Annotated in this window: 49 protein-coding genes and 2 tRNA genes (1 of these 51 running past the window's edge); 23 read left to right on the forward strand and 28 right to left on the reverse strand. The window is 35.5% G+C overall.

Annotated features, from left to right (window positions below; genetic code table 11):
• Positions 1 to 194: 194 nt before the first annotated feature.
• On the reverse strand, positions 195 to 1,265 hold the full coding sequence (gene rfbB / locus GGR32_RS02230) for a dTDP-glucose 4,6-dehydratase (RefSeq protein WP_183475952.1): 1,071 nt from the start codon (positions 1,263 to 1,265) through the stop codon (positions 195 to 197).
• Between the two features lie 292 nt (positions 1,266 to 1,557).
• Here rfbB and GGR32_RS02235 point away from each other — a divergent pair, with 292 nt between their 5' ends.
• Both GGR32_RS02235 and GGR32_RS02240 read left to right on the forward strand, forming a co-directional pair.
• Positions 1,558 to 1,770 carry a hypothetical protein gene (locus GGR32_RS02235; protein WP_183475954.1) on the forward strand — a complete coding sequence of 71 codons (213 nt, stop codon included), beginning with the start codon at positions 1,558 to 1,560 and terminating at the stop codon, positions 1,768 to 1,770.
• A gap of 760 nt (positions 1,771 to 2,530) precedes the next feature.
• Positions 2,531 to 2,743 carry a hypothetical protein gene (locus tag GGR32_RS02240; protein WP_183475956.1) on the forward strand — a complete coding sequence of 71 codons (213 nt, stop codon included), beginning with the start codon at positions 2,531 to 2,533 and terminating at the stop codon, positions 2,741 to 2,743.
• Between the two features lie 57 nt (positions 2,744 to 2,800).
• Here the strand turns inward: GGR32_RS02240 and GGR32_RS02245 are convergent, their stop codons facing one another.
• From GGR32_RS02245 to GGR32_RS02270, 6 genes are all read right to left on the reverse strand, one after another.
• Positions 2,801 to 4,195 (reverse strand): UDP-glucose 6-dehydrogenase, encoded by a 1,395-nt coding sequence (locus GGR32_RS02245; protein ID WP_183475958.1) that lies wholly within the window; start codon positions 4,193 to 4,195, stop codon positions 2,801 to 2,803.
• Positions 4,196 to 5,467: 1,272 nt separating this feature from the next.
• The gene (locus tag GGR32_RS02250) at positions 5,468 to 6,751 is read right to left on the reverse strand and encodes a nucleotide sugar dehydrogenase (RefSeq protein ID WP_183475961.1); all 1,284 of its coding nucleotides are present in this window, start codon (positions 6,749 to 6,751) and stop codon (positions 5,468 to 5,470) included.
• 44 nt (positions 6,752 to 6,795) lie between these two features.
• Positions 6,796 to 8,013 (reverse strand): UDP-N-acetyl-D-mannosamine dehydrogenase, encoded by a 1,218-nt coding sequence (gene wecC, locus GGR32_RS02255; RefSeq protein WP_221403676.1) that lies wholly within the window; start codon positions 8,011 to 8,013, stop codon positions 6,796 to 6,798.
• Between the two features lie 37 nt (positions 8,014 to 8,050).
• A complete protein-coding gene (gene wecB, locus GGR32_RS02260; RefSeq protein WP_183475963.1) occupies positions 8,051 to 9,184 on the reverse strand; it encodes a non-hydrolyzing UDP-N-acetylglucosamine 2-epimerase in 1,134 nt (377 codons plus the stop codon).
• Positions 9,185 to 9,204: 20 nt separating this feature from the next.
• Complete coding sequence (locus tag GGR32_RS02265) at positions 9,205 to 9,696, reverse strand: hypothetical protein (protein WP_221403677.1); 492 nt, start codon at positions 9,694 to 9,696, stop codon at positions 9,205 to 9,207.
• Between the two features lie 450 nt (positions 9,697 to 10,146).
• Complete coding sequence (locus GGR32_RS02270; RefSeq protein ID WP_183475965.1) at positions 10,147 to 10,632, reverse strand: UpxY family transcription antiterminator; 486 nt, start codon at positions 10,630 to 10,632, stop codon at positions 10,147 to 10,149.
• Between the two features lie 172 nt (positions 10,633 to 10,804).
• On the opposite strand from GGR32_RS02270, the gene GGR32_RS02275 reads away from it, so the two are divergent.
• Positions 10,805 to 12,283, forward strand: coding sequence for a right-handed parallel beta-helix repeat-containing protein (locus GGR32_RS02275; RefSeq protein WP_183475966.1), 1,479 nt, complete (start codon positions 10,805 to 10,807; stop codon positions 12,281 to 12,283).
• A gap of 71 nt (positions 12,284 to 12,354) precedes the next feature.
• Here the strand turns inward: GGR32_RS02275 and GGR32_RS02280 are convergent, their stop codons facing one another.
• The 3 genes from GGR32_RS02280 to GGR32_RS02290 all read right to left on the reverse strand — a co-directional run bounded on the left by GGR32_RS02280 (position 12,355) and on the right by GGR32_RS02290 (position 16,335).
• On the reverse strand, positions 12,355 to 14,757 hold the full coding sequence (locus GGR32_RS02280; RefSeq protein ID WP_183475967.1) for a GumC family protein: 2,403 nt from the start codon (positions 14,755 to 14,757) through the stop codon (positions 12,355 to 12,357).
• A gap of 9 nt (positions 14,758 to 14,766) precedes the next feature.
• Positions 14,767 to 15,534: a polysaccharide biosynthesis/export family protein gene (locus GGR32_RS02285; protein ID WP_183475968.1), complete on the reverse strand. Its 768-nt coding sequence runs from the start codon at positions 15,532 to 15,534 to the stop codon at positions 14,767 to 14,769.
• A gap of 72 nt (positions 15,535 to 15,606) precedes the next feature.
• Positions 15,607 to 16,335, reverse strand: coding sequence for a tyrosine-protein phosphatase (locus GGR32_RS02290; protein ID WP_183475969.1), 729 nt, complete (start codon positions 16,333 to 16,335; stop codon positions 15,607 to 15,609).
• Positions 16,336 to 16,483: 148 nt separating this feature from the next.
• Here GGR32_RS02290 and GGR32_RS02295 point away from each other — a divergent pair, with 148 nt between their 5' ends.
• Positions 16,484 to 18,412 (forward strand): polysaccharide biosynthesis protein, encoded by a 1,929-nt coding sequence (locus GGR32_RS02295; protein WP_183475971.1) that lies wholly within the window; start codon positions 16,484 to 16,486, stop codon positions 18,410 to 18,412.
• A gap of 55 nt (positions 18,413 to 18,467) precedes the next feature.
• Here the strand turns inward: GGR32_RS02295 and GGR32_RS02300 are convergent.
• Positions 18,468 to 18,540 (reverse strand) — tRNA-Gln (locus GGR32_RS02300).
• A 176-nt stretch (positions 18,541 to 18,716) separates the two neighbouring features.
• Here GGR32_RS02300 and GGR32_RS02305 point away from each other — a divergent pair.
• The gene (locus GGR32_RS02305; protein ID WP_183475973.1) at positions 18,717 to 22,040 is read left to right on the forward strand and encodes a glycosyltransferase family 117 protein; all 3,324 of its coding nucleotides are present in this window, start codon (positions 18,717 to 18,719) and stop codon (positions 22,038 to 22,040) included.
• Positions 22,041 to 22,043: 3 nt separating this feature from the next.
• Here GGR32_RS02305 and GGR32_RS02310 read toward each other — a convergent pair whose 3' ends face one another.
• From GGR32_RS02310 to GGR32_RS02335, 6 genes are all read right to left on the reverse strand, one after another.
• Entirely contained in the window at positions 22,044 to 22,340 is a 297-nt protein-coding gene (locus GGR32_RS02310) for a thioredoxin family protein (RefSeq protein ID WP_183475975.1), read from the reverse strand.
• Positions 22,341 to 22,493: 153 nt separating this feature from the next.
• The gene (locus GGR32_RS02315; RefSeq protein ID WP_183475977.1) at positions 22,494 to 23,717 is read right to left on the reverse strand and encodes a metallophosphoesterase; all 1,224 of its coding nucleotides are present in this window, start codon (positions 23,715 to 23,717) and stop codon (positions 22,494 to 22,496) included.
• 109 nt (positions 23,718 to 23,826) lie between these two features.
• Entirely contained in the window at positions 23,827 to 24,486 is a 660-nt protein-coding gene (locus GGR32_RS02320) for a class I SAM-dependent methyltransferase (RefSeq protein WP_183475979.1), read from the reverse strand.
• 6 nt (positions 24,487 to 24,492) lie between these two features.
• Complete coding sequence (locus GGR32_RS02325) at positions 24,493 to 25,455, reverse strand: alpha/beta fold hydrolase (RefSeq protein ID WP_183475981.1); 963 nt, start codon at positions 25,453 to 25,455, stop codon at positions 24,493 to 24,495.
• A 62-nt stretch (positions 25,456 to 25,517) separates the two neighbouring features.
• On the reverse strand, positions 25,518 to 26,348 hold the full coding sequence (locus GGR32_RS02330; protein ID WP_183475983.1) for a siderophore-interacting protein: 831 nt from the start codon (positions 26,346 to 26,348) through the stop codon (positions 25,518 to 25,520).
• A 29-nt stretch (positions 26,349 to 26,377) separates the two neighbouring features.
• Complete coding sequence (locus GGR32_RS02335) at positions 26,378 to 26,644, reverse strand: cupin domain-containing protein (RefSeq protein ID WP_183475985.1); 267 nt, start codon at positions 26,642 to 26,644, stop codon at positions 26,378 to 26,380.
• Between the two features lie 149 nt (positions 26,645 to 26,793).
• Between GGR32_RS02335 and GGR32_RS02340 the strand changes: the two genes are divergently transcribed.
• The 14 genes from GGR32_RS02340 (at position 26,794) to GGR32_RS02405 (ending at position 44,156) form a co-directional block, all read left to right on the forward strand.
• Positions 26,794 to 27,162 (forward strand): hypothetical protein, encoded by a 369-nt coding sequence (locus GGR32_RS02340; RefSeq protein WP_183475987.1) that lies wholly within the window; start codon positions 26,794 to 26,796, stop codon positions 27,160 to 27,162.
• 85 nt (positions 27,163 to 27,247) lie between these two features.
• Positions 27,248 to 30,097 carry a DNA polymerase I gene (gene polA, locus GGR32_RS02345; protein WP_183475989.1) on the forward strand — a complete coding sequence of 950 codons (2,850 nt, stop codon included), beginning with the start codon at positions 27,248 to 27,250 and terminating at the stop codon, positions 30,095 to 30,097.
• Positions 30,098 to 30,483: 386 nt separating this feature from the next.
• Positions 30,484 to 30,939: a 50S ribosomal protein L13 gene (gene rplM / locus GGR32_RS02350; protein WP_343066417.1), complete on the forward strand. Its 456-nt coding sequence runs from the start codon at positions 30,484 to 30,486 to the stop codon at positions 30,937 to 30,939.
• Positions 30,940 to 31,326 carry a 30S ribosomal protein S9 gene (gene rpsI, locus GGR32_RS02355; RefSeq protein WP_183475991.1) on the forward strand — a complete coding sequence of 129 codons (387 nt, stop codon included), beginning with the start codon at positions 30,940 to 30,942 and terminating at the stop codon, positions 31,324 to 31,326.
• A gap of 149 nt (positions 31,327 to 31,475) precedes the next feature.
• Positions 31,476 to 32,243 (forward strand): 30S ribosomal protein S2, encoded by a 768-nt coding sequence (gene rpsB, locus GGR32_RS02360; protein WP_183475992.1) that lies wholly within the window; start codon positions 31,476 to 31,478, stop codon positions 32,241 to 32,243.
• Between the two features lie 97 nt (positions 32,244 to 32,340).
• On the forward strand, positions 32,341 to 33,162 hold the full coding sequence (gene tsf / locus GGR32_RS02365; protein ID WP_183475993.1) for a translation elongation factor Ts: 822 nt from the start codon (positions 32,341 to 32,343) through the stop codon (positions 33,160 to 33,162).
• 123 nt (positions 33,163 to 33,285) lie between these two features.
• Positions 33,286 to 33,993 (forward strand): UMP kinase, encoded by a 708-nt coding sequence (gene pyrH / locus GGR32_RS02370; RefSeq protein ID WP_183475994.1) that lies wholly within the window; start codon positions 33,286 to 33,288, stop codon positions 33,991 to 33,993.
• Between the two features lie 49 nt (positions 33,994 to 34,042).
• Positions 34,043 to 34,597, forward strand: coding sequence for a ribosome recycling factor (frr, locus tag GGR32_RS02375; RefSeq protein ID WP_183475995.1), 555 nt, complete (start codon positions 34,043 to 34,045; stop codon positions 34,595 to 34,597).
• An 83-nt stretch (positions 34,598 to 34,680) separates the two neighbouring features.
• Complete coding sequence (locus GGR32_RS02380; protein WP_183475996.1) at positions 34,681 to 37,110, forward strand: DUF5686 and carboxypeptidase-like regulatory domain-containing protein; 2,430 nt, start codon at positions 34,681 to 34,683, stop codon at positions 37,108 to 37,110.
• Positions 37,111 to 37,168: 58 nt separating this feature from the next.
• Entirely contained in the window at positions 37,169 to 39,571 is a 2,403-nt protein-coding gene (locus GGR32_RS02385) for an efflux RND transporter permease subunit (RefSeq protein WP_183475997.1), read from the forward strand.
• Positions 39,572 to 39,661: 90 nt separating this feature from the next.
• Positions 39,662 to 41,104 carry an asparagine--tRNA ligase gene (gene asnS / locus GGR32_RS02390; protein WP_183475998.1) on the forward strand — a complete coding sequence of 481 codons (1,443 nt, stop codon included), beginning with the start codon at positions 39,662 to 39,664 and terminating at the stop codon, positions 41,102 to 41,104.
• Between the two features lies 1 nt (position 41,105).
• The gene (locus GGR32_RS02395) at positions 41,106 to 41,969 is read left to right on the forward strand and encodes an RluA family pseudouridine synthase (protein WP_183475999.1); all 864 of its coding nucleotides are present in this window, start codon (positions 41,106 to 41,108) and stop codon (positions 41,967 to 41,969) included.
• Positions 41,970 to 42,092: 123 nt separating this feature from the next.
• Positions 42,093 to 43,544 carry an RNA polymerase factor sigma-54 gene (gene rpoN / locus GGR32_RS02400; RefSeq protein WP_183476000.1) on the forward strand — a complete coding sequence of 484 codons (1,452 nt, stop codon included), beginning with the start codon at positions 42,093 to 42,095 and terminating at the stop codon, positions 43,542 to 43,544.
• 6 nt (positions 43,545 to 43,550) lie between these two features.
• Complete coding sequence (locus tag GGR32_RS02405; RefSeq protein ID WP_183476001.1) at positions 43,551 to 44,156, forward strand: hypothetical protein; 606 nt, start codon at positions 43,551 to 43,553, stop codon at positions 44,154 to 44,156.
• An 11-nt stretch (positions 44,157 to 44,167) separates the two neighbouring features.
• On the opposite strand, the gene GGR32_RS02410 is transcribed toward GGR32_RS02405, so the two are convergent.
• From GGR32_RS02410 to GGR32_RS02445, 8 genes are all read right to left on the reverse strand, one after another.
• Positions 44,168 to 44,959, reverse strand: coding sequence for a porin family protein (locus tag GGR32_RS02410; protein ID WP_246415160.1), 792 nt, complete (start codon positions 44,957 to 44,959; stop codon positions 44,168 to 44,170).
• A gap of 96 nt (positions 44,960 to 45,055) precedes the next feature.
• Positions 45,056 to 45,541: an ExbD/TolR family protein gene (locus tag GGR32_RS02415; RefSeq protein ID WP_183476002.1), complete on the reverse strand. Its 486-nt coding sequence runs from the start codon at positions 45,539 to 45,541 to the stop codon at positions 45,056 to 45,058.
• 20 nt (positions 45,542 to 45,561) lie between these two features.
• Positions 45,562 to 46,179: an ExbD/TolR family protein gene (locus GGR32_RS02420; RefSeq protein WP_183476003.1), complete on the reverse strand. Its 618-nt coding sequence runs from the start codon at positions 46,177 to 46,179 to the stop codon at positions 45,562 to 45,564.
• A 2-nt stretch (positions 46,180 to 46,181) separates the two neighbouring features.
• Positions 46,182 to 46,592, reverse strand: coding sequence for a hypothetical protein (locus tag GGR32_RS02425; RefSeq protein ID WP_183476004.1), 411 nt, complete (start codon positions 46,590 to 46,592; stop codon positions 46,182 to 46,184).
• 30 nt (positions 46,593 to 46,622) lie between these two features.
• A complete protein-coding gene (locus GGR32_RS02430) occupies positions 46,623 to 47,420 on the reverse strand; it encodes a MotA/TolQ/ExbB proton channel family protein (RefSeq protein WP_183476006.1) in 798 nt (265 codons plus the stop codon).
• A 72-nt stretch (positions 47,421 to 47,492) separates the two neighbouring features.
• Positions 47,493 to 47,580 (reverse strand) — tRNA-Ser (locus tag GGR32_RS02435).
• A gap of 84 nt (positions 47,581 to 47,664) precedes the next feature.
• Positions 47,665 to 48,693, reverse strand: a complete 1,029-nt coding sequence (locus GGR32_RS02440; RefSeq protein ID WP_183476007.1) for an asparaginase — start codon at positions 48,691 to 48,693, stop codon at positions 47,665 to 47,667.
• A 2-nt stretch (positions 48,694 to 48,695) separates the two neighbouring features.
• Complete coding sequence (locus tag GGR32_RS02445) at positions 48,696 to 49,478, reverse strand: TatD family hydrolase (RefSeq protein WP_183476736.1); 783 nt, start codon at positions 49,476 to 49,478, stop codon at positions 48,696 to 48,698.
• Positions 49,479 to 49,556: 78 nt separating this feature from the next.
• On the opposite strand from GGR32_RS02445, the gene GGR32_RS02450 reads away from it, so the two are divergent.
• Positions 49,557 to 49,994, forward strand: a complete 438-nt coding sequence (locus GGR32_RS02450) for a retropepsin-like aspartic protease (protein WP_183476009.1) — start codon at positions 49,557 to 49,559, stop codon at positions 49,992 to 49,994.
• An 80-nt stretch (positions 49,995 to 50,074) separates the two neighbouring features.
• Here GGR32_RS02450 and odhB read toward each other — a convergent pair whose 3' ends face one another.
• The 3 genes from odhB to GGR32_RS02465 all read right to left on the reverse strand — a co-directional run bounded on the left by odhB (position 50,075) and on the right by GGR32_RS02465 (position 55,194).
• Positions 50,075 to 51,286: a 2-oxoglutarate dehydrogenase complex dihydrolipoyllysine-residue succinyltransferase gene (gene odhB / locus GGR32_RS02455; RefSeq protein ID WP_183476011.1), complete on the reverse strand. Its 1,212-nt coding sequence runs from the start codon at positions 51,284 to 51,286 to the stop codon at positions 50,075 to 50,077.
• A gap of 42 nt (positions 51,287 to 51,328) precedes the next feature.
• Complete coding sequence (locus GGR32_RS02460) at positions 51,329 to 54,106, reverse strand: 2-oxoglutarate dehydrogenase E1 component (RefSeq protein ID WP_183476013.1); 2,778 nt, start codon at positions 54,104 to 54,106, stop codon at positions 51,329 to 51,331.
• 113 nt (positions 54,107 to 54,219) lie between these two features.
• A complete protein-coding gene (locus tag GGR32_RS02465) occupies positions 54,220 to 55,194 on the reverse strand; it encodes a polyprenyl synthetase family protein (protein WP_183476015.1) in 975 nt (324 codons plus the stop codon).
• A 136-nt stretch (positions 55,195 to 55,330) separates the two neighbouring features.
• On the opposite strand from GGR32_RS02465, the gene GGR32_RS02470 reads away from it, so the two are divergent.
• The 3 genes in view from GGR32_RS02470 to GGR32_RS02480 are tightly spaced (at most 42 nt apart) and all read left to right on the forward strand, a layout consistent with a single transcriptional unit that may run on beyond the window.
• On the forward strand, positions 55,331 to 55,936 hold the full coding sequence (locus GGR32_RS02470; protein ID WP_183476017.1) for a TetR/AcrR family transcriptional regulator: 606 nt from the start codon (positions 55,331 to 55,333) through the stop codon (positions 55,934 to 55,936).
• Entirely contained in the window at positions 55,933 to 57,273 is a 1,341-nt protein-coding gene (locus tag GGR32_RS02475; RefSeq protein ID WP_183476019.1) for a TolC family protein, read from the forward strand. The genes GGR32_RS02470 and GGR32_RS02475 overlap by 4 nt, the downstream gene beginning before the upstream one ends.
• Positions 57,274 to 57,315: 42 nt before the next feature.
• A protein-coding gene (locus tag GGR32_RS02480) for an efflux RND transporter periplasmic adaptor subunit (protein WP_183476021.1) crosses the window boundary here: on the forward strand, positions 57,316 to 57,671 show its 5' portion. 820 nt of this gene lie beyond the right edge of the window; only the first 356 of its 1,176 coding nucleotides appear in the window; its start codon is at positions 57,316 to 57,318; its stop codon lies beyond the right edge, outside the window.

Below are 57,671 nucleotides of genomic sequence, written 5' to 3' on the forward strand. Positions count from 1 at the left end.
GCAGCGGTTTTAAAACTTGCTTTTAAAAATTTCCTTAAAACGGTCTTGACTTTTTGGTTCGTTTTGTGTCAAGACAAAATGAACGGATAATTAACATAAACATTCATTTTTTTAGTTCACGACCTTTTATTTGCTAATGGAGCTCATGAATCAACAAAGTTGATTTCATCGATAAAAAAACGAATAGTTATAAATTACTTATACTGCTTCTCATAATATTGCTGATATGCACCAGAAGTTACATTTTTAAGCCAATCTTCATTATTCAAATACCAGTCGATGGTTTTTTCAAGTCCTTCTTCAAAGGTTACACTTGGTTTCCATCCTAATTCTTTATTTAATTTAGAAGCATCTATCGCATAGCGTAAATCGTGACCTGGACGATCTTTTACAAAAGTGATTAATTGCTCACTTGTACCTTCCTCTCGGCTTAATTTCGCATCCATCTGTTTACATAGCAACTTTACTAAGTCTATATTTTTCCATTCATTAAATCCTCCAATATTATAGGTTTCTTTGTTTTTTCCTTTATGAAAAATCAAATCGATAGCCACTGCATGATCCACTACATAAAGCCAATCTCGGGTATAATTCCCATCTCCATAAACCGGTAATGGCTTGTTATTAATAATATTATTGATAAATAATGGAATTAGTTTTTCTGGAAACTGGTTAGCTCCATAATTATTAGAGCAATTACTAATAACATAAGGGATGTTGTACGTCTCCCCAAAAGCCCTTACGAAATGATCTGAGCTTGCTTTAGAAGCAGAATAGGGAGAATTAGGGTCGTAAGCAGTTTCTTCGGTAAACAGTCCTGTTTCGCCTAAGGTGCCATATACCTCATCAGTGCTAATGTGATAAAAAAGCTTCTCGTTGGTATCTGTTCCCCAAATTTGCTTTGCAGCATACAATAGATTTAAAGTACCCATTACATTGGTTTCTACAAACGCAAAAGGATCGGTGATGGATCTATCTACATGTGATTCTGCTGCTAAATGAATAACCGCATCAAACTTATAAGTTTCGAATAAGTCTGTAATATATGAACGCTCACAAATGTCTCCTTTTAAGAAATGATAATTTGCAGCCTGCTCTATATCGGTTAAATTCTCCAAGTTACCTGCATAAGTAAGTACATCGAGGTTATATATTTCGTATTCAGGGTAATTGTTTACGAAACGTCTTACAACATGACTCCCGATAAAACCTGCTCCGCCTGTTATTAATATTTTCTTTGTACTGGTTTTTGATGAGTTTTTCATCTTATTCTTAAATTTTTATAGTTTACTGAAAAATAAAGAACTATAAGGTTAGTTTATATTGGTATGGTTTAAAAAATTTCCTTAAAACAGTCTTGACTTTTTGGTTCGTTTTGTGTCAAAACAAAATGAACGGATAATTAACATAAATATTCATTTTTTCATCGATAAAAAACGAATCAAAAAATCTAGGCTGCCGAATCTTGTCTTAAATTTATTACTCCGAAGCTAAATTTTAGAGAACTCGTATTGGCAGGCCAATACTCAAACAGCCTAAAATTTCAACGCTTCTTTCGTGGCAAATTTTACAGACAATTTTCGTGATGCCGAAAAAACCGACAGTTTTGCAGAAATAGCTGTAAATCCAGTGGAAGTGCGTCTTTGCTCAGCAAAGACAAAGCATGAAACGCCAGATTTAGCAGCGGTTTTAAAACTTGCTTTTAAAAATTTCCTTAAAACAGTCTTGACTTTTTGGTTCGTTTTGTGTCAAGACAAAATGAACGGATAATTAACTTTATTGTATTTACTTTTTTTAGTTCACAAATCTTTTATTTGCTAATGGTGTTTATGAATCAACATAAACATTCATTTTTTTAGTTCACAAACCTTTTATTAACTAATGGAGTTCATGAATTATTCTAAATATTCATTTTTTTTATCGATAAAAAAACGAATCAAAAAAATCTAGTGCCTTTAAAGGAAATTTTTACGAATATATTCGTAAAAACCGCTTATTTGCTTATCGCTACATGCCATTTTCGCCTATGGCGAAAGCACTTCCGCTTGCAAATAGCTATTTCTAAAGGCCCGGGAAAAATGTATAAATACATTTTTAAAAAGGTCTTCTTTTTTTACAGACAATTTTCGTGATGCCGAAAAAACCGACAGTTTTACAGAAATAGCTGTAAAGCCAGTGGAAGTGCGTCTTTGCATCGCAAAAACAAAGCATGAAACGCCAGATTTAGAAGCGGTTTTAAAACTTGCTTTTAAAAATTTCCTTAAAACAGTCTTGACTTTTTGGTTCGTTTTGTGTCAAGACAAAATGAACGGATAATTAACTTTATTGTATTTACTTTTTTTAGTTCACAAACCTTTTATTAACTAATGGTGTTCATGAATCAACAGAGTTGATTTCATCGATAAAAAACGAATCAAAAAAATCTAGGCTGCCGAATCGTGTCTTAAATTTATTACTCCGAAGCTAAATTTTAGAGAACTCGTATTGGCAAACCAATACTCAAACAGCCTAAAATTTTAACGCTTCTTTCGTGGCAAATTTTACAGACAATTTTCGGGATGCCGAAAAAACCGACAGTTTTACAGAAATAGCTGTAAATCCAGTGGAAGTGCGTCTTTGCTCAGCAAAGACAAAGCATGAAACGCCAGATTTAGCAGCGGTTTTAAAACTTGGTTTTAAAAATTTCCTTAAAACAGTCTTGACTTTTTGGTTCGTTTTGTGTCAAGACAAAATGAACGGATAATTAACTTTAGTATACTTACTTTTTTTAGTTCACGAGCTATTTATTAGCTAGTGGTGTTTATGCTTTTCCGATAGCATAATACTCAAAACCTATTGCTTTTAATTCTTCTTCCTTAAGAATTTTTCTTCCATCAAAAACAAAGGCAGGTTTTTTCATGGTATCATAAATACGTTTCCAATCGTAAGTGGTAAATTCATCCCACTCGGTTAAAACAGCAATAGCATGTGCATCTTTACAAGCTTCATAAGGATTGTTGACTACTTGTAATTGCGCTTTGTTTTCTTCCTCTGTACGCGTATTAAGTGCATTTAAATCGGTATAGATCTGATGTGGTTTTACCTTAGGATCATATACTTGTATTTCAGCTTGTTCCTCTAGTAATAAATCGGCTACATAAATAGCAGCTGATTCGCGTGTGTCGTTTGTATCTTTTTTAAACGCCCATCCTAAAAATGCTATTTTTTTCCCAGAAACCGTATTGAAAAGTGTGCTTACAATATTTTCTGCAAAACGCCTTTTCTGGTGGTCGTTCATAATAATTACTTGCTCCCAATAATCTGCAACATTGTCTAAGCCTAAGGATTTAGCAATATACACCAAATTCAAAATATCTTTTTGAAAACAAGACCCTCCAAAGCCTACCGATGCTTTAAGGAATTTAGGTCCAATTCTAGAATCCATCCCAATAGCCTTTGCTACTTCACTTACATCGGCTCCTGTTGCTTCACAAAGCTCTGATATAGCATTTATCGAAGATACACGTTGTGCTAAAAATGCGTTTGCCGTAAGTTTAGATAACTCTGATGACCATACGTTGGTGGTAAGTATATTTTCTTGTGGAAGCCAAGCTGCATAAATATCAACTAGTGCCTGAATGGCTTGTTTTCCTTCTGCACTTTGCTCCCCGCCTATAAGTACACGATCTGCTTGTTCTAAATCTTGAATTGCAGTGCCTTCAGCTAAAAATTCAGGATTGGAAAGAATTTGAAACTTTACACCATTACCTGTTTGGTCTAAAATAGTTTTTATAGCTTGTGCTGTACGTACAGGCAATGTTGATTTTTCGACTACTATTTTATCGCTCGTGGCAACATTTGCGATTTGACGTGCACATAATTCTACATATTTTAAATCGGCAGCCATATTTTTACCTTTCCCATAGGTTTTTGTTGGGGTATTTACCGAAATAAAAATCATTTCTGCTTCATCTATGTTTTTTTCTATTTCGGTAGAAAAAAATAAGTTTCTTCCACGAGCTCTTGCAACAACTTCAGACAAGCCTGGTTCATACACTGGAAGTTCATCTAAATTTTCACTATTCCATGCTTTTATTCTTGCTTCATTAATATCTACTACCGTTACTTGTATCCCTGGGTTTTTATCGGCAATAACAGACATGGTAGGACCTCCTACATAACCGGCTCCGATACAGCATATCTTTTTTATTTTCATGCTTATATATGTATTGGTTTATTCAATTTATTTTAAAAAAGAGTTTCTTGTTTAATTATGTTTATGTGTTATGATTATTCATTTTTTTTAGTCCACGAATCTTATCTTAAATTTATTACTCGGAAGCTAAATTTTACAGACAATTTTCGTGATGCCGAAAAACCGACAGTTTTGCAGAAATAGTTGTAAATCCAGTGGAAGTGCGTCTTTGCATCGCAAAGACAAAGCATGAAACGCCAGATTTAGCAGCGGTTTTAAAACTTGTTTTTAAAAATTTCCTTAAAACGGTCTTGACTTTTTGGTTCGTTTTGTGTTAAGACAAAATGAACTGATAACATTCTTTATTATACTTACTTTTTTTAGTTCACGAATCTTTTATTCGCTAATGGTGTTTATGAATTATTCTAAATATTCATTTTTTTAGTTCACAAATTTTTTATTAACTAATGGAGTTCATGAATCAACAGAGTTGATTTTATCGATAAAAAAACGAATCAAAAAAATCTAGTGCCTTTAAAGGAAATTTTTACGAATGTATTCGTAAAAACCGCTTATTTGCTTATCGCTACATGCCATTTTCGCCTATGGCGAAAGCACTTCCGCTTGCAAATAGCTATTTCTAAAGGCCCGGGAAAAATGTATAAATACATTTTTAAAAAGGTCTTCCTTTTTTACAGACAATTTTCGTGATGCCGAAAAAACCGACAGTTTTGCAGAAATAGTTGTAAATCCAGTGGAAGTGCGTCTTTGCACCGCAAAGACAAAGCATGAAACGCCAGATTTAGCAGCGGTTTTAAAACTTGCTTTTAAAAATTTCCTTAAAACAGTCTTGACTTTTTGGTTCGTTTTGTGTCAAGACAAAATGAACGGATAATTAACATAAATATTCATTTTTTCATCGATAAAAAACGAATCAAAAAAATCTAGTGCCTTTAAAGGAAATTTTTACGAATGTATTCGTAAAAGCCGCTTATTTGCTTATCGCTACATGCCATTTTCGCCTATGGCGAAAGCACTTCCGCTTGCAAATAGCTATTTCTAAAGGCCCGGGAAAAATGTATAAATACATTTTTAAAAAGGTCTTCCTTTTTTACAGACAATTTTCGTGATGCCAGAAAAAATTGTATTAGTTCACAAACCTTTTATTTGCTAATGGTGTTCATGAATCAACAAAGTTGATTTCAGCCCAACCGACAGTTTTGCAGAAATAGCTGTAAATCCAGTGGAAGTGCGTCTTTTGTTTTCTATAATAAAAAACCTTCCTTAGAAAAATTACAGCCTTGCGTCTACGATTTCTCTTGGTAAACAAGCTTTCACATCAAAAACAACTGCGTTATCTTGAAGCAGGGTTTTTATATCCATTGCTAAAAACTGCTGATGTGCTACGGCTAAAACAACAGCATCATATTTCTTTTTAGGTATGTCTTTTACAATAGACACCCCATACTCTTCTTCTACTTCTGTTGGGCTTGCCCATGGGTCGTATAAATCTACATTAAGTCCGTATTGTTTAAGCTCTGAATAAACATCGATTACTTTTGTATTTCTAATATCAGGGCAATTTTCTTTAAATGTTACCCCTAGAATAAGCACATTAGCATCTTTAATCTGATGGCCTTTTTTAATCATCAGTTTAACAACTTTACTACCTATAAAGTTTGCCATCGTATCATTCACCCTTCTTCCTGAAAGAATAACTTGAGGATGATAACCTAACTGAATAGCCTTATGACTAAGGTAATAAGGGTCAACCGAAATACAATGTCCACCAACAAGACCTGGCTTATATTTCAAAAAGTTAAATTTAGTTCCTGCTGCTTCCAAAACATCTTGTGTATCGATGCCTACTCTATCAAAGATTAAAGCCAGTTCGTTTACAAATGAAATATTTACATCTCGCTGTGCATTTTCTATAGCTTTACTTGCTTCTGCTGTTTTTATGTTTGCTGCTAAATGTGTGCCTGCTTTTATAATTTTTTTATATAAATTATCTATTTCTACTCCAATGGCTGGCGTACTTCCCGAGGTTACCTTTTTTATGGTTGTAAGCGTATTTACCTTGTCGCCAGGTACAATTCTTTCTGGCGAATACCCTACATAAAAGTCTTTATTAAACTTTAAACCTGAAATATTTTCTAAAATAGGCACACAAACCTCTTCTGTACAACCTGGATATACCGTACTTTCATAGATAACAATATCATCTTGTTTAAGCACTTCGCCCAACATCTTTGAGGCACTTTTTAAAGGCCTTAAATCTGGTGCATTAAACTGATCTATAGGTGTTGGCACTGTAACAATATAGATGTTAGCCTCTTTTAAAACAGCAATAGCTGAACTTGCCAAATAACCTTTTTTAAAACCTGTTTCCTCTTTATCTTGAATTACATTACGCAACAAATCTAAATCTGCTTCTAACGTATGGTCTTTTCCTTCATTCAACTCAGCTACTCTTTCTTCATTAATATCGAAGCCTATCACTGGATAATGTTTTGCAAATTCTAAGGCTAATGGTAAACCTACGTATCCTTGTCCTATAATTGCTATTTTTTTCATGGGTATACTTACTTTAGTTGTGTTTTCTAATAATATATTGGGGTTTATTTTGCTGTAATTCCGCAGAAATCGAGTACAATTTTTCCGGAAGGAATTTCTAAGCCTGAAAATTCTTTATGGGCTACTAAAAAAGCGATAATATCTGCCTTAGCTATAGCTTCTTGATAGGTGGTTAATTTAAAAACTTGATGTGCTTGAATATTTGGTTCTACAATATAGTATGCTTCATCTTGTGCTTCTTGAAGTACTTTTTGTACAATGTATTTTGCTGGTGATTCCCTTAAATCGTCGATATTAGGTTTAAAAGCCAATCCCATTAAAGCAATGGCTGGCGTACGTCCTTTTTTCAACTGAAATTCATGCTTTGCCTTTTTAATTTGCTCGGCACACCAAAAGCTTTTATAGTTATTTATTTCTCTTGCCTTTCCGATAATTTGAGATTCCATAGGAAAGTCTGAGGTAATAAAATAAGGGTCAACAGCTATACAATGTCCGCCTACACCACAACCGGGTTGTAAAATGTTTACCCGAGGGTGTTTGTTGGCTAATGTTATCAGTTCCCAAACGTTGATACCTGCTTTATCGCAAATCAACGAAAGCTCATTAGCAAAGGCTATTTGTACATCTCTACTAGAGTTTTCGGTAAGTTTACACATTTCGGCAGTACGTGCGTTGGTAGGGTGCAAAGCTCCTTTTACAAACTGCTGGTAAAATGCTACAGCTTTTTGTGTACTCACCTCATCTACGCCACCTATTACACGGTCGTTATGGACAAGCTCGTACATTACATTTCCTGGCAATACCCTTTCTGGGCAATAGGCTAGAAAAATTTCGCCTTCCAGTTCTGGGCGTTCCCTAAAAATAAGCTCTTGCATTTTTTCGGTAGTCCCTACGGGAGAGGTAGATTCTATAATGTATAAATCTCCTTTTTTCAATAAAGGGATGATTCCTTTTGTAGCGGCTTCTACATAAGAAATATCAGGCTCATGATTCCCTTTAAAAGGCGTTGGTACAACTATCAGGTAAGTATCAGCAGCAACAGCTGCTGTACCGGCTTTAAAATAATTGTCCTGCACCGCTTTATAAACCACCTCTTCTAAATCGGGTTCTACAATATGTATTTTCCCTTTGTTGATGGTTTCTACAACTTCGGGGTTTACATCTACCCCAAAAACAGCAATTTTATTGGCTGCAATTAATGCCGAGGTGGGTAATCCTATATAGCCTAACCCAATGGTGGTTACTTGTGGGCTTATCGTCATTTTATTTTTTATTTAATTACTTAAAAAGCTACACAGCTTAAACTAAACTATTTAACTCTTTTATATGCTGAACAATTTTCTTACAAGCATTACCATCTCCATACGGATTATGCAATTTACTCATGGTAGAAAAACGTTCTTTATCGGTTAGTAAACTTGTTGCTTCCGTTATAATCTTATCAACATTTGTACCAACCAAAATTACAGTTCCTGCTTCTACAGCCTCTGGCCGCTCTGTGGTGTCTCGCATCACTAAAACAGGCTTCCCTAGACTTGGAGCTTCTTCTTGTACTCCTCCACTATCGGTAATAATAAGTTTAGACCTATTCATCAACCAAATAAAATCTTGATAAGCTAATGGCGTTATTAAATGTATGTTGGAAATGTCTCCTAAAATTCTATTTACCGGCTCTTGTACCTTTGGGTTTAAATGTACGGGGTAAACCAATTGCGTTGTAGGATTTGTTTCTGCAATATGTTTTAAAGCTTTACAGATACGTTCAAATCCATCACCATGATTTTCCCTTCTATGTCCTGTTATTAAGATTACCTCTTTACCTGCTAACTTAGCTTCTAAACTTTGTACATAATCGCTAGGTTCTTTGTTTACTTTTTCTACGGAAGTTAACAATGCATCGATAACCGTATTTCCTGTAACAACAATGGTTTCGTCTGGAATATTTTCTTGCAGCAAGTTGTTTTTTGATGTTGGTGTAGGAGCAAAGTGAACATCGGCAATACGTCCTGTAATTTGCCTGTTTATTTCCTCTGGAAAGGGCGCTCGTTTATGATGTGTACGCAAACCTGCTTCTACATGGCATACCTTTGCTCCGCCGTAAAAACCAGCAATACTCCCTGCCATAGTCGTTGTAGTATCACCATGAACATAAATATAATCGGGAGTAAAATCTTCTAAAACAGGTTTTAACTGTACAATAATATTTGCCGTAAGTTCATATAAATTTTGCCCTGGCTTCATAAGATTTAAATCATAATCGGGAGTAATCTCAAAAAAAGCCAAAACTTGATCTAGCATTTCCCTATGCTGAGCGGTAACACATACTTTTGTTTCAAAAAGTTCATTTTCTGCTTCAAAGGCTTTTACCAAAGGAGCCATTTTTATAGCCTCTGGTCTTGTACCAAATAATATAAGATTTTTTACTTTCTTCATAAATAAATTACTTAAGCTAACTAACCTACATGCCAAATAAGTAAAGGCTTATCTTGTTTAGCCTGTAAATACTTTTCTTCGTTTTCTGGTGACAACAAAACATAGCGTATAGGTTTTTTTACTACTTTTTCTGCTTTGCTTATTAATTGTGTTAAATATTGCCTGTCGATATGATTTCCCACCAATATTAAATCGATCACCTCTGGAGTTAAGCCTCTGGCTAATTTCCCTTCTATATATACCCGTTCTAGGTTTCCTATTTTTGTAACTACACTAGCTATAATTTCATCTATTCCCACATATTTACGAACAATATTCTGCATCTCTTCAAACAAAGGATGCTGCGTATTGGCTTTAAAATACTTACGATTACCTTCTTTTGTACTGGAAAGCATCCCTGCTTCTTCAAAACGATTTAATTCTATACGAATAGCGTTTGTGCTTTCACCAAACTCGCCTTCCAAACTACGTAAATACGCACGGCTATTGCTGTTTAAAAAAAACTTAAGCAATAGTTTTATTCTAGTTTTTGAACTTATTAAAGTTTCTAACATAGTTACAATAAAAAATGTAGAAAATAATTTAGATTATATACTTACTGATGTACTAGTTTTCTGGCATCACGAAAATTGCCTGTAAAAAAGAAAACCTTTTTAAAAATGTATTTATACATTTTTCCCGGGCCTTTAGAAATAGCTATTTGCAAGCGAAAGTGCTTTCGCCATAGGCGAAAATGGCATGTAGCGATAAGCAAATAAGCGGCTTTTACGAATGTATTCGTAAAAATTTCCTTTAAAGGCACTAGATTTTTTTGATTCGTTTTTTTATCGATGAAATCAACTCTGTTGATTCATGAACTAAAACAAAAATCAGATTATATCTTTATTTCAGGTAAGGTAATTCTTCCCATAGCTCCGCCTCCTCAGTCCCATAAACTAAGTAAAACATGTACTAGAAAAGACTTAAGACTTTTCTATTTGCGCCTTAGGAATCACTACTTTTAGCATAACGCCTAATTGCTCTATATATAAGGAAACGTTTTTCGTAGTTTGTTGAAAAACGACTCCTTTTCGGGTTTTAAAAACCCCTTGATTTACGCGTACAACATCGCCTGTTTTTATCGCCTCCACCTTCAACTCTTCCGTTTTATACGTAGAGAAAAAAGCTTGTACTTCTGCCATCTCTGCATGAGTTATGACTACGGGTTTATGTAGCCAAAATACAAAGTTAACCACGCCTGGGGTTTGTAACACACTTAATCGCTGCTTCTCTGTTAGCTTAACAAACACGTAAGACGAAAAATAAGGCACGTAAACTTTCTTCTTTCGATCACTCCATTGACGAACTTGCATTTGTAACGGACAAAATACCTCAAACCCCTTTTGTTCAAGACGTTCGGCAACTTTTTTCTCCGCTTTACTTTTTACATAGACAACACGCCATTCCATAAACGAGTAATTTTACTACTCAAAGTTAATAGCAAATATATTTTTTTAATTTTAGAAATCAAACAAACTTTAAATTAAATATAAGTTAAGTCATCAGCACTTTTAACATTAAAACTTCAATAGAAACACAACAATACCTGTATATTGTACCTCTAATATTTAAATTTATACTATGAAAAGAAATTATGTGTTTTATTTACTTGCTTTGTTTGCATCGGCAAACATCTTTGCACAAGGCTACACCTCGCCAAATACTGGCGACACCTACACGCTTAATGACATTGCTTTAGCAGACTCTAGCACCTTGGTTAAAAACGGAACTTCGTACACACTTTTACAAGATTTAACCATTGCAGAAAACGACGCGCTTGAGGTTACTGAAAGCATAAGCTTAGCGATAGCTGAAGGTGTACGCATCACCATAGACGGTACATTAAACTGGAATCCCCCTACCACTGGAGCTACTGTAGATGCTTTAACCGCTGGAACTACTTATGATGGATTCTGGTTTGGTCAAACTTCCAACATCAATATCACAAACAGCTCTTTTATAAACGGTGGAGGATTTAAAGTAACTACAGCTAATTTCTATATGGAAAACTGTACTGTTATGTATATGGTTTCAGGAGCCTCTACTGGTGCAGCAATCTCTTTATCTAGAGGAGCACCTGTAATAGAAAACAACCTTATTATGTACAACGATCTTCCTGCAATAGCTTCTGGTGCAAACCAAACAGTTAGCGCAACCATTCGTGGAAACTACATTGAAGGAAATACAAAAAGCAACCAAAACAGACCTCAGCTAAACCTTAGCATCACAGGAACAGATACTTTACGTGTTATAAACAATGATATTATTGGCGATGTTACCTTAGATAAAGTAGGTGGAATTGCCATTTCTAACTTTATAGGAGATGGTGCAGAAATTAGAGCAATTATCCAAGGAAATACCATAGAAAACAACCGTTACGGAATAACCATAAGCGGAAGCAACGTAAACGCGCTAATAAAAAACAACACCATAGAAAACAACAACACGCAAGGCCTACCTAATTTAGGAGGAAGTGGAATATCATTACAAAGTAACGATGACACACAAACTGTTGTAGCCAGAAACAACCATATAAAAGGAAACCTTTGGGGAGTTACATTACTTGCTAAAGGTAGAATTGATTTAGGAACAGCAGACGATTACGGGCATAATACTTTTTCTGAAAACGGAAACAATAATACTAGCTATTCGTTATACAACAACACCACCAATAATATTACGGCTATTTATAACTGCTGGGAAGAAGGTGTTAGCTTTGACACCGCTGCAGATGTAGACCAATACATTGTACATGCCAACGATGATGCTAGCTTAGGAACGGTTACTTTTGAGCCTTTTGATTGTGCCAGCATGAGCATAGATACCTACACTACGCAAGTTAACTTCTATCCTAACCCTAGTCAAGATGTTTTAACAATAGAAAACACACAAGGCTTTGATACGGCAGCGATCTATAACCTAAACGGACAACTAGTAGCATCTTACAACCTAAACGAAGGAACAAATACAATAAGATTCGCTTTAACTACTGGGGTTTATTTTATAAAATTCAACAGTACAAAGAACAAAGGCATAACTAAAAAACTACTTGTTCAATAAAACAAAACCCACAAAACAAAAAGCCCCTTTCATTGCGAAAGGGGCTTTTTTATATAGCTATTTCAACGATTTTATTTCTTCCAAAACTTCCATTTAGATGAAGGAGCCTCGGCAGAATAACCATAACCATAACCGTAATTATAACCGTAAGTAGATTTACTATCCAATCCGTTAATAACAAGGGCTATGTTTTTCAGCTTATTGGTTTTGTTTAAGTCGTCTATATGATCTAAAAGCTTTAACTCTGTATGCTTTGCTCTACTCACATACGTAGTAACATCTGCATGTTGAGAAATTAAGAGTGTATCGGTAACCAGTATGGTAGGCGCCGTATCTACAATAATATAGTCGTATTCTGTTTTTAAATCGGAAAGTAGTTGCTCAAAACGCCCATTCATAATTAACTCTGCTGGGTTTGGTGGAATACTTCCAGAAAGAATCATATCTAAAGATTTAAAATCACCTATACCTTTTATAATAAGGTCCTGATGACTTACTTTTTCATCGTATAAATACTTAGACAAGCCCGAAACATTTTTACTCTTCTTTACGTAAGTATGCAACTGTGGGTTTCTTAAATCGGCCCCTATTAATAAAACCTTATTGTTGGAAGAAGCCAACGTACACGAAAGGTTTATGGACACAAATGTTTTTCCTTCCCCTTTTGTCGAAGAAGTTACAAAAATAACTTGTGCCTTATCTGATTCTTTCTTCTTAACATAACTTAAGTTGGTACGCAATATACGGAATGCCTCTGCCACCACCGAACGATCGTTAGCTTTAAGTAAGTTTTTAGAGCTTCCGTTCTCCAATTGAGGGATTTCGGCCACAATAGGAATATTAGGCACAACTCGTTTTACCTGCTCTTTACTAGATAGTTTTGTATCGAGTAAAAACCTTACGTACAACACCCCAAAAGGAATTAAAACACCTACAATTAAAGCCGCTAAATAAATAATTTTGGTTTTAGGTGAAACCGGAATAGGCGAAGTGTACGCATAATCGACTACTTTAATTACAGGACCTGTTGTTGCATGCACCAAAGCTGCTTCTTCTCTTTTTTGTAACAAGAAAAGGTACAAACGCTCTTTTATCTCTTGCTGACGCCTAATAATACGCTCGCCTCTTTCTTTTGCAGGAAGTTTCCCTAACCCGCCTGAAGAGCTTTGCTCTAACATTCTGCTGCTTGATAAAGCTGTCTGTGTGTTTTTTACATAAGCCGTTACACTCGACAATATACTCGCTTTTAAGCTTTTTAGTTTGGCTTCTATATTTACCACCATTGGGTTATTCGGAGTTGCCGAAATCAAAAACTTCTCCCTATCTAAAACAAACTGATTGTACATGGTAGTAAGCTCGTTAACTTGGTTCTCGGCTATTCCTATATTGGCTGGCAACAATGTAAAATCTGGGCTGCTTTGCAATTCTTTTTTAAAGTCGGAAGATATCGCCAATTGCGTTTCTAGCTGGATACGCTCTTTTTCTGCTGTAGCTTCTTTTGTAAAAAGCTGCTGAGCGTTAGCCTCGAACATTACAAGATTGTTTTCTCGTTTAAAATTTACCAAGCCTTGCTCTACGGTATCCAATTCCTTTTCGAGAAATTTAAGTCGCTCCTCTACAAATTCTTCGGTACGTTTAGATACAAGCTGTTTATCGTAAATTCCGTCTTGGTTAAATTTCTGAATCAGTGTATTTAACACATCTTCATTTTTACTTTTTACCGCTCCTTGTATGGTTAAATCTAAAATTTCACTTCTATCTGCAGCAGGGGTTATCTCTACAGCTTTAGACAAACCATCTATAGCTCTGTTTTTAGGCAGGTATATAAAGCTATACAATCCATCGGTTACGGCTTGCAAATCTGAACTATACTCAGGGTTTAAACTAATAGAAAATTTGTAGTTGAGAAAGTTTACGGTATCGTTTACTACTGCTTTTATTGAGGAAGACGACTCTTCTTCGGTAAGTTCTATATTGGTTAACGAAGTAAATTTAATTCCAATTTTTTTTAAATCTTCCGCTTTATAAGCTCCCGCTTCTATCGATTTAGGGAAACTATACCAGTGTACTTTAAATGGACTTTCGTTTCTCCATAATTCGACACTTTTTACGCTTCCTTCGGAAATAATCACGGTATTCAACTCTTGGTCTTCTACCACATTTCCTAGCAATCTACGTGAAGTAAAAATTTGAATTTCATTTTCTAAATTCACCTTATTCATATCAAAAAGCGTAGTTGCTCCTTGTAATCCAGATAAATCTAATCCGCCTTCACCTTCTTTTAATATTTTTACCTGCGCACTTGTGCTATATATGCGAGTAGCATAACGGTTATAAATGAATGCTAAAATTAACATTAGGAAAACTCCTAGCACAAACCAATGCCAATACTTTAGATATTTATATAAAAGATACTTTAAATCTTCTCCTGTTTCTTGCTGTGTGTCTTTATCAGCTATATATTCTTTATTCATAACGATCTTTTATCTAAATATAATAACAGCAGCACTTAAAAGTATAGAGGCAACAGAGAGCAGGTTCCCTACCGAACCAATAAACCCTGCTGTTTTCACTTTAGGGTTGTTGGGTTGCACGTAAACCATATCGTTAGGTTGCAGGAAATAAAACTCTGAGTTCATCCAATCGCTTTTGGTAAAATCTATTCTTTTTATTTGTCGTTCGCCATCTTTTTGACGTACAATAAGCACTTCCTTTCTTTTCCCGTTAATGGTCATATCTCCCGCCAAGCCAATAGCTTGCGGAAGTGTAATGCTTTCTTCGGCGATGGTGTAGGTGCCTGGCGACCTTACTTCTCCCATTACGGTAACTTTATAATTTAGCAACCTTACTTTTACCGTTGGGTTGATAATGCTCTGCGAAAGCTTTTCTTTTAAAAAATCTTCCAACTCACTTGTTGTTTTTCCTACAACTGCCAACTTTCCTAATTCAGGAAAATTAATTGTTCCGTCTTCTCCCACCACAAATCCTTCTAAATTCATCGTCTGCAAATTAGTTGAACGCTGATTACCTACATTTAGCTTATTAAACATAAAGGGCAAAACAGCTTCTTGCTCTAAGGCCGTGATATCTATTTTTAGAATATCGTTGGTTTGAATTTCTGGGTGTTGATAAATTTCTTTTACAGGAATTAAAGAAGTATCCTCTATATCTTGAAAATACAATACTTCTTTTTTAGAGGCACAACTTGCCATAAGCAGTGCTAAGATGATTAGTGCTAAGGTTTTTTTCATAGGTAGCAAAGATATATAACTTTTGTAGTAATATTAAAATTGGTTAGATTTTATATTTTATTTAATGATTTTTTAAAAATCCGCTTGATTGTTAGCTGCAATTCTTTTTATTTCATCGATTACTTTATTAGGCACCTGTATTTGTTGTATTTTTTTAAGGTGCTTATCATGGTGAGCATCGGTACCTAAATAGGTATAAGCTTTATTTTTAAGCAACATTTGTGCTTTTTTACTTGTGTTCTCGCCATAATGCTTTGTAAGCGATAATAAATTTAATTGCAGTAAGCATCCTCTATCAATAAGGTCCTGATACACCGAAAAATTATTGATAAAATTATAACGCTCTGGATGTGCTAAAATAGGCACATAGCCTTTATCTTGAATACAAAAAAGCATCTCGTTAAGGTTGATTGGCGGTTGGTGATAAGACATCTCTACCAACAAAAATTCTTTTTTAAGCGGCATAATCTCAGCGTTTTCTAATTTTTCAAGAAAAGCTTCATCCAACATGTGTTCTGCCGATGCTGCGATTACATTCGCTTCACTTTGAGGTGCAGAAGCAGCTAAAACTTTTTCGGCTTCCGTGATACTTTGTGGTGTATTAGGATAAGTTCCTGCCAAAATATGTGGGGTTGCATAGATTTTAAGCATTTCTAAACACTCATACTCCTTCAGCATTTTATGGCTATCTTCTGTAGTTTTCGCCCCGTCGTCTATTCCTGGTAAAATATGGCAATGAATATCAGGCACATTTTTTAAAATAGGAAACAAATCTTTTTTCTTATTAAAAATTCCAAACATAAATATCTAGCGGCTTTCTTAATTTTCTCTTAACATAAAAGCATCAAAAGTACAGTTTTTTTAGAAATAATTACACAAATTAAACCTAATGCTCTCAAAAAAGGATTACATTTGCTCTTAACTGACCAAATAGATTACCCCCATATTAATGAATGCTTTAAAAAAACAGAAGGTATTTTTTACTAGGTTCTTTGTAAACCTATTTAAACCCCTTGTAAACAATTATGTAAACAGAAACATTATTCTGTTAATCGATTTAATTATCACTTTAATCGCTGCAAAAAGCGCCTCTTTTCTAGTAGCAACAATTACCGATACGCCTTTTAACTTTTTAAAATTTCGATGGGAAATTTTGGTAATCATTCTGGTACAAGGCATTTGCTTTTTGTTATTCCGCTCTTACTCAGGACTTATACGATACTCAAATTTCAGGGATGTTATTAAGCAACTTCAAGTAACCACTACTTCGGTTATTTTATTAATGCTTATTAATTTTCTATATGCTTTAAACTTTGGAGAAGTAATAACACCATACGCAGGAATTGTTATTTATGGTTTTATAGCGTTCTCGTTTTTATTCATCTTTAGGTTATCTGTAAAACGTGCGTATAAAATAATTCAAATCAATAAAGTTAAAGCTCAAAAAGCCTTTATTTTAGGAATAAAACCTAACGATATTTCTATGGCAGAGGGCTTCATCTCTGAAAGCAGCGAACAAGTTGAAATAATAGGTTTTGTAAATACCGAAGAGAAAATTTTACGTAAATTAATATTCAACCTTCCCATTTATAGTTTAGAACAAATAAAAAACAGCTCTAACGCCCCTAAAAACATTATTGTTAGCGACGAAAAACTTAAAGAACTTCGCAACAGCAATAGCGACGTTATCCCCACATTACTCGACTTAAAATTTAAAATATACAAGCTCCCTGAATTACAAAACCTTGCCGAAAACAACAAGCAACCCTCTGGCGCTTTAAAAGAAATAAAAATAGAAGATTTACTACAACGAAATCCTATAAAATTAAACAACGAAAAATTATTTGATTTATATAAAAACAAAACCATCCTTGTAACAGGAGCTGCTGGATCTATAGGAAGTGAAATTGTAAAACAGGTAATCCGATTTAAACCTAAAAAAATACTTCTGTTGGACCAAGCAGAAACCCCTTTACACGAACTGTGTATTTGTTTAAATAAATTTTACCCAGAAATAGGTTACGAAAAAATTGTCGCTAACGTCCGTGATAAAAAACGCCTAAAAGATGTTTTTACCACTCATCAGCCTCAAGTAGTATTTCACGGTGCCGCATATAAGCATGTCCCAATGATGGAAGAAAACCCGATAGAGGCACTTAGTGTAAACTTTCAAGGCTCTAGAAACCTTGCTGACTTAGCCACAAAACACAAGGTAGAAAACTTTGTATTTATCTCTACCGATAAGGCAGTAAACCCCACCAATATTATGGGAGCATCTAAACGCTCCGCAGAGCTTTACATACAATCACTCGCACACAAAAACAATCACAATACCACTTTTATAACCACTAGGTTTGGAAATGTATTAGGCTCAAACGGCTCGGTAATCCCACATTTTAAAAAGCAAATTCGTGAAAATGGCCCTGTAACCGTAACGCATCCCGAAATAACTCGTTATTTTATGACTATTGATGAAGCCTGCCAACTTGTACTAGAAGCTGGCGCCATGGGAAAAGGAGGCGAAATTTTTGTTTTTGACATGGGCTCTCCAGTAAAAATACTAGACCTTGCAAAACACATGATTCGATTAACAGGACTTGTTCCTGGAAAAGATATCGAAATTGAGATAACAGGCTTGCGTCCAGGAGAAAAATTATACGAAGAGCTACTTGCAGACAAAGAAACAACCCTGCCTACACATCATGAAAAAATAATGATTGCCCAAGCTACTCATGAATTTAACGAAACTAAAATAAACCTTTTAAGCAATCTTTTAGAATTGGTAAAAACCAATAATGCAGACAAAGCGATAGAAGCATTACACCTATTGGTACCAGAATACCAACCTGCTAGCTTAGACGAACAATTAAAAGCTTAACCAATAAGCTACAAAATAAAAAAAACCGAGTTGAAAATTCAACTCGGTTTTTTTGTTGGCCTACTAGGGCTCGAACCTAGACTCTTCTGAACCAAAATCAGACGTGTTGCCAGTTACACCATAGGCCATCATGTTTGCGGTTGCAAATATAATACAAACTTTGTTTTCACCAAAATAAAAAGAAAAAAATTTTAGAATATTTTTTGTTTTACAGGCAAGCCTCATTGCATATTTATTCTTAAATTCGTCCCTTAATGGCTAGTCGCAAATAAATTAACCTAATTATAAGCGTAGAAAATACAGCATGAAAGAATTAAATTTTAAAAAATGGAACTTGATTTTGGGATGGACCTGTTTTGCCATTGCCCTTTTTGTATATGCTCTAACGGTACAACCCACCGCAAGTTTTTGGGATGCTGGCGAATACATTTCTACTGCTTCTAAACTTCAAGTAGGACACCCTCCTGGAGCGCCATTGTACCAAATGATAGGAGCCTTCTTTTCTGTATTTGCACCAGAGCCTTCGCAAATTGCTTTAGTAATCAATATGGTTTCTGCCCTATCTAGTGCTTTTACCATACTTTTTATGTTTTGGTCTATTACCTTATTGATTAGAAAAATAACCGGCCCTACCAATACCCTTAACAATGCTCAAAAAATAGCTATTTTAGGAAGCGCAAGCGTTGGAGCACTTGCCTTTGCTTTTACCGACAGCTTCTGGTTTAGCGCAGTAGAAGCAGAAGTTTACGCCATGGCAAGCTGTATTTTAGCAATAATGTTTTATTTAGGCTTATTATGGGAAAGAGATTTATTTACCCCAAGAGGAAACCGTTGGCTTATTTTAATTTCGTTAATTATAGGTTTAAGCTTTGGGGTACACTTTATGGGCCTACTTACCATCCCGGCAATAGGTTTTCTATATTATTTTAAAACTACACCCAAGGTTACGCTAAAAAACTTTGTGCTTGCCAATATTATTATTGTAGGGGTTTTGATGTTTATTTTTAAGTTCCTCCTTCCATATTCACTTACATTTTTCGCAAAATCAGAAATATTTTTCATCAACACGATAGGGCTTCCTTTCCATTCGGGTACCTTTATTGCAGCTTTAGTGTTAGTTGCTGCTTTCTATTTCCTATTAAAATTCACTAAAAGGAAAAATTACCCTCAACTAAATACTATTGTACTTTGTATACTGTTTATTTTTATTGGTTTCTCTTCCTGGATAATGCTTCCTATCCGATCTAATGCAGGAACTGTAATTAACGAAAATAGCCCGGATGACGCACAAGAACTATTAGCTTACTATAACCGTGAACAATATGGGGAAACCAAACTTTTCTATGGGCCTCAATTTACCGATATGTTTGCAGGTTTAGATAAGGACAGGCCTTTTGTGGACGATAAACCTAAGTATGAAGAAAACAAAGAAACGGGGAAATATGAAATCATCAATCAATGGAAAAACGCTAAACAGAATTCTAGCGATGAGCATAAAGCTTTCCTCCCTCGACTTTGGAGTCCGGACCACATGGCTAACTACCTAATGTACACAGGTCCACTAGAATTTACCGTTAAACCTGAATTTCAGTCAGAACAAGATTTACATGCTACGATAGCGGAATTTAAAAAAGCCTTTGCTTTGGGCGAAATAGGCAACGATGAATACATAAGTTTCCTTACGCAACTAGCTCCTTATATAGACATTGAAAAACCCTCTGCAGCAGCCAACTTTAGGTATTTATTTGAGTACCAAATTGGATACATGTACTGGCGATACTTTATGTGGAATTTTGTTGGAAAACAAAACGACATCCAAGGTAATATGGATAACTTTAATGGGAATTGGCTTAGCGGGATTAAATTTATCGATGAAATGCGCTTAGGCCCACAAGATAATTTACCTACTACTGTAAAAAATAACGAAGGGCGTAACACGTATTTCTTCTTACCCTTGATTCTGGGAATTATCGGATTATTATTCCACCTAAAAAAGGATCAGAAAAACTTTTGGGTACTGCTCGTATTTTTTCTTTTTACAGGTATAGCCCTTAAAATATACCTCAACGAGCGTCCTTTTGAACCTCGTGAACGCGACTATGCATTGGTTGGTTCCTTTTATGTGTTTGCCATGTGGATAGGCTTTGGTGTTTATGCTATTTTCGACAAACTTCGTCATAAAATAAGTCCGAAGTTATTAGCCCCAGGAATAAGCATTATTGCCTTATTGGCAGTGCCTGGCATTTTAATTTCTCAAAACTGGGACGACCATAACCGTTCTTACCGAAATACCGCCAATGCAATGGCAAAAATGTATTTAGATTCTGTTGATGAAAATGCCATTTTATTTACCATTGGAGACAACGATACCTTTGCACTTTGGTATGCACAAGAAATAGAAGGCTACAGGACAGATGTGCGTGTAATTAACACCAGTTTATTTGCCACCGATTGGTATATCGACCAGATGCGAAGAGCTGCTTACAAAAGTCCTCCTGTAAAAACAAGCCTAGAGCTTAAAGATTACCAGTACGGAACAAACGAGTACGTTCGTTATTCTAAAGATACCCGGGTTAGAGATACCATGCTTATTTCTAATTGGCTAAAATATATTAAGAGCGATAACCCGAGTACGAAAGCAGAAATGCAAAACAATATTGTTATCAATACATTTCCTACAAAAAGCATACGTATTCCTGTAAGCGCCACCAATGCTATTGAATATGGGATTGTAGATAAAAAGGACCGTGATAATATTGTTCCTTACATCGATTTGGAAATAGACCAAAACATGCTCTACAAACATCGGTTACTAATGTTAGATGTTGTAGCTAACACCGATTGGAAACGCCCTATATACTTTACAGGCGGTAGTTTTAGCAATGGCGATTACCTTTGGATGAAAGATTACCTGCAATTAGATGGTCTTGCGTATAAGCTGGTTCCTATAAAAACACCTATAGACCCAAGAAATCCTTATGAAATGGGACGAATAGATACAGAAAAAATGTATGATATTGTTACTAAATGGGATTGGGGAAATAATGGAAAACCAGAAATGTACCACGATGTAGAAAGCCGCAGGCAGGCCATTACTTACCGCTCAAATCTTGCTAGATTGGTAGATAACCTTCTCGAGGAAAAAGACAGCCTAAGGGCAAAAGAAATTCTAGACTTAGGCATGGAAAAAACACCTGTAGAGAAGTTTGGGTATTACACGCTATTAGATCCTTTTATTAATGGATACTATGAAATAGGAGAAACCGAAAAAGCGCGAGAAATATGGCATAAATCTGCAAAATTCTACCAAGAACAACTGGATTATTTTAGTACGCTTCCGCTAGATTGGCAGTATAAATACGGACAAGAAATTATCAACAACATAGAATTGTACCGAAGCCTAGTAGACTTACTTATTATCCACCAGGACGAGAAAATTGTAAAACAAAAAGCCGAAGAGTTTAACAAGTATTTAAAGAAGTTTAAACACTTCTATACGGACGAGGAGCAAAATGAAGAACAGCTCAACAACCTAGATTCTTCTTTACAAAGAGAGCTTAATCAAAATCAGTTATTAGATACAACAAGTACAGCAACACCGGAGGGAAATACCTCTCCGGCGTTGTAAACTTTATTTAAAATCGTTAAGCATTTTTACCAAAGTTTTACTTTGCTGCTTTCCGCTTTGCCTCCATACCATTTCGCCATTTTTATAAATTAGCAATGTAGGTACACTTTGGATACGCAATGCTTTTGCCAGCTCTATATTTTCTTGGGCGTTTATTCGTATAATTTTAACGCCTCCTTCTAAAGAGCCTGCTACTTTTTTTAAAATAGCGTGCATATTAGTTGCCTCTTCGCTAGCAGTTGTATAGAAAGTAAACAGTACCGTTTTTTCTCCTTTTATTAAGTCTCCAAATTTCGTCATATATAAATCAAATCTTTACTAAAGAACTCCTACTTCACACTTTTATTTTCCAACAAGCAAAAAGTAAGGTCAAACTGAAAAGATAAAAGTAATGTAGTGGTTGTAGAATAGCAAAAACTTTAAATTTCTATTAAGAAAATACTATTGGTTAGTTTAGGCAACATCAGGCTTTTTTCTGCGTAATTTAATCACTGTAATTTCAGGCCAAATACCTACCCTACCTGGGTAAGCTAAATAGCCAAAGCCTCTGTTTACATTAATAAACCTGTTCATTTCTTGGTAAATACCCGCCCAATTTTTATAACGGTATTGTACGGGACTCCATTTTACCCAACCAGGAATTTCTATCCCAAACTGCATTCCGTGTGTATGTCCACTCAAGGTAAGCTGATAATTTTGTTTGTCGCTTTTAATTTTTTCTTGCCAATATGATGGGTCATGACTAAGAAGTATTTTAAAATCCTTTGGATTTATACCTTTAGAAGCTTTATCGGCATCTCCGTGTTTTACAAACCCTCCTGTTCCCCAATTTTCTACTCCTACTATTGCGATTTTTTCTTGTGCACGCTCTATCCACCTATGTTCATTAAGAAGCAACTCCCAACCCATTTCTTTTTGGATTGCTTTTAGCCTTGTTAAGTTTTCAGCTTTAGCTTTGGTTGAATTCCAATTTACATAATCGCCATAATCATGATTCCCTAATACCGAAAAAACACCATCCTTTGCTTTTAAATTTTTAAAAACATGTTTCCAATCTTCAAGTTCATCGGCAAGATTATTAACCAGGTCTCCTGTAAAAAAAACAGCATCGCTTTGTTGTTTATTAATTAAATCTACAGCGTAATTTATCTTCTCGATATTATCTAAACTCCCCGAATGAATATCGCTAATTTGAGTGATTTGATAATTATCAAAAGCCGCAGGTAAATCGTCAAACTCAATCTCGTAAGTAAGCACTTGGTAGTTATACCTTCCTTTATACATCCCGTATAATAGAGAAGAAAAAGGAAGCGCCGCTACCGCCAATGCCATTTGGCTAATAAACTTACGCCGAGAAGGCAAGTGGGTGCTTTTTTTTCTTGAAATAGAAATTGCTTTGGTTACAAACCTTGTTCCGTCTTCCAACAACAAGAAAAACACCAAGATTAACATAAGCGATATAACCGCCAGCAACACTCCAAAAGCATAGGCTCTATTCCCGCTTAACACATGCCCTGTAGCGGGTTGTAAAAACCAATATATAAAATTAAAAAACGCCCCAATGCTTATTGCTGCATACAAAAAATACAGCCACTTTTGCTTAGTAACTGTTTTTATTGCTTGAAAACCATAAAAGGCAACTAAAGAGTATAGTATTGTAAAAAGAACCCAACGCATAATTAGCTAAACTTAAACTGCAAAATTACATTTATAGCAGCTAGTTGGTTAGGCATTATAAATATTTAACATTCTTTAGCTTATTCTATTATCCTTTTTCTAAATAGGTTTAACCTAACTTTTCTCCTTCTATGATAAAAAAAGGTCTTCTTACCCATTGCCCGTCTTTACTTTTTACATCTTCCGAATAATCAATTGAACTTACAGCAACAAAGCCTGCATTTTTAAAAAAGGTTTTTATGCTTGCTTTCGAATAAAAAGTGAAGCCTTTTTGGGTAAACGGAAGTTGCTCCCCAAACTCCTTTGCTATGCATGCAATTACCAATTGCCCTTTAGGTTTTAATACACGAAAAATTTCGTTAAAATACTGCTGAGGATTCTCCCAAAAGTAAAGCGTATTAGTCGTAAAACAATGTGTGAAATAATTTTCAGTAAACTGCAATTTCCCTTTACCATCAACCTGTAAAAAATCGGCTTTTTGTTGTGCCACATAGGTTTTATTAACTAGGTTAGCCTCTGTCACCATCGCCTTAGAAATATCTATTCCCATATAATGCTTTACCGCTAATTCCCGAAAAAGAAAAGCTAGATGTTTGGCATTTCCAAAACCTATTTCTAATACCTGAGCTGAAGTTTCTGCCTTAAGATTTTCTATGGTTGTTTTTATCATATTTTCGTTAGAGGCAAACATTGTATCAGCTACTTCCTTTGCCCTTTCTCCCGAAGGACATTTAAGTTGTTCTGCTAATTCTAAGTATTCCTTTTCCATTATTTTTTAATTCATTAATAAATGATTTTTAATAATTTGAGCCGTTTCTTTCTTATGAGAAATCAATCCGCCATGCCCTGCTCCTTCTATTTGCCTTGTAGTTGCTTTAGGAACTTTGTTTTTCATCTCTATTATTATGTTGGGATAAACAACCAAAGAATCATCGCCCCCAATAAGGGTAATCTTTCCTGAAAAATTTATTAAGTTTTCGGGCTGAATATTAAGGCGCGCAACATCGTTAGATTGGTCTAACCAAGTTCTATAGCTTGCTAGTATTGTGCTTCTTGCGCGTGCATCAAAAAGATTTTCCCAACTTCCTTCTCCAAAAGCAACTTTTTCTATAAAACGGATAGTTCCTTCTTCTATACTACCTGAATTCAGTAAAGCCTTTGCCGCTAGCATCTCCGATTTAATTGTAGTTAATGATTGCTGATAGGAAGGATTCTCTTTCAACAATCCAAATATTGGAGGCTCATACAACACAAGACTTTTTACGCTGTCAGGATAAAGCAAAGCAAATTGTATTGCGATGTTTGCTCCGTAAGAATGCCCTACGATATGTGCTTTAGCTATGTTTAATTTTTCTATTAGCTGAGCTAAATCCTCTACATCTTTCAAAATAGATCCTTGTGCGATATCGGGTGAAGCCGCGCCATGCCCTCGCCTATCATACACTACAAATGGGTTTTTAACTTCTAGACTTTTTAGCGCTTGAGCAACAGGCAACCAAGAATGGTGATCGTCCCACGAGCCATGTATAAAAATTACAGGAACACCTTCTCCTTCTTGATAACGTATAGCCAATTGCTGCTCTCCTATAGTTATCAACCTGAGTGGATTCTCTTTTTGAAAAAGAAAATCTTCGGTTTCATTTACTAGACAAGGTTTCTCCGCTTGTGCTTGTGCTTGTGCTTTAAAATTCAGTAAAAAGGCAAATACAACTATATAAACTAGATTTATTTTTTTCATATTACATTATTTTACATGCTACTTAAAATAAACTGTTTCTGCTTCTCCATAGCATAGCGTTTTTAAATGGTTTCTTTTTCTTTTTGACGTTCAGAAACCGATTTATCTTCTGCTACACCAGATTTCCAATAAGAATATGCATAGAGTTCATCACGGTTCCAGCTTTTTTCTTTTCGTAAATAATGGCGTATTTTTTTTACTGCCGAAAATTCTGCTGCCACATAAGCAAACCTATTTTCCTCTGGAAGTTGAAGCTTTTTAACCTCCTCAGGAAGTCTACTCTCGCCTAAATGGGTTTTTTGATGCAACCAAGTATAATTAACAGTTGCACGGGTAGAAAAAATTTGCTCGTCTGCTTTGTCGTAAACCTCTAGAATGCAAGTAACTTTTGCCTCGCTAGGTAAATCTTCTAAAATTGAAGCCAACACAGGAAGCGCAGTAGCATCACCTACCAGTATGTAGTGTTCTGCAAACGGGTACAATTCACTTTTTCCGTTTTTCATTAACACTCCCAAAACATCTCCCTTTTGAGCTGTAAGCGCCCAGTTAGAAGCAGGACCTTCCTCGGCATTTTCTCCATGAATTACAAAATCTATCCAGATTTTATTAGCTTCAAGGTCTATTCCTCGATGGGTATAGGTACGAATAAAAGGACGCACCTCTTCTGGCGGTTGTATCCATTGCATTTGTTCATAATCAAAAGTAGGAAAATGTATTGCTGTACATCCCTTAGGCGGAATCATAATTTTATTATTTACTCCTACTGTGGTATTCGCAAACTTATAAATGTTTTCGCCTGTAAGATACACCCGTAAATAATGTGGGGTTATTAACTCCTTTCTGGTAACGTACAATTGTTCTTGGATGGTTTTTATCTCCTTAGTAGCTTCCATAATTTAATTTCGTTCTGGTTTTATAATAACTAGGCTAACACCCTTGGGGGAAAAGGTTTCTGTTCTACACCTTTAGGTACAATAAGGCTTTCTCCTTCGGTTATTTCTACAATTTCTTTGGTTGGAAGCTCTAAAAACAAGGTCCCTTCCATTACCATAAACAGCTTATCTTCCTTTTCATGTTTATGCATTTCATATTCCCCCTGAAGCTTAACCAGTTGAATACAGTGATTATTTATTTCCCCTAATTTATGAAGCTTAAGGTTTTCTGAAACAGCATTTAAAGCTGCTTTCATATTAATCTTTATAACACTCACAGCTTATTTATTTTTATTAAGTCTAAATAACTACAAATGTAATTAATAATGAAAGAAGCAGCAACCCTATTACGCACAAAATACCAAATGCATAGTTTTTATTACTTTTGTAGAAATTAAATATTAGCATGAAAAAAGCGGTTTTACTATTATTAACAACTACATTTTTATTTTTAAACAGTTGTAAGAAAGAAAAAAATTATACAGGGGTATGGGAAAACACTGCCCATTACGGGAAACTTACCATTAAAATAGACAAAGAAGAAAGCGGGTATTTCTTAACACAAACACACACGCCGCTACGCAAACATGATCATGACCATGCGCATAATCATAACCATGAGCATGAGCATGAAAAAAAAGAAAACAAGATAAAAGTAAACATACAGAATGACAGTCTTTTTTTTACGATAAAAGAAGAACCCCAAACAGCAAGTTTTTCTGAAGACGAAAAAACACTTAAAGCTTTTGGACGCATTTACACCAAAAAACCTTGAAGTAAAGCTTAAACTACTTTTCTACAGCTTAAAAAAATCTTGTAGCTTTGGTAAATAAATATTTTTAGACCATAATTTACTTTTTATGACAACTCCTGCAAAGAAACGCCTTTTCCTTTTAGATGCCTACGCCCTTATTTTTAGAGGTTATTATGCTTTTATAAAAAACCCGCGAATAAATTCTAAAGGACAAGATACCTCGGCTGTAATGGGGTTTATGAATTCGTTATTTGAGGTTATAAAAAAAGAAAAACCAGACCATTTAGCCGTTTGTTTTGACAAAGGAGGAAGTGCTGAACGTGTTGAAATGTACGAAGCCTACAAAGCAAACCGAGATGCAACCCCAGAAGCCATAAAAATTTCTGTTCCCATAATTCAAGAAATTTTAACCGCTATGCATATTCCTGTTATCGAAAAAATGGGGGTAGAAGCAGATGATATTATCGGGACTCTTGCCAAACAAGCCGAAAAACAAAACTACCAGGTATTTATGGTTACCCCCGATAAAGATTTTGGGCAACTGGTATCTGAAAATATATTTATGTACAAACCTGCCCGTATGGGAAATGGTGTAGAAATTTGGGGGATTCCCGAAATTCAAGAGCGTTTTGGGGTAGAACACCCAACCCAAGTAATCGATTATTTAGGCATGATGGGAGATGCCTCTGATAACATTCCCGGATTACCAGGTGTAGGCGATAAAACCGCTAAAAAATTTATTGCACAATTTGGCAGTTTAGAAGGTTTGCTTGCAAATACAGACCAACTAAAGGGTAAAATGAAAGAAAAAATTATTGCCAACGCAGAGCTAGGAATTCTTTCTAAAAAATTAGCCACCATTTTTATCGATTGCGATGTAACTTTTGATGAAGATGACTTTGAGCTTTCTAAACCCAACATAGAAAAAGTGGTAGAACTTTTCACCGATTTAGAGTTTAGAAGGCTTACCGAACAATTTATAAAAATGTTTAATGAAGGAAGTCCAGAAAACAACGGACTTACCACAACCGCTGCACCAACCAAAAACACTAAGGAAGAAAAACCCGTTGCAGGAGCGGGTCAATATTCTCTTTTTGGAAACGACACTTCAAAAACAGCCATAAAAGCAAAAGATTTTCAAGGCTTTTTAAACCATGAAAATACCCCACACTTCTACCAAAACATAACCAGTAATTATGCCATTAAGCTTTTTGTAGAAAAATTATTACAGCAGCCCTCGGTATGCTTTGATACAGAAACCACAAGCTTAAATCCTCTTGAAGCTAAACTTGTAGGCATAGCCTTTAGCTGGGAAAAACAAAAAGGCTATTACATTCCCATCCCAGAAGATGACGAAAAAGCCAACAAAACACTAGCTTTACTGCTACCGTTTTTCACCCACGAAAAAATCGAGAAAATTGGGCAAAATTTAAAATACGATATTAAGGTACTCGCCCAATACAACATTCCTGTTAACGGAGCATTATTTGATACCATGCTTGCGCATTATGTTATTAATCCTGATATGCGCCATAACATGGATGTTTTGGCAGAAACCTACCTTAATTATCAACCCATAAAAATTGAAGAACTTATAGGTAAAGGACGCAAACAAATATCTATGCGTGAAGTTCCGTTAGCCCAACAAACAGAATATGCCGTAGAAGATGCCGACATCACCTATCAGCTAAAACGATTTTTTGAAGCCGAACTAAACGATGCCAACAACGGTAAACTCTTCCGAGAAATAGAAATTCCATTATTACGCGTTTTAGCAAAAATGGAAACCGAAGGCATCAAGATAGACAAAGCATTCTTAACGCAATTATCTAAAGAATTAGAAAAAGACATCCTGCAGCTCGAAAAAACCATTTACCAAGAAGCCGACGAAGAATTTAACATTGCTTCACCAAAGCAACTGGGTGATATTTTATTTGGAAAATTAAAACTTGTAGAAAAACCAAAAAAAACACGAACAGGACAGTTTTCTACCGCCGAAGATGTACTTGCCGAATTGGCCGATAAGCATAAAATAATCAATGATGTTTTAGCATGGCGAGGCTTAGTAAAACTAAAAAACACTTACGTAGATGCGCTTCCTAAACAAATAGAAGCCACAACGGGTCGCGTACACACCGATTACATGCAAACCGTTGCTGCCACAGGTAGGCTAAGCTCCAACAATCCTAATTTACAAAACATCCCTATCCGTACAGAACGCGGAAAGCTCGTAAGAAAAGCTTTTGTTCCTAGAGATGAAAACTATGTATTATTAGCCGCCGATTATTCGCAAATAGAACTTCGTATTATTGCAGCCTTAAGTCAAGAAGAAACCATGATAGAAGCATTTAAACGAGGAGAAGACATCCACGCTTCTACAGCTGCTAAAGTATTTAATGTACCGCTAGAAGAAGTAACTCGCGAACAACGTAGCAATGCAAAAACGGTAAATTTTGGTATTATATACGGCGTGTCTGCATTTGGATTAAGCAACCAAACCAATTTATCGCGAGCAGAAGCCAAAGAACTTATCGAAAACTACTACAAAACCTACCCGAAGCTAAGAGATTATATTGACGATCAAATAGAATTTGCGCGTGAAAACGGTTATGTTTCTACAGTTATGGGGCGTCGCCGTTACCTAAAAGACATTAACGCAAAAAATCATGTAGTGCGCAGTGCTGCAGAACGAAACGCAGTAAATGCACCCATTCAAGGTAGTGCTGCAGATATCATAAAAGTAGCTATGATAAAAATTCAGGAAGAATTAGACAAAAACAATTTCCGCTCTAAAATGCTTCTTCAAGTACATGATGAATTGGTTTTTGATATCCATAAAGAAGAATTGGAAGTATTACAGGAAATGATAAAAACAGCCATGCAAAATGCTTTTTCACTAAGTGTTCCGCTCGATGTAGATTTAGGCATTGGACAAAATTGGCTAGAAGCACATTAATTATATAAAAATCTTAATTTAAGTAATTTCTAAAACCATTATGAAAATTTCAGCACAAGCAAAAAAGTATATCCTTATAAGCATTGGTGTACTAGGCCTACTTTGCTTTGGCTATGCTTTTTTAGAAACAAAGAACCCTATATTTCTACTCTTTGTTGCCCCTTTCTTATATGGAGTTCGCTTTTTTAGAAAAAAACCACACTAAAAACCACCGTAGCAATCCAAAACCTTATAATTAAAACACTTTCAATACTTTGGTTTTGAGCACAGTTAGATAAAAAATATAAACAACACCCCTTGTTATATAAATAATTAATTGTACATTTGCACCCCGTTTCTCTAACTAGAGAAGTGGGAAAGGAATGTTTAATTTAAAATTTTTTAGTGTGGATACATTAAGTTACAAAACAGTTTCTGCCAACAAAAACACTGTAAACAAAGAGTGGGTTGTGCTAGATGCTGAAGGACAATCGTTAGGTCGTCTTGCTTCTGTTGCTGCAAAGTTAATTAGAGGTAAGCACAAGCCTGATTTCACCCCACACGTTGATTGCGGAGACAACGTAATTGTTGTAAATGCAGAAAAAATCAACTTAACAGGAAACAAATGGAGCGATAAGGTTTACCTACGCTACACCAACTATCCTGGGGGACAACGCAGTTTAACAGCTCAAGAATTATTCGATAAAGACCCAAGAAGAGTTATCGAAAAAGCTGTAAAAGGAATGCTTCCTAAAAACAAATTAGGATCAGCACTTTTTAACAATCTAAAGGTATTTGTTGGTGCAGAACACAACCACGAAGCACAACAACCTAAAAGTATTAACCTAAACGAACTTGTTTAAATGGAGAGAATTCATAAAATAGGACGTAGAAAAACAGCTATTGCTCGAGTATATGTTACTGCTGGAGAAGGTAAAATAACTGTCAACAAAAAAGACATGAAAGATTATTTTACAACAGCTACTTTACAGTACAAAGTAAACCAACCTTTAATGCTAACCGAAAACGAAAATACATTTGACATTAATGTAAACGTTATTGGTGGTGGTATTACAGGCCAAGCAGAAGCTATTCGTTTAGCTATCTCTAGAGCAATGTGCGAGATAAACGAAGAAAACCGTTTATCACTTAAGCCAGAAGGTTTATTAACTAGAGACCCAAGAATGGTAGAACGTAAGAAATACGGACAGAAGAAAGCTCGTAAAAAATACCAGTTCTCTAAACGTTAATATCGAGTTTTATACTCATTTAATTTTAAAATATGTATTTGTTGTTATCTCGTTAAACCCGAGAGTTAGTTTAGCATCTAAATAAGCAAGGCCGAGAATCATCGCCAGGTGTTTATTGCTATCTCAACAGAACGTAAACTATTACAAAAATGGCAAACAAAATAGAAGTAAAAGAATTATTAGATGCAGGTGTACACTTTGGTCACCTCACTAGAAGATGGAATCCAAACATGGCACCATACATCTATATGGAGCGTAATGGTATTCACATCATCAACCTATATAAAAGTGCTGCAAAAATGGAAGAGGCTGCAAATGCCCTTGCAAAAATTGCAGCTAGTGGACGCAAAATTTTATTTGTTGCAACCAAAAAACAAGCTAAAGAAATTGTAGCAGAAGAAGCTTCAAGAGCTAACATGCCTTATATCACCGAGCGTTGGCCTGGTGGTATGCTTACCAACTTTGTTACTATACGTAAGGCGGTTAAGAAAATGGCTTCGATAGATCGTATGAAAAAAGACGGTACCTTTAACTCTCTTTCTAAAAAAGAGCGTTTACAAATAGACCGTTTAAGAGCAAAATTAGAAAAGAACTTAGGTTCTATCTCTGATATGACTCGCTTGCCTGGAGCTTTATTTGTAGTAGACACTACAAGAGAGCACATCGCTATTAGAGAAGCACAGAAATTAAACATTCCAATCTTTGCAATGGTCGATACCAACTCTGACCCAAGAGAGGTAGACTTTGTGATTCCAGCAAACGACGATGCTTCAAAATCTATCAAAAAAGTAGTTTCTTATATGGCAGACGCTATTAGCGGAGGTCTTAGCGAAAGAAAAGCTGAGCGCCAAGCTAAAAAAGAACAAAAAGAAGAAGCTGCTCCTGCAGCAGAAGCTACCAAAACAGCGGAAGAATAAAATAACAATTTTATAAACTCAGCACACAAGTCGTTTAGTTATTTTATTCGTAAAATAGAATGCTAAACGACTTTTTTAAATTTTTAAACTAAAGAACATGAAAATAACAGCAGCAGAAGTAAATAAGCTAAGAAAAGCTACCGGTGCCGGTATGATGGATTGCAAAAAAGCACTTGTAGAAGCAGAAGGAGATTTCGATAAAGCAATTGAAATTTTACGTAAAAAAGGACAAAAAGTAGCCGCCAAGAGAGCCGACAGAGAGTCTAGCGAAGGAGCTACCATAGCAAAAGTAAGCGCAGACCATAAAAAAGGTGCAGCAATCTCTTTAAACTGTGAAACTGACTTTGTGGCTAAAAACGAAGATTTCATCAAATTAGCTAACGATTTTGCAGAACTAGCTTTAAACTTTAACAGCCTAGAAGAATTATTAGCTGCAGATTACAACGGAATTACTGTTGCTGATAAATTAACAGAGCAAACAGGAGTAATTGGAGAAAAAATCGAGATCGGTTCTTTCAAAACCATAGAAGCTCCTTTTGTTGGTTCATATATTCACGCAGGTAATAAAATTGCTGTAATCACAGGTCTTTCTGGAAGTGGAGAAAATGCTGAAGAAATTGCTAAAGACGTAGCTATGCAAGCAGCCGCAATGAATCCTGTTGCTTTAGACGAAAGCGGTGTAGACCAAGAAACTATCGATAAAGAAATAGAAATTGCTAAAGAGCAACTTCGCCAAGAAGGAAAGCCAGAAGCAATGTTAGACAATATTGCTAAAGGAAAAATAAACCGTTTCTTTAAAGACAACACTTTAGTAAACCAATTGTTTATTAAAGATAACAAAATTACCGTTGCACAACACGTACAAACATTAGGAAACGATGTTAAAGTAACTGCTTTTGCTAGAGTTGCCTTAGGATAATCTGCCTCCTAAAAGATAAACTAAAAACCACTTTAAAATATAAAGTGGTTTTTTTATACATTTTTTTCTGACAAACAGAATATCACTATATTTGCAACAGCTTGTTTATAACACACATCCCACATGCACTACAAAAGAATACTATTAAAACTATCTGGAGAAGCCCTAATGGGTGAACGCCAGTACGGCATAGACCCCGAACGTCTAGCCGATTATGCAAAAGAAATAAAAACCGTTACCGACAAAGGTATTGAAGTAGCTATTGTAATTGGCGGCGGAAATATATTTAGAGGTGTTGCAGGCGCCAGTAAAGGCATGGATCGCGTGCAAGGAGACCACATGGGGATGCTTGCTACGGTAATAAATGGCCTCGCATTACAAAGTGCTTGCGAAGACCACGGCATAGAAACCAGATTACAATCTGCTGTTAAAATAAATGAAGTTGCCGAGCCCTTTATTAGACGAAAAGCCATACGCCACCTAGAAAAAGGACGTGTAGTAATATTTGGAGGAGGAACAGGAAACCCTTATTTCACCACAGATTCGGCAGCAGTTTTAAGAGCTATAGAAATTGAAGCCGACGTAATTTTAAAAGGAACACGTGTTGATGGGATTTATACCGCAGATCCAGAAAAAGACGAACAAGCTACTAAGTTTGACTTTATTAGTTTTGACGAAGTACTAAACAAAGGGCTAAAAGTAATGGATACCACCGCTTTTACCCTTAGCCAAGAAAATGAACTTCCGATAATTGTATTCGATATGAATAAGCCAGGAAACCTACTAAAAGTAGTTTCCGGAGAAAACATAGGGACAAAAGTAAATTTGTAACATAAACTTTGTAAACTTACCCAATCATAACCGTATTAAAAATAAGACGATGGATTCAGAAATTAATTTTATCCTAGAAAGCACCGAGGAAGCAATGAACGGGGCAATACAGCACCTAGAAAAACAATTCTCAAACATACGTGCTGGTAAAGCATCTCCTAGCATGCTAGGCTCTGTAATGGTAGATTATTACGGTAGCAAAACCCCTTTAAACCAAGTAGCCAATATCAGCACACCAGATGCAAGAACCTTAGCCATACAACCTTTTGAAAAATCGCTTATTCAAGAAATAGAAAAAGCAATTATGATGGCTAATTTAGGTTTCAACCCTATGAATAACGGAGAAAGCGTTATCATAAACGTACCACCACTTACTGAAGAACGCAGGAGAGACCTAGTTAAACAAGCAAAGGCCGAAGCCGAAGACGCAAAAATTGGCGTACGTAACGACCGTAAAAATGCCAACAACGATTTAAAAAAATTAGAAGCTTCTGAAGATATCCAAAAAAGTACAGAAACAGATATCCAAAAGTTAACCGATAGGTTTATTACCACTATCGATGAGCTTTTAGTTCAAAAAGAAAAAGAAATCATGACGGTTTAATATAAATAAATTATACAACCTAATGGGTAAACTAAAAGCGGCATAATGATTGTCGCTTTTTTTATCGTTCACCAAACAACACTATGCAAAAGCTGCTTCTTTTACTACTCTGCTGTTTACCCAATTTTATTTTAGGGCAACAACAAAAAGGATTTGTTTTAGACCAAAGCACTAAAGCCCCGCTACCCTTTGCCAGTGTTTATCTTCCCGCAGAAAAAACATCGGTATTTACCAATATTGATGGTTCGTTTGAAATTGATGTTACTCAACAATCACAAAAATTAGAAATAAGCTACCTAGGTTATCAAACCCAATACATACCAATACAAACAGACAGGATACTTAAAATTCACCTTAACCCCAAAGCAGAAAACCTAGGGGAAGTCTCTATAAACACCACCTACCTGGCAGCTAATAAAATAATAGAACAGGCTATTACACGTAAGCAAAAAAACGACCCCGATTTAAAACTAAACTCATACCAATACAGCAGTTATAATAAATTAATTATAGATAACGAAAGTCAGCTACTAGAGTTTAATCAAATTGATCAAGACAACTTAGCCATAAAAACACTTATAGAAAAAGGACGTGCTTACCTTACAGAACAAATAAGCAATTTTGTATATACTAAAGAAAAAGGTCCAAAAGAAACCATTACCGCAACACGAACTGCTGGTTTTGAAAAACCAGTGTATCAATTATTATCTATAAAAGTACAATCGTCCTCTTGGTACAAGGACAGCTATACAATATTTGGAACAGCCTATGCCGGGCCATTAGGCAATAAAGCCTTTAAAAATTATCATTATAAAATACTAGACACCCTTACAGGAGAGCAACCTGCGTATGTTATCTACTTCCATCCTAAACGCCAGCAAGTAGTAGCAGGACTAGAAGGAATTTTGCATATAGACACCACAAGTTATGCCATACAAAAAGCAAAAGGACAGCTTCGGGGGAATTTAATTATAAATGCCAGTCAAGATTTTGAATATTTTCCTACAGAAAACATCTGGTTTCCCACAAAACAAAGCCTAACACTAAAGCCAGGAAAATACCAGCAAGAAGTAGCTATTTTTGGAGGTAATATACGCTTAGGAAACATCTCTCCAGCATCATCCGAAAGTCCTTTATATTTAAAAGCAACACAAACCAACCAAACTATAATATTTAACAAACCCGTATCGATTACAAAAAACCAAAGTGCTGTTACACTCTCCGAAAAAGCAACACAACAACCCGAAAGCTTTTGGCAAAAAAATCGTACAATCCCGTTTACAAAACGAGACGAAAACACGTTTACCAGTGTTTCTAAACAAATAGAGCAAGAAAACATCAACAGGAAAATAGACATTATAGAAAACTTTAAAATAGGTTATTTCCCGATTTCTTTCTTAAATATCGACTTACGAAAATTAGTTAAATACAACAACTACGAAAGTTTTAGACTAGGAACCGGCCTTATCACGAACGATAAGCTATCTTCCAATTTCAGGCTTCATAATTACATCGTTTATGGTTTTAAAGATAACCAAATAAAATATGGATTTGGAGGCGCCTTAAAACTAAACAAAAACAACCGTTCTTGGATAGATGTTAGCTATATTAATGATATTGAGGAAGTAGGTGCTTACCAATATCTTACCGATTATCAAAGCTATTCGCTATTTGAACCTCGACTGGTAAACATTAACTTTTACTATAAAATAAAAGAATGGAGTAGCACCTTAAGCCATCGGTTTTCTCCACAATTAAAAAGTAACTGGCAGTTATCTCATAGCGCTATAGACCAAACCACAGGCTACCGATACGAAACCGATTCTAAATCGTATAAAGATTATCGAATATCAAAAATAGGTATCGGGTTAGAGTGGAGTCCTTTTAGCGAGTTTCTCACCTCGAGCAATAAAATTATCGAACTCGAAAAAAACTACCCTAAGTTTTCTATCCAAGTAGAACAAGCCTTTAGAAATGTTTTTAATAGCGATTTTTCTTTCACAAAAATTGGGGCAAAAATAAACTACAGCCTTCAGCAGCTTAACCAGCAAACTACCGAGGTTATTCTGGAAGGAAATTATGCCGTAGGGCAATTACCGCTTACACATAGCTTTCATGCTTACCCTAATAACCCTACCAAAGATGCACTCTTACAACGCTTTTCTGTTGCTGGAATAAGAACTTTTGAAACCATGTATTTTAGTGAATTTTTTAGTGATAAACAGCTTAACCTCCAAGTAAAACATTTTTTTAAATCTTGGTATTTATGGGAATATAGCCAACCCCAATTGGTTTTAATTTCTAGGCATGCTATTGGAGACATGACCCAACTTAACAACCATATTAATTTAGATTTCAAAACATTAAATCATGGTTATAATGAAGCTGGGCTTGAAGTCAATCAGCTGCTTATGGGCTTTGGTATTAGTGCCGCTTATCGCTATGGAGCCTATCACCTTCCTAATTTTGAAGATAATATTTCCTTAAAATTCACCTTTAACCTTAAGCTTTAAGTAAAAATTAGGGTTTATTGTTAGGCATTTTATACCTTTGCTGCCTTTAAAATTCATCATGAATAAATTATTTAGTTTTGGCTTTTGGAATACGATTGCCCGTATAATTTTACGCAATCGGTTATTTATTATTTTAGCAGTTATTGCGGCAACTATTTTTCTTGCAATGCAATGGAAAAATATGCGTTTTACGCACACCGAAGCCAATCTTCTACCAGACCATCATCCTGTAAATTTAGAATACAACAAGTTTGTAGATAAATTTGGAGAAGAAGGAAACCTTATTGTAATTGCTACTAATGATACCAGCGTATTTACTCCTGAAAAATTTAACGCTTGGAATGCCTTGGCTGAAAAAATTGGAGCTTATGATGAAGTTTCGTACACAATAAGCGTTGGAAATTTAAAAGAATTAAAAAAGTTTGAAAACCCTAAACGTTTTGAGCTTGTACCATTAACCGATAGCATAAAAACCAACACCCTTGCGGGGGTAAAACAATACGAAGACAAGCTTTTTAATAAGCTTCCGTTTTACGAAGGGCTTGTGTACAGCAAGCACACAAACACCATACAAACCGCTGTTTACCTAAAAAAAGAAATTGTAAACTCTAAAGAACGTAAGATTTTTGTAATGGACGTTCTTCAACCAATTTTAGACGATTTTAAAACCCAGCAAAACTTAGAGATTCATGTATCGGGAATGCCTTATATCCGCACGCTAAATGCGCAAAATATCATTGACGAGATACAATGGTTTGTAGGAGGCGCTTTGTTAGTTACATCGCTAATATTTTTCTTCTTTTTCCGTTCGGTACGTGCTACGCTTATCTCCATGCTCACGGTAATTATCGGGGTAATGTGGTCGTTTGGAGTTTTGGGATTATTAAACTACGAGATTACTGTGCTTACTGCTATTATCCCGCCTCTTATTATTGTGATAGGAATTCCCAATTGTATTTTTCTAATAAATAAATACCAACAAGAAATTAAAATTCACGGCAATAAAGCGAAATCATTACAACGTGTTATCGCAAAAGTGGGGAACGCTACACTTATGACCAATGTTACCACAGCCTCTGGATTTGCTACCTTTATTATTACAGAAAGCACCTTGCTGAAAGAGTTTGGTATTGTAGCCTCTATCAATATTATTGCTATTTTTATTCTTAGCCTACTCATTATACCCATTGCCTACAGTTACCTTCCTAAACCCAAGGAGAAACACCTAAAACACTTAGGTAAAACCTGGCTAGAAGGTTTTGTAAACTGGATAGAGCGTACCGTTAAAAACAGACGAATTACCATTTATATATGTGCGGTAATTGCACTTATTGTAAGCATGATAGGCATCTATATGATACGTGTTTCTGGAAGCCTTCTAGAAGATATGCCTAAACAAGCGGCGTTTTTTAAAGATATTGAATTTTTTGAAGAAGAATTTAATGGAATTATGCCACTAGAAATACTTATCGATACACAACGAGACAAAGGTGTTTTAAAACTTAGCACCCTAAAACGCATGCAAGATTTAGAAGAGCTTATTATAGATGTTCCAGAGCTATCTAAACCCATATCGATATTAAATCTTGTAAAATACAGCAAACAGGCCTATTATAACGGAAACCCCGATTATTACCAACTCCCAACATCGCAAGAAAGAAATTTCATTTTTCCATATCTAAAGGGGTTAGCTGGCAACAACACAAACGAAGCCTTAAATTCCTTTGTAGACAGCACAGGAAGATATGCCCGTATGACCATTTTAATGAAAGATATTGGCACCGACGAGATGGAACGCATCGAAGCCAATATATGGCCTAAAATAAATAAAATTTTCCCAGAAGAACGCTACGATATCAGCATGACAGGAAAGGCTTTGGTTTTTCAGAAAGGAACAAACTACTTGGTCAAAAATCTAGTGCTTTCATTATCCTTAGCCATATTGCTTATCGCCATATTTATGGCATGGATGTTCCGTTCTTTTAAAATGATTATTATTTCCTTAATTCCAAATTTACTTCCGTTACTTATTACGGCTGGAATGATGGGCTTTTTAGGCATCCCCATAAAACCCTCAACAATTCTTGTATTTAGTATCGCCTTTGGAATATCGGTAGATGATACCATTCACTTTTTAGCAAAATACCGCCAAGAATTAAAAGCACGCCATTGGAAAATTAGACAATCGGTTTACCCTGCTTTACGCGAAACTACCGTGAGTATGTTTTATACCTCGATTGTGTTATTCTTCGGATTCTCGGTATTTATGATTAGTAGCTTTGGCGGCACAAAAGCATTAGGCGGGCTGGTATCGGCAACACTTTTATTTGCCATGCTTTCTAACCTATTGCTACTCCCCTCTTTACTACTCTCACTAGAAAGAAATATTGCTAACAAAAAAACATTAAAAGAACCACCGCTAAAAATTATAGATGATGAAAGTGAAGAAGAAATAAACTAAGCTTTTAAACATAGGTTAACACACAATTCTTCTTGCTTTACGTAAGACATTTCTGAAATCTTTTATCTTTGCAGTTTAAATAAAAATACCATGAAACATACCAGAATAGCCACTTTATTAGAAACCGATCATCTTTTACAAGATTATACTGTAAAAGGATGGGTACGTGCCTTTAGAAGCAATCGATTTATCGCTTTAAACGACGGCTCTACACTTGCTAATATCCAATGTGTTTTAGATTTTGAAAACACCGACGAAGAAATTATTTCTAAAATTAACATTGGGGCTGCGGTAAAAATTTCAGGCGTTTTAAAAGAAAGCGAAGGAAAAGGACAACGAGTAGAAATAGAAGTTAATGAAATAGAAATCCTAGGTGAGGCAGACCCAGAAGATGTTAAAAAAACTATCCTATCACCAAAACGCCATAGCCTAGAAAAACTAAGAGAGCAAGCACACCTACGCGTTCGTACAAATACCTTTGGGGCTATAATGCGCTTACGTTCCAAATTGGCTTTTGCCGTACACCAATATTTTAATACTCAAGGGTTTTACTATGTAAACACCCCTATTATTACAGCAAGTGATGCAGAAGGCGCAGGAGAAATGTTTAAAGTAACCAACTTAGACCTAAACAACCCTCCAAAAACAAAAGATGGTAAAATAGACTACTCTCAAGATTTTTTTGGTAAAGAAACAAACCTAACCGTTAGCGGACAATTAGAAGGAGAAACTTACGCCCTTGGACTAGGAAACATTTACACTTTTGGGCCTACATTTAGAGCAGAAAACTCCAACACTTCTCGCCACCTAGCCGAATTTTGGATGATTGAACCCGAAATGGCTTTTTGTGATTTAGACGGAAATATGGACCTCGCGGAAGATTTTATAAAATACGTACTAAACTATATTTTAGAAAATTGTGACGAAGATTTAGCCTTCCTTGAAGAACGCCTTTTACAAGAAGAGAAAAGCAAACCAGAAAAGGATCGCTCTCCTATGAAGCTTCGCGAAAAACTAAAGTTTGTTACCGAAAACAACTTTAAGCGCGTTAGTTATACCGAGGCAATAGACATCCTCAAAAACTCTAAACCCAACAAAAAGAAAAAATTCAATTACCCTATCGAAGATTGGGGTGCCGATTTACAAAGTGAACACGAACGTTACTTGGTAGAGAAACACTTTAAATGCCCCGTAATTTTATTCGATTACCCTGCCGATATTAAGGCTTTCTACATGCGCTTAAACGACGATGGTAAAACCGTACGCGCTATGGACGTACTTTTTCCTGGAATAGGAGAAATTGTTGGAGGTGCACAACGAGAAGAACGTTTAGACGTACTAAAAGAAAAAATGAAAGCAATAGGCATCGAAGAAGAAGAACTTTGGTGGTACTTAGACACACGCCGATTTGGCTCATGTGTACATAGTGGTTTCGGACTTGGTTTTGAGCGTTTAGTACTTTTTGCCACGGGCATGAGTAATATTAGAGACGTAATTCCTTACCCTCGCACACCACAAAACGCAGCATTTTAAATTGAAAATACTAGAAGAGCATAGCGTTCCTGCAATAGATAAAAGCATTCGGTTGCAGGAATATGCTGCGCTTATTTTCACTCAACTCCCCACGAGAAGTGCCGTTAAAAAAGCCATAAAAAAAGAGCTGCTTTATATAGACGATCAAGTAGCTAGCACGGCTACCTGGATAAAAGAAGGGCAAAAAATTAGCCTTTATGCCCAAAAAAACACGACCAAAAAAATATTCAAACTCGATCTAAAAGTTTTGTTTGAAGACAACCAACTTGCTGTAATTGTAAAACCAGGAGGATACCCCACAAACGGAAATTACTTTAAAACCATAGAAAACGCCCTACCACACAACTTAAGCCCTAGTACAGCTCCTGATGCACTAACATACCCTATACCTGTACACCGGCTAGACAACCCAACTTCTGGTCTTCTTATTGTTGCCAAAACCATTACCACAAGGCAAGCACTACATTTACAATTTGAAGAAAAAAAAGTAAACAAAACCTATCAAGCGCTCATAACGGGAAAGTTTTTACAAAAAACAGGGAAATTCTCCACACCAATAGCTCAAAAAAAAGCCGAAACATATTATACGCAATTAAAAACCTACAAAACCAACACAACTATTTTTAGTTTAGTAGAACTAAAACCAATTACAGGCAGAACTCACCAGCTTCGCATACACCTATCAGAAGCCAAACACCCTATTATCGGTGATATTTCTTACGGAAGTACCATAAGTACACCCAACATTATGCTTACAGCTACGGGTATAAAATTTCAACATCCAACAACGTTAGAAGAACTATCTTTCACCTTAGAATGCCCTAAAAAATTTTTGCAATTTATTAGAAAAAATTCAGTATCTTAAATTACGCTAATATCACCTAAAAAAGACATAGGTTTGGTAATAAAAGTTGAAAATCTTAACAGATATTTAGCCACAAGCTATATGCCAATTTTAGTATTTTTGTAGAAACAAGCCTTTATATTTATGCTCAAACAGCAATTAAGTTTTAAATTATCGCAGAAATTATCTCCGCAGCAAATCCAGTTAATGAAACTGATACAACTGCCTACACAAGCTTTTGAACAACGCATAAAACAAGAGCTTGAAGAAAATCCTGCCTTAGATAGTGGTAAGGAAGAGAATACTGACTTTGAGGATGAATTTAAAAACGATGAGTATGAAGCCGACCACGAGGTAATTGAAACCGACATTAATGTAGATGAATACCTTAGCGATGACGACATCCCTAGCTATCGACTACAAGCAAATAATTATAGTAAAGATGATGAAGATAAACAAATACCATATGCTTCAGGAACATCTTTTGCTCAGTACTTAAAAAACCAACTGCAAACCTTACGCTTAGATGAAGAAGAGTATAGCATTGCAGAATTTTTGGTAGGAAGTGTAGACGAAAGCGGCTATATACGCAGAGAAGTAAACGACATTGTAGACGACTTGGCTTTTACACAAAACTTATACACAAGCTCAGAGAAAGTTACCCGAGTACTAAAAACAGTTCAAGAATTAGACCCTGCAGGAGTTGGAGCAAGAAATTTACAGGAATGCTTATTAATTCAGCTAAAAAGAAGAAAAACAACCGCTGCAGTTAGCCTAGCCATAAATATTTTAGAGGATGCTTTCGAGCAGTTTACAAAAAAGCATTACGATAAAATCAATCATAAATTCTCTATTACCAAAGATCAACTCCGCGAAGCTATTGAAGAGATTGAATCTTTAAACCCAAAACCCGGCGGAAGCTACAGTAATAACACCCGTATTGTAGAACATGTTGTTCCAGATTTTACCATTAGAATTAAGGATGGCGAATTAGAACTCTCGCTTAACGGAAGGAATGCGCCACAAATGCATGTTTCTAGAGAGTATAGCAACATGCTAAAAACCTATAAAGAGTCTAAAGAAAAATCTAAAGAGCAAAAAGACGCTGTTTTATTTATAAAACAAAAATTAGATGCCGCCAAATGGTTTATAGACGCTGTAAAACAACGCCAAGAAACACTTATGCTTACCATGAGTGCTATCATGCATTATCAAGAAGATTATTTTTTAAGCGGTGATGAACGTGATTTAAAACCCATGATTCTAAAAGATATTGCTACCGAAATAGACATGGATATTTCTACCGTATCGCGTGTAGCAAATAGCAAATATGTAGACACCCCATACGGCACTTTTTTAATTAAAGATTTTTTCTCTGAATCGATAAAAAATGATCAAGGAGAAGATGTTTCTACAAGAGAAATAAAGAAAATATTAGAAATTACCATTGCAGATGAAGACAAACGCAAACCGCTTACCGACGAGAAACTAGCAAAAATATTAAAAGAGAAAGGCTACCCTATTGCACGGCGAACTGTTGCTAAATACAGAGAACAATTACAAATTCCTGTAGCTCGTTTACGCAAAGAAATATAAAGGCTTATGAAACGCTTTATAGCCATTGCCTCCTATTTATTTCATCCCTTATTAATGCCATTGGTGGGTATTTTACTCTATTTCTGGTTAACAAAGCGCTTTTATCCTATGCCTGTAATAAAAGCAAAAATCTTAGCTGTAGTTATCTTTACCCTTATTATACCGCTTATTTTTTCTTTTATTTTAAGAAACTCAAAGCTCATCTCTAATTTCAGTCTTTCTAAAGTAAAAGAGCGTAAAATACCTTTACTTTTTTATGCTACTATTACACTTACCATTATTAATTTTATATTTCCAAAATACCAGTTTAACATTCCTTATCTATTTTTTTCAGGAATTTTATACGCTACGCTTCTTGTGCTTCTAGGCACTTATCTTAAACAAAAAATCAGTTTACACATGGTAGGTATAGCTGGTCTTTGCACATTTATTATAGGAGTTTGTATTTATTTTGGGCTTCCCCTTTACGGGTTAATTGCCTTTTTTATTTTTGCTACAGGGTGGACAGCTTCGGCAAGACTACAAGCCAAGGCACACAATCATAAAGAACTTATTTTAGGCATTATAGCAGGAGGAGGAACCCAACTTGGCTTGTTTCTTCTGTACTTATAACAATAGTGTTTTTATAATATATAAATAACAAAACCAATTTTTATTGGATAAATTTCTATTGCCTCATTAGTATCTTTTACATAGGCGCTATCAAATAAAGGGTTTAAGCTGTACAAAAAGTAGAAATTAAAGCCAGAGTTCCCTACAGAAAGTTCTAAACTATACCTAAACCGATTAAGCTCTTTTGCATCTGTCTGAAAAACGTTATTACCTGACTGCTTAAATTTAGATTTAAAATAATAAATATACCCTAAACGCAAACCCGAATATATACGCCAAAAATTTGCATTTTCTGGGGTAGAAGTTCGCCACCTAAATTGCAAAGGAACTTCTAATTGATGTGTAACCAAACGGTTTGTACTATAATCGACCAAGGTTTTATCTAATACAAGAAATACCGATTTATTATTTTCATCTTCAGAGATAAATAAATTCTGCCCATAAGAGTTTATAGCCCAACCTAAGCCTGCACCAAAGGCAAGATTACGCCTTTTATTAATAGGCATATCTCTTATGTAACCCAACTGCATTCCGCCCGAGAAACCAGATTGACGCATCCCTTTTGGTTTTTTTGACAATAAATCGAACATGATGCCAAAGTAAAACTGATCCTCTCTATAAAGGCTATCTACAGAGTTTTCAAACAGTTTAAATTTTTTATTATCTGGCTGTTTTATAACGCTATCCTGCTCTTGCGCATAACTAAAAGATAAGGATAGAAACATAAAAAGCAATATCAGGTTATTCTTTTTTAACCTAAGGATATGGTTAAGCTTTTCTATATTTTTAATCAATGTATACATATAAGGAGAAAAATATTTTATAAAGGTAATATATCTTCATAAAAAAAACCGCCTAAAAATACATTTAGGCGGCTTGATATAATGTAAATACCAATTTTATTTCCCGAAGTTCTCTACGGCATCTCCAGTTTTGGTAGTATAGTTAATTCTATACGCTTCAGCTCTACGTAATTCATACTTAATGTCAGATACAAGTCCCATATTGGTTTCTCTATCTATTTTAAGCGATGTGGTAAGATCTTTCTGTAACTCTTCACGTTTAGAAGCTCTTTCTTCTATAATGAATTGTTGAATATCACTCACATTTGCAAATTTATCATTAAGCTGAACCCTAGCTTCTGTACCGTATTGGCTTTTGTAATTTTCGCTAGGTTTCCCTGCATAGATATACATTACTAAGTCTTTTTTCTGTAGCTTTTCTACTTGGTCTGCTGTTGGAAGTTCGTTTTTAATCATTAACGTATTCTCACGCATTACAGTTGCCACCATAAAAAAGAATAATAACATAAATACAATATCAGGTAACGAGGCTGTTGATATCGCTGGTAAATCACCAGATTTTTTCTTTTTAAATTTAGACATAATTTTTGCTTAAGCTAAAATTAGTTATTTTTTTCTGCTTCTGCTTCAGACAGCTTCATTGGATACATCTCACGTATTTGTTTAATGTTTTCCTTAAGCCGTTCCCTATTTCCGCTATAATTTGCTTTATCGGCAAAATCTTGCTCCATCTTCACGAAAGATTTTCCAAATACACGTTGTGCTTCACGGTTTCTCAACTCGTTATAAGCAGCAACAAGCTCATTTTGCACGGCAATGTAAGCTCCGTAACTTGTCTCTCTATCATTTTGTAAAGAGATAGTTGCTTTTACTGGATTATCTGAAGATTCTGGGTCTTTCTTACCTTGACAGTAATTACATGCATCCTTTCCTGTACCTGAACCGTTATCTAAGAAATCTATTGCTGCTTGACGTAAGTCTTTTAATTCCATAACTTGATCTTCAACTAGAAGTTCTCCGTTACGGTTTACAATTACTTCAAAAACATTTTTCTTTTTAAGCGGCGGCGGCGGTGTCTGCTCATCCTCTATTGGTGGCAATTTACGATTGATACCACTATCGGTCTCAATGGTTGTTGTCACCAAAAAGAATATTAACAGTAGGAAGGCGATATCCGCCATGGATCCTGCATTAACATCTGGTGCACTTCTTTTTGCCATAATTATTTACTTATTAATTTTTTAACGCTAGAATATATCATTAATAAAATAGCCACTGCTGCTAAGATGTAAAATGTTCTTAGCCCTGCACCTATCCATTTAGATTCTCCAGCTGTAAGAATTTCCCCATTACGCATTACTGTATCTACTCCAGATGACATGAAGTAAGCAATAGCTACCACTACAACAAATGCTCCAAGGGTAATCAAGGTTTTTTTAACGTCTCCTGTAAGGATATCTTTTAATCCAAACACGGCTACCAGTAGCAATAACAATGCCCCTACAACATAAGTAATGTAAAGCATTGGCTCTACTAGCGAAGCGTTATCGGAAGTAAATAGCCATATCCCTAATACCAAGCCTATAGCACCTAGTATTAATGAAACTATTTTTAATATTTTATATAAAGCCATAATTGTTATTTGTTAACTGTTATTTGGAAATTATTTACTGTGCTTGTGTGCTACTAAAATATCGATTAAAGTAATCGATGCATCTTCCATATCGTTAACAATACTATCTATTTTTGCAATAATGTAGTTGTAAAATATCTGAAGAATAATAGCCACAATAAGACCAAATACAGTTGTTAAAAGTGCTACTTTAATACCTCCCGCCACTAATGATGGTTGCATATCTCCTGCAGCTTCAATTTTATCAAAGGCTTGAATCATCCCGATTACCGTCCCCATAAACCCAAGCATTGGTGCTAAAGCGATGAATAAAGAAACCCAAGATACGTTTTTCTCTAATTGTCCCATTTGTACACCTCCGTAAGCTACTACTGCTTTTTCTGCAGCATCGATACCTTCATCCATACGGTCTAAACCTTGGTAGTAGATAGAAGCAACTGGTCCGGCAGTGTTTCTACAAATTTCTTTTGCAGCTTCTACGCCTCCGCTATTTAAAGCATCTTCTACACTTTGGGCTAGTTTTTTAGAGTTTGTTGTAGATAGGTTTAAGAAGATAATACGCTCGATTGCAATTGCTAAACCTAAAATAAGACATAAAAGTACAATACCCATAAATCCGGCACCTCCTTCTATGAAACGTTTTTTAAGCTCTTGGTGAAATCCTAAAGATTCCTCTGCATTTGCATCGGCGGATGCTTCCTGATCATCTTGTACAAATTTTACTACTACAGATGGCACAGCGGTGTTAACCATACTACTTGCGTTTGCTGAGAAACTTCCAACAGCCATAATTGTAGCGATTACTAGAATAGAAAATAATCTTTTCATTGGTATTTGTCTTAATTTAATTAGTTAAAGGTTATAAATATATAAAAATTATCGTTAACAACGTTATTTTAGCAGAGAGGAAGGGATTCGAACCCTCGATTCCGCGTTACGGAATACACACTTTCCAGGCGTGCGCCTTCGACCACTCGGCCACCTCTCTATTGTTTTAAGCCTATGTAGCCATTTTTAACGAGAGCAAATAACAAAAAAAATATTTGCCATTCAAACATTGTGTGTTATTTTTTCATAACATTTCTCCTCGCAACGAAGTTTCAAAGATAGTTTTAAAAACATTTTTTCCTAAATTTTTGGGCAATAAATACATCATTTTTGCTACTGCCGCTTCTGTTGTAATGTCTTTTCCGGAGATTACCCCTATTTTTTTTAGGGCTGTACTTGTTTCGTAATGCCCCATAATTACACTACCTCCCAAGCATTGGGTAACATTTACAATATAAATACCTCTTTGGATAGCCGCTGATATAATTTTTATAAACCAAGATTCGTTTGGGGCATTTCCGCTACCATAAGTTTCTAAAATCACCCCTTTCAGATTTTGAAAATTTAACATATATGCTATTGCATCTTCTGTTATTCCAGGGAAAAGTTTTAGTACAATCACGCCTGTTTCTAACTCTTTATGTACATATAACTCTTTTTTAGCACTTATTTTATAGAGATAATTTTTATTTACATCGAGATGAACTCCAGATTCTGCTAATGGTGGATAATTATATGAAGTAAAAGCCTCAAAATGCTCTGCATTTACTTTTACGGTTCGGTTTGCTCTATATAATTTGTATTCAAAATAAAGCCCTACTTCTGTAATAACAGGTTTTTTATTTTCTTGCAAGCCTGCCAACTGTATCGAGGTAATAAGGTTTTCTTTAGCATCGGTACGTAAATCGCCAATAGGTAATTGTGAACCTGTATAAATTACGGGTTTTTGTAAATTTTCTAATAAAAAACTCATTACAGAAGCACTGTAAGCCATTGTATCGCTTCCGTGCAAAATTACAAAGCCGTCGTATTTTTTATAATTTTCCGCAATTACTTCTGCCAATTGCACATAATAAGTTGGCTGCATATTAGAGGAATCTATAGGCTCACCAAAACTCAGGGTTTCTATATTATGCTCTAATAGTTTTAGCTCTGGAATGTTGTGCAACAACTCGTCAAAATCGAAGGCTTTTAAAGCTCCTGTTTCAAAATCTTTTATCATCCCGATGGTTCCTCCGGTATAAATCAACAAGATATTTGCTTTATATTCCATAATCAATTAAGGTTTTTAAATATTTCTTGAGCGGTTTGGGTGGTTGTATTTGCTATTTCTGCCAATGTAGTTTGGTATATACTGGCTAATTTCTCTGCTACTAACACGAGATAACTACTCTCATTGCGTTTTCCTCGATAAGGTGTTGGTGCTAAATAAGGAGCATCGGTTTCTAAAACAATATGTGTTAACGGAATTTCAGCCAAAAATTTATCTATTTTACCATTTTTAAAGGTAAGCACACCTCCTATTCCCAACTTCATATTGTACGAAATGGCTTTTTGCGCTTGTGCTAAAGTTCCTGTAAAGCAATGAAAAATTCCATAAAGATCATCTGATTTTTCTTCTTCCAAAACTTCAAAAACCTCATCAAAAGCATCTCTACAATGAATTACAATAGGAAGTTTATACTGTTTTGCCAATTTTATTTGCGCTCTAAAGGCTTCTTGTTGGATGTTTAAATTGGTTTTATCCCAATACAAATCAACCCCAATTTCTCCAATGGCACAAAAAGTATTAGATTTCTCTTTTAACTCACTTGCTACAAAATCTAGTTCTGCTTTATACGATTCTGGCTTAACTGAGGTTGGGTGCAACCCCGCCATCAGACCTATATGTGCAGGGTATTTGTTTTTCAACTCATACATTGCTTCTGTCGAGTTTGTATCTATAGCAGGAAGGTATAGTTTTTCTACTCCTGCATCGAGCGCCCTTTGCATAGCTTGGTCTCTATCTTCTGCAAAAGCTTCGCTATACAAATGTGTATGCGTATCTATAAATTTTATCATGTCACAAAGGTAATAGTATTCCTACTTTATAAAAATACAAAACAAAAATCCTGTACATTTGTCAAAAAAAGCAGCATGGCAAGTTTACGGAAATTTCTTAAAGAGAAAGACTATCAGCGTGTAAAACTAATAGAAACCGCCACCAACCACTTAGAATTAAAGGTTGAAATAAATGGTATTGAAGGAAATTTTATCTTAGACACAGGTGCATCTAGCAGTTGTATTGCGAATGATATGGTTGAACATTTTAAGCTTTATGCCGAAGAAAGCGATATTCGCGCTGCTGGTGCTGGAGCAATTAATATGGAAACGCAACTTGCCAATAAAAACACTTTAAAGATTGGCTCTTGGAAAAGAAAAAAGGTAAGTCTAGTACTTTTTGACCTCAGCCATATTAATCAAGCCTTAACAGATCACGACGCCAATAAAGTACATGGAATAATTGGGGCAGATATTCTTGATAAAGGAAAGGCAATTATCGATTATAAATCGAAATCTTTATTTCTTAAATAAGAGAGTTATTAGAAAAGAAAAAATCGGCAAGAAAAAATTCTTGCCGATTTTTTTATAAATATACGTTACTCTTTATTGTATTATAACTCTAAAGCTTTTTTGATATTATTCTCCATAAGTAATTCTTCTGGGTTTTCTAATGCTTCTTTTATGGCTACTAGGAAACCTACAGACTCTTTCCCGTCTATAATACGGTGGTCATAAGAGAGTGCTAGATACATCATTGGTCTAATTTCCACTTTTCCATCTACAGCAACTGGACGCTCTATAATATTATGCATTCCTAAAATACCACTTTGCGGCGGGTTAATAATAGGGGTTGATAACATTGATCCAAATACACCTCCGTTAGAAATTGTAAACGTACCTCCTGTCATTTCATCTACGGTAATTTTACCATCTCTTGCACGCAGGGCTAATCTTTTCACTTCTGCCTCAACTCCTCTAAAGCTTAAGCTTTCTGCATTTCTAATTACAGGAACCATTAATCCTTTAGGACCAGAAACTGCTATACTTATGTCTTTATAATCAAAGGTAATCATATCCTTTCCGTCAATCATACTGTTTACTGCAGGATACATTTCTAACGCACGCACTACGGCCAATGTAAAGAAAGACATAAACCCAAGACTTACGCCGTGTTTAGTTTTAAAGTCTTCTTTATATTGTTTACGTAAATTAAATATCGCAGACATATCAGCCTCATTAAACGTGGTAAGCATTGCCGTTTCGTTTTTGGCACCCACAAGACGCTCTGCTACTTTACGTCTAAGCATCGACATCTTTTTACGTGTTTCTCCTCGGCTACCGTTACCTGGTGTTCCCATAGAAGGTTGTGCTTCTACAGCATCCTCTTTAGTAATTCTACCGTTTTTACCAGTTCCCGTTACTTGTGCAGCATCTATATTTTTTTCTGCTAATATTTTTTTAGCAGCTGGAGAAGGTGTTCCACTTGCGTAGTTTTTTTCTTCTTTAACTTCCTCTTTTTTAGGAGCTGCTTCTGGAGCTTTTTCTTCTTTAGTTTCGCTACTCGCTACCGCTCCTTCTGGTTTTGCAGCATCGGTATCGATTAAACATACTACTTCTCCAACGGCAACAGCGTCGCCTTCTTCTGCTTTAAGCGTTATGATACCGCTTGCTTCTGCTGGGAGTTCTAAGGTAGCTTTATCGCTATCTACCTCTGCAATTGCTTGGTCTTTTTCTACATAATCACCATCTTCTACAAGCCATTGAGCTATTTCAACTTCGGTAATCGATTCTCCCGGTGAAGGGACTTTCATTTCTAAAGCCATAATTTTCTATTGTTTCAGTATTGTATATTCTAATTTAATGAATTATTTGTTATTAAAAACACTTTCTATGGTATTTTCGTGTCGTTTTTTAGATCGTGTTGCACTTCCTGCTGCTGGTGCGCTATAAAAATCTCTGCTACACACTCTAAAGTTTTTCGCTTCTTTTAAATGCAGTAACAAGTGAGCGTATGCTCCCATATTTCGAGGTTCTTCTTGCGCCCAAACAATATCTTTTGCTTGTTTATATTTAACAATCGTTTCTCTTATTTCTTTTTCTGGAAGTGGGAATAATTGTTCTATTCTTACCAAAGCAACATCATCTCTAGCATCTTTTTCTTTACGTTCTAATAAATCGTAATAAAATTTACCTGTACAGAATACTAAGGTTTTTATTTTTTCTGCTTTTGCTTGGCTATCATCGATAAGCATTTGGAAACTTCCGTTTACCAATTCTTCTTTTGTAGAAACCACTTTTGGATGACGCAATAAACTTTTTGGTGTAAAAACCACTAAAGGTTTTCTGAAATTAAGTTTCATTTGGCGACGTAATAAGTGATAGAAGTTTGCTGGTGTTGTACAATCTGCCACAAACATATTATTCCCTGCACATAGCTGTAAATAACGCTCCATTCTTGCTGAAGAGTGCTCTGCTCCCTGCCCTTCATATCCGTGAGGTAGCAACAACACAAGTCCGTTTTGTGTATTCCATTTATCTTCTCCCGCAGAAATATACTGGTCTATCATTATTTGAGCTCCGTTACTAAAGTCTCCAAATTGAGCTTCCCAGATGGTAAGTGACCTAGGGCTCGCCATAGCGTAACCATACTCAAAACCTACAACACCATATTCTGACAATAATGAGTTATAGACATAGTATTTGCCTTGATTTTCTTGTAGCTTGTTAAGTAGTACGATTTCTTCTTCGCTATCTTCTACTTTTACCACTGCATGACGATGCGAAAATGTTCCTCGTTCAACATCTTGACCACTTAAACGCACATCATGTCCTTCTGCCAATAGGGTTCCGTAAGCAAGGAGTTCTGCCATTCCCCAATCGAGTGCATTTTTCTCGAAATACATATTATGGCGACCTTCTATAAGCCTAGCGATTTTACGCAAGAATTTTTTATCCGATGGAAGTTGCGTAATTGTTTCTGCTATTTTATCTAATTCTTCTAATTTAAAAGATGTATCTACATTAGATAGCATTTCTGTTAAGCCACCATAGGTATATCCTCCCCATTCTTCTTGCATGATAGGAGTAATTACAGTGGTTTTTTCTTTTCTAGAAATTTCTAAATTTTCTTCTAATTCTTCTTTATAGGCTTTTTCTAATTTCTCTACTTCTCCTTTTTCTACTATTCCAACTTGTTCTAATTTTTCCACATAAATATCTCTAGGATTTTTATGTTTAGAAATAGCCTTATATAATTTTGGTTGGGTAAATCGAGGTTCATCTCCTTCGTTATGCCCATATTTTCTATATCCTAATAAATCTATAAACACATCGCTACCAAATTGCATGCGGTATTCAAGGGCAAATAACATGGCATGTACTACAGCTTCTACGTCGTCTGCGTTTACATGCAATACTGGCGACTGTGTAACTTTAGCTATATCTGTACAATAGGTAGATGTTCTTGCATCTAAATAATTTGTTGTAAAACCTATCTGGTTGTTAATTACTACATGAATAGTACCTTGGGTAGTATAGCCATCTAGACCTGCCATTTGCACTACTTCGTACACAAGCCCTTGTCCTGCAATGGCCGCATCTCCATGAACAACAATTGGCAATACATTTTTTGGGTTTGTTTTATGATGATCGTCTTGTTTTGCCCTGGTAATCCCTTGCACAACGGCTCCTACTGTTTCTAAGTGTGATGGGTTTGGTGCTATATTTAGGTTAATTTCTTTCCCTGATTTAGTTTTACGCAGAGATGTCCACCCTAAATGATATTTAACATCACCATCAAAAGCTTCTTCTTGGGCATAATCTTTCCCGTCAAACTCACTAAAGATATCTTTAGTGCTTTTCCCGAAAATATTTACAAGCGTATTTAGCCTCCCTCTATGAGCCATTCCCATAACAAACTCTTTAACTCCTTTTTCTGCTGCTTGATTAATCAAGGCGTCAAGTGCAGGAATAAGACTCTCGCCTCCTTCTAAAGAGAAACGTTTTTGCCCTACATATTTAGTATGCAAAAATGACTCGAAAGAAACGGCTTCATTAAGTTTTTCTAGAATGTTTTTTTTCTGATCAGCATTAAAATCAGGTTGGTTTTCATTGGTATTCAATTTGTTTTGAATCCACTTTACCACTTCCGGATTTCTAATATACATATATTCTACTCCGATGGCATCACAGTAGATATTTTCTAAATGTTTTATTATTCTTTCTAAACTAGCTTTTCCTAGCCCTAATAATTCTCCTGCATTATATTCTTTTTGCAGGTCTGCTTTTTCTAAGCCAAAATTTTCTATAGCTAATGTTGGGCTGTATTTTCTGCGCGCACGAACAGGATTTGTTTTGGTAAACAAGTGTCCTCGCGTGCGGTAAGCATCGATAAGCTCGACTACTTTAAGCTCGCTGTATACATGGTTTGGAAGTGAAACTTCTTCTCCTGTTTGAGGCTGTTTGAACACATAGTTTTCTTGGTCATCAATAAGCTCTTCTCCATATTGGGTACGTGCAAAATCGAAGCCTTGAAAGAAAGCACGCCAGCTAGGCTCTACGCTATCTGGGTACTGAAGGTATTGATCATAAACTTCTGCGAAATATGCAACATGTGCTGCATTAAGAAATGAAAATCTGTCCATAAGAGGAATCTACAGTTGTATTGTTTTTTGTTTAAACAATTCAAAAATACAACTTTTAAAACAATTTGCACTTTAGAAGCTTATTATTTTAATCTATTGCTCATAAACTTTTCTTAAACGTTTCTCGCCATAAGTATTTGCCCAAAGCTTCGTAATAAAATTTTACGGTCTGGAGCCAGGGTGATTTCGTCTAATTTTGCTAGCGCTTTATCTATATAGCTTTTTATTTCTTCTTCTGTACGTTCGGCAGCCCCGCTTTTTATAAATATTTGCTTTACCGCGTCAATCTTCTGTTGTGGGTCTGATGGCGCTAAACTGTACAAGTGCTTAAGCTGCGCTGCTTCATCTTTTCCTGCTTGCTTTAATGCATTTAGGTAAAGGTATGTTTTTTTGTTTTCTATAATATCTCCACCTACTTGTTTTCCAAAAACTTTAGGATCTCCAAAAACATCTAAAAAATCATCTTGCAATTGAAAAGCAATACCAAGATAGCAACCAAAATCAAATATTTTTTGTTTATCCTCTACAGAAGCCCCTGCTACAATCGCACCCATTTCTAGGGCTGCGCCTATCAGCACAGCGGTTTTACTTCTTATCATATTTATGTACTGCGAGATACCTACCTCTTCCTGGGTTTCAAAATCTATATCGTATTGTTGCCCTTCACATACAGTAACAGCTGTTTTACTAAAAAGCTTTGCCAACTCTCTAAAGGTTTCTCCTTTATAGTTTTCAAAAAATTGATATGCTCTAATCAGCATTGCATCGCCAGACAAAATAGCCGTGTTCAAGTTCCACTTTTCATGTACGGTAACTTTTCCTCTTCGTAAAGGCGCATCATCCATAATATCATCATGCATTAATGAAAAGTTATGAAAAAACTCTACCGCCAGTGCTGCATCTAAGGCGTGTTTATACGAAACCCCAAAAGCCTCTGCTCCCAACAATGTTAAAACCGGACGCAAACGCTTGCCACCCATTTGTAGGATATAGTTTATAGGATCGTAGAGATTACCTGGCTGCTCTACTATGCTTTTCTCTGATAAATAAGCTAAAAATTCTTCTCTATAAAAAGAAATATCTTCCATGCTGCAAAGTATAAAAGGGCGAAAATACTATAATTACTCTAAAAACAAGTAGTATTTTAAGGAATAAATAATTTGGTAAAAAAACTCAGGAAACTTTTTTAGTTGTGAAAGTTTCCTTCTTATATTTGTCATATCTATGAAGCAAGAAATTCTAAACCAAGCTACTGAATTATTCCTCGAATTAGGCTTTAAAAGCGTAACCATGGATGATATTGCCGAAAAACTAGGCATCTCAAAAAAAACCATCTACACCTATTATAGCACAAAAAATAAACTCATAAAAAGCAGTACTGAACTTATTATTGCTGAAATTTTCGAGAAAACAGATACTATAATTGCCAAAAACCTCAACCCAATAGAGGAGATATTAGAAATACATGAGTATATACTTACCTATTTAAAGGAAGAAAAAAACTCTGTACAATATCAATTAAAAAAATATTACCCTAATATAGATAAATCGGTAAACGAGCATAAAAGAACACGCATGAACTTATGCGTAATCAATAATTTGAATCGGGGCATAGCATTAGGTTATTACCGAAAAAACTTAAAAACAGACATTATTTATCGCTTTTACTTCACCCAAATAGAAGGCATTAGAAATGACGATTTTTTTACCATAGAAGAATATGGCATCCCAGAACTTGTACATACTTTTTTAGACTACCACATACGAGGAATAGCCACCAAAAAAGGCCTTACATACATAAACAACTTACAAAAACAGATTATTTCATGAAACAGCACATTCTAATTGTTTTATTTCTCTCCGCATTTAATTGGATAAATGCACAAGAAAACAATTATAACTTTAGTCTGGAAGAAGCCATAAATTTTGCTCTAGAAAATAACCGAACGGCACAAAACGCCGCTAGAGATATTGAAGCAGCAAAAAAACAAAAATGGGAAACCACCGCAACAGGCTTACCGCAACTTAACGCCACCATAGATTACCAAAACTTTCTAAAACAACAAGTATCTTTAATTCCTGCAGCAGCATTTGGCGGACCAGAAGGAGAGTTTGAAGAACTTACCTTTGGGACAAAACAAAACATCAATGCCACAGCTACAATTTCACAACTCTTGTTTGACGGCTCTTACCTTGTTGGTTTACAATCTGCAAAAGTATACCTGCAAATATCCAAACAAGCAAAAATAAAAACAGACTTAGAAGTAAGAAAAACCGTAATCGATGCTTATGGCAATGTACTTATCGCAGAAGAAAGTATAAGTATTCTTAATCGAAATATAAAAGTACTTCAAGATAACCTCAATGAAACTACCAAAATCTACGAAAACGGTCTAGAAGAAGAAGAAAGCGTAGAACAACTCCGTATTACACTTTCTAGTGTAGAAAGCAATTTAAGAAACACGCAACGCTTAAAAACACTTGCCTATCAAATGCTAAACATCACTTTAGGAATCGATATTAATACAGCAACTACACTAACAGATAATCTAGAAACGCTAACCGCACAAAACATAGTACCCACACTATTAGATAGCGAAGAAAATATAGAAAACACCATAGATTACCAAATAGCTAAAAACGATATGGTCTCTAAAGAGCTTCTCGTAAAACTAGAAAAAAGCAAAGCCTTACCAAGCCTTAATGCTTTTTTAAATGGCGGCTACGCAGCTTTCGGAGATAGTTTTACATTTTTAGATAATAACCAACGCTGGTTTGGCTCATCGCTTTTAGGGGTTAGCCTAAACATCCCCATATTTAGTTCGGGAATGCGGGGAGCATCTACCCAAAGAGCCAAAATAAACCTCGAAAAAGCAAAAACCGATTTATTGGAAACACAACAACAACTAAAATTACAAATTGCCAATGCAAAGAGTGAATATCAATTTGCGATTGAAGAGTACCATAACAAAAAAGAAAACTTAAGCCTTGCCGAACGTATAGAGAAAAAAAATCAAACCAAGTTTTTTGAAGGTATAGGCTCTAGCTTTGAACTTCGCCAGGCGCAAACCCAACTTTACAGTGCTCAGCAAGAATTTTTACAAACAATGCTAAACGTAATCAACACCAAAGCAACGCTAGAAACTATTCTAAACAACGTAAACTAACTTATACCATTTAAGACAAGAACCTAATTACAAGCTTACACCATGAAAAATATAACACTAGCTCTACTTACCACAATATTATTAGTCTCCTGCGGAGGAGAAAAAAAGAAAAACGCACTAGAGAACGTTTTAAGTTCAGGCGACATCGATCTTATGCGTAAAAAACGTACCGAACTTGTTAACACACAACAAAAAACGCTAGAAGACCTCCACTTAATAGATGCCGCTATTGCAAAAATAGATACCGTAAAAAAAGTTCCGCTTATCACTACTTTAACTGCTAAAGCAACCAAATTTACACACTACATAGAAGTACAAGGAAATGTTACCACAAAAAACCTATTGGTAATTTATCCTGAATACAACGGAATTTTAACACACGTATATGTAAAAGAAGG

Origin of the sequence: Mesonia hippocampi, assembly GCF_014197445.1 — a bacterium.
Classification (GTDB): Bacteria; Bacteroidota; Bacteroidia; order Flavobacteriales; family Flavobacteriaceae; genus Mesonia; species Mesonia hippocampi.

Bases quoted from the DNA above. Each gene is read 5' to 3' on its own strand.
- GGR32_RS02405 (WP_183476001.1), top strand. From the start codon at position 43,551: ATGAAACGCTTTATAGCCATTGCCTCCTATTTATTTCATCCCTTATTA.
- GGR32_RS02320 (WP_183475979.1), bottom strand. From the start codon at position 24,486: ATGGAAAAGGAATACTTAGAATTAGCAGAACAACTTAAATGTCCTTCG.
- GGR32_RS02440 (WP_183476007.1), bottom strand. From the start codon at position 48,693: ATGGAATATAAAGCAAATATCTTGTTGATTTATACCGGAGGAACCATC.
- GGR32_RS02250 (WP_183475961.1), bottom strand. From the start codon at position 6,751: ATGAAAAAAATAGCAATTATAGGACAAGGATACGTAGGTTTACCATTA.
- GGR32_RS02330 (WP_183475983.1), bottom strand. From the start codon at position 26,348: ATGGAAGCTACTAAGGAGATAAAAACCATCCAAGAACAATTGTACGTT.
- rpsI (WP_183475991.1), top strand. From the start codon at position 30,940: ATGGAGAGAATTCATAAAATAGGACGTAGAAAAACAGCTATTGCTCGA.
- GGR32_RS02245 (WP_183475958.1), bottom strand. From the start codon at position 4,195: ATGAAAATAAAAAAGATATGCTGTATCGGAGCCGGTTATGTAGGAGGT.
- GGR32_RS02280 (WP_183475967.1), bottom strand. From the start codon at position 14,757: ATGAATAAAGAATATATAGCTGATAAAGACACACAGCAAGAAACAGGA.
- tsf (WP_183475993.1), top strand. From the start codon at position 32,341: ATGAAAATAACAGCAGCAGAAGTAAATAAGCTAAGAAAAGCTACCGGT.
- GGR32_RS02450 (WP_183476009.1), top strand. From the start codon at position 49,557: ATGGCAAGTTTACGGAAATTTCTTAAAGAGAAAGACTATCAGCGTGTA.
- GGR32_RS02290 (WP_183475969.1), bottom strand. From the start codon at position 16,335: ATGTTTGGAATTTTTAATAAGAAAAAAGATTTGTTTCCTATTTTAAAA.
- GGR32_RS02295 (WP_183475971.1), top strand. From the start codon at position 16,484: ATGAATGCTTTAAAAAAACAGAAGGTATTTTTTACTAGGTTCTTTGTA.
- odhB (WP_183476011.1), bottom strand. From the start codon at position 51,286: ATGGCTTTAGAAATGAAAGTCCCTTCACCGGGAGAATCGATTACCGAA.
- GGR32_RS02470 (WP_183476017.1), top strand. From the start codon at position 55,331: ATGAAGCAAGAAATTCTAAACCAAGCTACTGAATTATTCCTCGAATTA.
- GGR32_RS02380 (WP_183475996.1), top strand. From the start codon at position 34,681: ATGCAAAAGCTGCTTCTTTTACTACTCTGCTGTTTACCCAATTTTATT.
- GGR32_RS02310 (WP_183475975.1), bottom strand. From the start codon at position 22,340: ATGACGAAATTTGGAGACTTAATAAAAGGAGAAAAAACGGTACTGTTT.
- GGR32_RS02315 (WP_183475977.1), bottom strand. From the start codon at position 23,717: ATGCGTTGGGTTCTTTTTACAATACTATACTCTTTAGTTGCCTTTTAT.
- GGR32_RS02285 (WP_183475968.1), bottom strand. From the start codon at position 15,534: ATGAAAAAAACCTTAGCACTAATCATCTTAGCACTGCTTATGGCAAGT.
- rpoN (WP_183476000.1), top strand. From the start codon at position 42,093: ATGCTCAAACAGCAATTAAGTTTTAAATTATCGCAGAAATTATCTCCG.
- GGR32_RS02415 (WP_183476002.1), bottom strand. From the start codon at position 45,541: ATGTCTAAATTTAAAAAGAAAAAATCTGGTGATTTACCAGCGATATCA.
- wecC (WP_221403676.1), bottom strand. From the start codon at position 8,013: ATGACGATAAGCCCACAAGTAACCACCATTGGGTTAGGCTATATAGGA.
- polA (WP_183475989.1), top strand. From the start codon at position 27,248: ATGACAACTCCTGCAAAGAAACGCCTTTTCCTTTTAGATGCCTACGCC.
- GGR32_RS02305 (WP_183475973.1), top strand. From the start codon at position 18,717: ATGAAAGAATTAAATTTTAAAAAATGGAACTTGATTTTGGGATGGACC.
- pyrH (WP_183475994.1), top strand. From the start codon at position 33,286: ATGCACTACAAAAGAATACTATTAAAACTATCTGGAGAAGCCCTAATG.
- GGR32_RS02425 (WP_183476004.1), bottom strand. From the start codon at position 46,592: ATGGCTTTATATAAAATATTAAAAATAGTTTCATTAATACTAGGTGCT.
- frr (WP_183475995.1), top strand. From the start codon at position 34,043: ATGGATTCAGAAATTAATTTTATCCTAGAAAGCACCGAGGAAGCAATG.
- GGR32_RS02275 (WP_183475966.1), top strand. From the start codon at position 10,805: ATGAAAAGAAATTATGTGTTTTATTTACTTGCTTTGTTTGCATCGGCA.
- GGR32_RS02385 (WP_183475997.1), top strand. From the start codon at position 37,169: ATGAATAAATTATTTAGTTTTGGCTTTTGGAATACGATTGCCCGTATA.
- rfbB (WP_183475952.1), bottom strand. From the start codon at position 1,265: ATGAAAAACTCATCAAAAACCAGTACAAAGAAAATATTAATAACAGGC.
- GGR32_RS02420 (WP_183476003.1), bottom strand. From the start codon at position 46,179: ATGGCAAAAAGAAGTGCACCAGATGTTAATGCAGGATCCATGGCGGAT.
- GGR32_RS02325 (WP_183475981.1), bottom strand. From the start codon at position 25,455: ATGAAAAAAATAAATCTAGTTTATATAGTTGTATTTGCCTTTTTACTG.
- rpsB (WP_183475992.1), top strand. From the start codon at position 31,476: ATGGCAAACAAAATAGAAGTAAAAGAATTATTAGATGCAGGTGTACAC.
- GGR32_RS02335 (WP_183475985.1), bottom strand. From the start codon at position 26,644: ATGAAAGCAGCTTTAAATGCTGTTTCAGAAAACCTTAAGCTTCATAAA.
- GGR32_RS02475 (WP_183476019.1), top strand. From the start codon at position 55,933: ATGAAACAGCACATTCTAATTGTTTTATTTCTCTCCGCATTTAATTGG.
- GGR32_RS02465 (WP_183476015.1), bottom strand. From the start codon at position 55,194: ATGGAAGATATTTCTTTTTATAGAGAAGAATTTTTAGCTTATTTATCA.
- wecB (WP_183475963.1), bottom strand. From the start codon at position 9,184: ATGAAGAAAGTAAAAAATCTTATATTATTTGGTACAAGACCAGAGGCT.
- GGR32_RS02460 (WP_183476013.1), bottom strand. From the start codon at position 54,106: ATGGACAGATTTTCATTTCTTAATGCAGCACATGTTGCATATTTCGCA.
- GGR32_RS02340 (WP_183475987.1), top strand. From the start codon at position 26,794: ATGAAAAAAGCGGTTTTACTATTATTAACAACTACATTTTTATTTTTA.
- asnS (WP_183475998.1), top strand. From the start codon at position 39,662: ATGAAACATACCAGAATAGCCACTTTATTAGAAACCGATCATCTTTTA.
- GGR32_RS02270 (WP_183475965.1), bottom strand. From the start codon at position 10,632: ATGGAATGGCGTGTTGTCTATGTAAAAAGTAAAGCGGAGAAAAAAGTT.
- GGR32_RS02410 (WP_246415160.1), bottom strand. From the start codon at position 44,959: ATGTATACATTGATTAAAAATATAGAAAAGCTTAACCATATCCTTAGG.
- GGR32_RS02430 (WP_183476006.1), bottom strand. From the start codon at position 47,420: ATGAAAAGATTATTTTCTATTCTAGTAATCGCTACAATTATGGCTGTT.